This is a genomic window from Aliterella atlantica CENA595, assembly GCF_000952155.1.
In the GTDB taxonomy this organism is placed as follows: domain Bacteria; phylum Cyanobacteriota; class Cyanobacteriia; order Cyanobacteriales; family Chroococcidiopsidaceae; genus Aliterella; species Aliterella atlantica.
Genome location: NZ_JYON01000002.1, coordinates 57672 through 115342, shown reverse-complemented (window position 1 = coordinate 115342; position 57671 = coordinate 57672). Strand labels below are relative to the sequence as shown.

Annotated in this window: 52 protein-coding genes and 5 tRNA genes (2 of these 57 cut by a window edge); 27 read left to right on the top strand and 30 right to left on the bottom strand. The window is 43.2% G+C overall.

Going from position 1 to position 57671, the window contains the following annotated elements; translation table 11 throughout:
- A protein-coding gene (locus tag UH38_RS03040) for a LacI family DNA-binding transcriptional regulator (protein WP_045053150.1) crosses the window boundary here: on the bottom strand, positions 1–632 show its 5' portion. It extends 442 nt beyond the left edge of the window; 632 of the gene's 1074 nt are visible here — the first part of the coding sequence; its start codon is at positions 630–632; its stop codon lies off the left edge, out of view.
- Positions 633–767: 135 nt separating this feature from the next.
- Between UH38_RS03040 and UH38_RS03035 the strand changes: the two genes are divergently transcribed.
- The 3 genes from UH38_RS03035 (at position 768) to UH38_RS03025 (ending at position 3500) form a co-directional block, all read left to right on the top strand.
- Entirely contained in the window at positions 768–1067 is a 300-nt protein-coding gene (locus UH38_RS03035; protein ID WP_045053149.1) for a hypothetical protein, read from the top strand.
- 50 nt (positions 1068–1117) lie between these two features.
- Positions 1118–2323, top strand: a complete 1206-nt coding sequence (locus UH38_RS03030) for an MFS transporter (protein ID WP_045053148.1) — start codon at positions 1118–1120, stop codon at positions 2321–2323.
- Between the two features lie 148 nt (positions 2324–2471).
- Positions 2472–3500, top strand: a complete 1029-nt coding sequence (locus UH38_RS03025; RefSeq protein WP_045053147.1) for a glycosyltransferase — start codon at positions 2472–2474, stop codon at positions 3498–3500.
- Position 3501: 1 nt separating this feature from the next.
- Here UH38_RS03025 and UH38_RS03020 read toward each other — a convergent pair whose 3' ends face one another.
- Positions 3502–6714 carry an efflux RND transporter permease subunit gene (locus UH38_RS03020; protein WP_045053146.1) on the bottom strand — a complete coding sequence of 1071 codons (3213 nt, stop codon included), beginning with the start codon at positions 6712–6714 and terminating at the stop codon, positions 3502–3504.
- A gap of 2 nt (positions 6715–6716) precedes the next feature.
- Positions 6717–8072: an efflux RND transporter periplasmic adaptor subunit gene (locus UH38_RS03015; RefSeq protein ID WP_052672234.1), complete on the bottom strand. Its 1356-nt coding sequence runs from the start codon at positions 8070–8072 to the stop codon at positions 6717–6719.
- Between the two features lie 400 nt (positions 8073–8472).
- Between UH38_RS03015 and UH38_RS03010 the strand changes: the two genes are divergently transcribed.
- Positions 8473–8772, top strand: a complete 300-nt coding sequence (locus UH38_RS03010; RefSeq protein WP_045053145.1) for a 2Fe-2S iron-sulfur cluster-binding protein — start codon at positions 8473–8475, stop codon at positions 8770–8772.
- A 73-nt stretch (positions 8773–8845) separates the two neighbouring features.
- Entirely contained in the window at positions 8846–8962 is a 117-nt protein-coding gene (gene psbM, locus UH38_RS25265; protein ID WP_072044876.1) for a photosystem II reaction center protein PsbM, read from the top strand.
- A 130-nt stretch (positions 8963–9092) separates the two neighbouring features.
- On the opposite strand, the gene UH38_RS03000 is transcribed toward psbM, so the two are convergent.
- Positions 9093–9944, bottom strand: a complete 852-nt coding sequence (locus UH38_RS03000) for a universal stress protein (RefSeq protein ID WP_045053143.1) — start codon at positions 9942–9944, stop codon at positions 9093–9095.
- 365 nt (positions 9945–10309) lie between these two features.
- Between UH38_RS03000 and UH38_RS02995 the strand changes: the two genes are divergently transcribed.
- From UH38_RS02995 to UH38_RS02985, 3 genes are all read left to right on the top strand, one after another.
- Positions 10310–11488, top strand: a complete 1179-nt coding sequence (locus UH38_RS02995; RefSeq protein ID WP_045053142.1) for an RNA-guided endonuclease TnpB family protein — start codon at positions 10310–10312, stop codon at positions 11486–11488.
- Positions 11489–11558: 70 nt separating this feature from the next.
- Positions 11559–13181, top strand: a complete 1623-nt coding sequence (locus UH38_RS02990; protein ID WP_045053141.1) for a bifunctional ADP-dependent NAD(P)H-hydrate dehydratase/NAD(P)H-hydrate epimerase — start codon at positions 11559–11561, stop codon at positions 13179–13181.
- Positions 13182–13392: 211 nt separating this feature from the next.
- Positions 13393–15867, top strand: coding sequence for an EAL domain-containing protein (locus UH38_RS02985; protein ID WP_072044875.1), 2475 nt, complete (start codon positions 13393–13395; stop codon positions 15865–15867).
- On the opposite strand, the gene UH38_RS02980 is transcribed toward UH38_RS02985, so the two are convergent.
- Together UH38_RS02980 and UH38_RS02975 are read right to left on the bottom strand one after the other, a co-directional pair.
- On the bottom strand, positions 15868–17229 hold the full coding sequence (locus tag UH38_RS02980; RefSeq protein WP_045053140.1) for an NAD(P)/FAD-dependent oxidoreductase: 1362 nt from the start codon (positions 17227–17229) through the stop codon (positions 15868–15870).
- A gap of 162 nt (positions 17230–17391) precedes the next feature.
- Positions 17392–18075: a hypothetical protein gene (locus UH38_RS02975; protein WP_045053139.1), complete on the bottom strand. Its 684-nt coding sequence runs from the start codon at positions 18073–18075 to the stop codon at positions 17392–17394.
- Positions 18076–18183: 108 nt separating this feature from the next.
- Between UH38_RS02975 and lpxD the strand changes: the two genes are divergently transcribed.
- Positions 18184–19221 (top strand): UDP-3-O-(3-hydroxymyristoyl)glucosamine N-acyltransferase, encoded by a 1038-nt coding sequence (gene lpxD / locus UH38_RS02970; protein WP_045053138.1) that lies wholly within the window; start codon positions 18184–18186, stop codon positions 19219–19221.
- A gap of 203 nt (positions 19222–19424) precedes the next feature.
- A complete protein-coding gene (locus UH38_RS02965; protein WP_045053137.1) occupies positions 19425–19943 on the top strand; it encodes an Hsp20/alpha crystallin family protein in 519 nt (172 codons plus the stop codon).
- Positions 19944–20039: 96 nt separating this feature from the next.
- Here UH38_RS02965 and UH38_RS24625 read toward each other — a convergent pair whose 3' ends face one another.
- The 3 genes from UH38_RS24625 to UH38_RS02950 form a co-directional block, all read right to left on the bottom strand.
- Positions 20040–21887 (bottom strand): serine/threonine-protein kinase, encoded by a 1848-nt coding sequence (locus UH38_RS24625; protein WP_052672233.1) that lies wholly within the window; start codon positions 21885–21887, stop codon positions 20040–20042.
- 356 nt (positions 21888–22243) lie between these two features.
- Positions 22244–24028: a protein kinase domain-containing protein gene (locus UH38_RS24620; protein WP_052672232.1), complete on the bottom strand. Its 1785-nt coding sequence runs from the start codon at positions 24026–24028 to the stop codon at positions 22244–22246.
- 7 nt (positions 24029–24035) lie between these two features.
- A complete protein-coding gene (locus UH38_RS02950; protein ID WP_045053136.1) occupies positions 24036–24944 on the bottom strand; it encodes a CoB--CoM heterodisulfide reductase iron-sulfur subunit B family protein in 909 nt (302 codons plus the stop codon).
- Between the two features lie 215 nt (positions 24945–25159).
- Here UH38_RS02950 and acpP point away from each other — a divergent pair, with 215 nt between their 5' ends.
- Complete coding sequence (gene acpP / locus UH38_RS02945; protein WP_045053135.1) at positions 25160–25411, top strand: acyl carrier protein; 252 nt, start codon at positions 25160–25162, stop codon at positions 25409–25411.
- Here the strand turns inward: acpP and UH38_RS26620 are convergent.
- Positions 25398–25565, bottom strand: coding sequence for a hypothetical protein (locus UH38_RS26620; protein WP_160295924.1), 168 nt, complete (start codon positions 25563–25565; stop codon positions 25398–25400). The genes acpP and UH38_RS26620 overlap by 14 nt on opposite strands.
- On the opposite strand from UH38_RS26620, the gene fabF reads away from it, so the two are divergent.
- The 4 genes from fabF (at position 25566) to UH38_RS02925 (ending at position 29878) form a co-directional block, all read left to right on the top strand.
- A complete protein-coding gene (gene fabF / locus UH38_RS02940; RefSeq protein WP_045053134.1) occupies positions 25566–26816 on the top strand; it encodes a beta-ketoacyl-ACP synthase II in 1251 nt (416 codons plus the stop codon).
- Between the two features lie 201 nt (positions 26817–27017).
- On the top strand, positions 27018–29048 hold the full coding sequence (tkt, locus tag UH38_RS02935; protein ID WP_045053133.1) for a transketolase: 2031 nt from the start codon (positions 27018–27020) through the stop codon (positions 29046–29048).
- A gap of 123 nt (positions 29049–29171) precedes the next feature.
- On the top strand, positions 29172–29465 hold the full coding sequence (locus UH38_RS02930) for a hypothetical protein (RefSeq protein ID WP_045053132.1): 294 nt from the start codon (positions 29172–29174) through the stop codon (positions 29463–29465).
- A 5-nt stretch (positions 29466–29470) separates the two neighbouring features.
- The gene (locus UH38_RS02925; RefSeq protein ID WP_045053131.1) at positions 29471–29878 is read left to right on the top strand and encodes a type II toxin-antitoxin system VapC family toxin; all 408 of its coding nucleotides are present in this window, start codon (positions 29471–29473) and stop codon (positions 29876–29878) included.
- Here the strand turns inward: UH38_RS02925 and UH38_RS02920 are convergent.
- From UH38_RS02920 to UH38_RS02910, 3 genes are read right to left on the bottom strand one after another with little or no spacing between them, the layout of a single operon-like run.
- Positions 29870–30427, bottom strand: a complete 558-nt coding sequence (locus UH38_RS02920; RefSeq protein WP_045053130.1) for a hypothetical protein — start codon at positions 30425–30427, stop codon at positions 29870–29872. The genes UH38_RS02925 and UH38_RS02920 overlap by 9 nt on opposite strands.
- A complete protein-coding gene (locus tag UH38_RS02915; RefSeq protein WP_045053129.1) occupies positions 30418–31245 on the bottom strand; it encodes a DUF692 domain-containing protein in 828 nt (275 codons plus the stop codon). The genes UH38_RS02920 and UH38_RS02915 overlap by 10 nt, the downstream gene beginning before the upstream one ends.
- Positions 31246–31248: 3 nt before the next feature.
- Complete coding sequence (locus UH38_RS02910) at positions 31249–32163, bottom strand: TIGR04222 domain-containing membrane protein (protein WP_045053128.1); 915 nt, start codon at positions 32161–32163, stop codon at positions 31249–31251.
- A 211-nt stretch (positions 32164–32374) separates the two neighbouring features.
- On the opposite strand from UH38_RS02910, the gene UH38_RS02905 reads away from it, so the two are divergent.
- From UH38_RS02905 to UH38_RS02870, 8 genes are all read left to right on the top strand, one after another.
- Positions 32375–33034, top strand: a complete 660-nt coding sequence (locus UH38_RS02905; RefSeq protein WP_045053320.1) for a TIGR00266 family protein — start codon at positions 32375–32377, stop codon at positions 33032–33034.
- An 11-nt stretch (positions 33035–33045) separates the two neighbouring features.
- Complete coding sequence (locus tag UH38_RS02900; protein ID WP_045053127.1) at positions 33046–33723, top strand: TIGR00266 family protein; 678 nt, start codon at positions 33046–33048, stop codon at positions 33721–33723.
- A gap of 34 nt (positions 33724–33757) precedes the next feature.
- A complete protein-coding gene (locus UH38_RS02895; RefSeq protein ID WP_045053126.1) occupies positions 33758–34459 on the top strand; it encodes a TIGR00266 family protein in 702 nt (233 codons plus the stop codon).
- A 46-nt stretch (positions 34460–34505) separates the two neighbouring features.
- The gene (locus UH38_RS02890) at positions 34506–35318 is read left to right on the top strand and encodes a M48 family metallopeptidase (protein WP_045053125.1); all 813 of its coding nucleotides are present in this window, start codon (positions 34506–34508) and stop codon (positions 35316–35318) included.
- A gap of 93 nt (positions 35319–35411) precedes the next feature.
- Positions 35412–36137 (top strand): GUN4 domain-containing protein, encoded by a 726-nt coding sequence (locus tag UH38_RS02885; protein WP_045053124.1) that lies wholly within the window; start codon positions 35412–35414, stop codon positions 36135–36137.
- A gap of 320 nt (positions 36138–36457) precedes the next feature.
- Positions 36458–38077: a GAF domain-containing sensor histidine kinase gene (locus UH38_RS02880; protein ID WP_045053123.1), complete on the top strand. Its 1620-nt coding sequence runs from the start codon at positions 36458–36460 to the stop codon at positions 38075–38077.
- A gap of 115 nt (positions 38078–38192) precedes the next feature.
- Entirely contained in the window at positions 38193–39608 is a 1416-nt protein-coding gene (locus tag UH38_RS02875; protein ID WP_045053122.1) for an IctB family putative bicarbonate transporter, read from the top strand.
- Between the two features lie 268 nt (positions 39609–39876).
- On the top strand, positions 39877–41301 hold the full coding sequence (locus tag UH38_RS02870; RefSeq protein WP_045053121.1) for an NADP-dependent isocitrate dehydrogenase: 1425 nt from the start codon (positions 39877–39879) through the stop codon (positions 41299–41301).
- Between the two features lie 55 nt (positions 41302–41356).
- Here the strand turns inward: UH38_RS02870 and UH38_RS02865 are convergent, their stop codons facing one another.
- From UH38_RS02865 to UH38_RS02835, 7 genes are all read right to left on the bottom strand, one after another.
- Positions 41357–42472 (bottom strand): LptF/LptG family permease, encoded by a 1116-nt coding sequence (locus UH38_RS02865; RefSeq protein WP_045053319.1) that lies wholly within the window; start codon positions 42470–42472, stop codon positions 41357–41359.
- Positions 42473–42659: 187 nt separating this feature from the next.
- Entirely contained in the window at positions 42660–43388 is a 729-nt protein-coding gene (gene lptB, locus UH38_RS02860; RefSeq protein WP_045053120.1) for an LPS export ABC transporter ATP-binding protein, read from the bottom strand.
- A complete protein-coding gene (locus UH38_RS02855) occupies positions 43388–43894 on the bottom strand; it encodes an LptA/OstA family protein (protein WP_045053119.1) in 507 nt (168 codons plus the stop codon). The genes lptB and UH38_RS02855 overlap by 1 nt, the downstream gene beginning before the upstream one ends.
- Before the next feature lie 123 nt (positions 43895–44017).
- Positions 44018–44410, bottom strand: a complete 393-nt coding sequence (locus UH38_RS02850; protein WP_045053118.1) for a DUF309 domain-containing protein — start codon at positions 44408–44410, stop codon at positions 44018–44020.
- Positions 44407–44772 (bottom strand): ferredoxin thioredoxin reductase catalytic beta subunit, encoded by a 366-nt coding sequence (locus UH38_RS02845; RefSeq protein WP_045053117.1) that lies wholly within the window; start codon positions 44770–44772, stop codon positions 44407–44409. Before UH38_RS02845 ends, UH38_RS02850 begins: the two co-directional genes overlap by 4 nt.
- Before the next feature lie 145 nt (positions 44773–44917).
- Positions 44918–46072: a DUF58 domain-containing protein gene (locus UH38_RS02840; RefSeq protein WP_045053116.1), complete on the bottom strand. Its 1155-nt coding sequence runs from the start codon at positions 46070–46072 to the stop codon at positions 44918–44920.
- Positions 46073–46145: 73 nt separating this feature from the next.
- Positions 46146–46331 (bottom strand): hypothetical protein, encoded by a 186-nt coding sequence (locus UH38_RS02835; protein WP_045053115.1) that lies wholly within the window; start codon positions 46329–46331, stop codon positions 46146–46148.
- Positions 46332–46457: 126 nt separating this feature from the next.
- Between UH38_RS02835 and UH38_RS02830 the strand changes: the two genes are divergently transcribed.
- The gene (locus tag UH38_RS02830) at positions 46458–46907 is read left to right on the top strand and encodes a hypothetical protein (protein WP_045053114.1); all 450 of its coding nucleotides are present in this window, start codon (positions 46458–46460) and stop codon (positions 46905–46907) included.
- An 83-nt stretch (positions 46908–46990) separates the two neighbouring features.
- Here the strand turns inward: UH38_RS02830 and typA are convergent, their stop codons facing one another.
- Positions 46991–48781, bottom strand: coding sequence for a translational GTPase TypA (gene typA / locus UH38_RS02825; protein WP_045053113.1), 1791 nt, complete (start codon positions 48779–48781; stop codon positions 46991–46993).
- A gap of 444 nt (positions 48782–49225) precedes the next feature.
- Here typA and UH38_RS02820 point away from each other — a divergent pair, with 444 nt between their 5' ends.
- Entirely contained in the window at positions 49226–49438 is a 213-nt protein-coding gene (locus tag UH38_RS02820) for a helix-turn-helix domain-containing protein (protein ID WP_045053318.1), read from the top strand.
- A 172-nt stretch (positions 49439–49610) separates the two neighbouring features.
- Here UH38_RS02820 and UH38_RS02815 read toward each other — a convergent pair whose 3' ends face one another.
- The 6 genes from UH38_RS02815 to UH38_RS26540 form a co-directional block, all read right to left on the bottom strand.
- The gene (locus tag UH38_RS02815; RefSeq protein ID WP_045053112.1) at positions 49611–51215 is read right to left on the bottom strand and encodes a TROVE domain-containing protein; all 1605 of its coding nucleotides are present in this window, start codon (positions 51213–51215) and stop codon (positions 49611–49613) included.
- Positions 51216–51247: 32 nt separating this feature from the next.
- Positions 51248–51372, bottom strand: a tRNA-OTHER gene (locus UH38_RS26560).
- A 193-nt stretch (positions 51373–51565) separates the two neighbouring features.
- Positions 51566–51688 (bottom strand) — tRNA-OTHER (locus UH38_RS26555).
- A gap of 226 nt (positions 51689–51914) precedes the next feature.
- A tRNA-OTHER gene (locus UH38_RS26550) sits at positions 51915–52048 on the bottom strand.
- A 44-nt stretch (positions 52049–52092) separates the two neighbouring features.
- Positions 52093–52222, bottom strand: a tRNA-OTHER gene (locus UH38_RS26545).
- A gap of 188 nt (positions 52223–52410) precedes the next feature.
- Positions 52411–52536 (bottom strand) — tRNA-OTHER (locus tag UH38_RS26540).
- Positions 52537–52775: 239 nt separating this feature from the next.
- Between UH38_RS26540 and UH38_RS02810 the strand changes: the two genes are divergently transcribed.
- Complete coding sequence (locus UH38_RS02810) at positions 52776–53879, top strand: ABC transporter ATP-binding protein (protein ID WP_045053111.1); 1104 nt, start codon at positions 52776–52778, stop codon at positions 53877–53879.
- 5 nt (positions 53880–53884) lie between these two features.
- Here the strand turns inward: UH38_RS02810 and UH38_RS02805 are convergent, their stop codons facing one another.
- Entirely contained in the window at positions 53885–54391 is a 507-nt protein-coding gene (locus UH38_RS02805; RefSeq protein ID WP_045053110.1) for a GNAT family N-acetyltransferase, read from the bottom strand.
- Positions 54392–54401: 10 nt separating this feature from the next.
- Positions 54402–55463 carry an S-methyl-5-thioribose-1-phosphate isomerase gene (mtnA, locus tag UH38_RS02800; protein ID WP_045053109.1) on the bottom strand — a complete coding sequence of 354 codons (1062 nt, stop codon included), beginning with the start codon at positions 55461–55463 and terminating at the stop codon, positions 54402–54404.
- Positions 55464–55780: 317 nt separating this feature from the next.
- Between mtnA and UH38_RS02795 the strand changes: the two genes are divergently transcribed.
- Positions 55781–56377: a Uma2 family endonuclease gene (locus UH38_RS02795; RefSeq protein ID WP_045053108.1), complete on the top strand. Its 597-nt coding sequence runs from the start codon at positions 55781–55783 to the stop codon at positions 56375–56377.
- A 139-nt stretch (positions 56378–56516) separates the two neighbouring features.
- On the opposite strand, the gene dxs is transcribed toward UH38_RS02795, so the two are convergent.
- Positions 56517–57671 carry the 3' portion of a 1-deoxy-D-xylulose-5-phosphate synthase gene (gene dxs / locus UH38_RS02790; RefSeq protein WP_045053107.1) on the bottom strand. It continues 756 nt past the right edge of the window, so the window shows 1155 of its 1911 coding nt (coding positions 757–1911); its start codon lies off the right edge, out of view; it ends in the stop codon at positions 56517–56519.

Here is a 57671-nt window from a genome sequence, read left to right as displayed (position 1 = left end):
GTTTTGATGCGCTGGGCGTTAACTGTACCCTCGTAACCATCAAAACGCATTTCCATTGCAATGATGCCTAATCTTTTATGGTTGCAATTGATTAAGTGAGCCGCGGCTATATAAGCTGCTTGGCGATCGTTAATACTAACTGAGGAAACATTGTGCAGATCGGGGCGATCTACCGCTACAGTTGGTAAATTGCGGGCTAATACATGGGCTGTAGCTTCATCTGTATTGGGAGTAGAGTAAACAATGAATCCATCTACTACAGCTTGTTGAATAGTATTTAAAGCCGTTTTACTCATTGCCATTGGGATAATTAGCAAACTTACCTTTGCTGGTTCGCATACGCTAGCAATTCCTTGGAGAAAGGCGATCGCTACTGGATCGCTAAATGCATAGGGTAATGATTCACCAAAGACAACTCCAATAGCTCCCGCCTGTTTAGTTCTCAGCATTCTTGCTGTGGGATTTGGTCCGGCATAACCTATCTCTTTCGCCTTTGCCAATATCTTGTCTCGCAGTTCGCAAGAAAGTTGATCTGGGCGATTAAAGGCATTGGAAACAGTTGTCCGCGAAATCCCTAGCGCTTTGGCTATTTCTAAAAGCGTGACAGATTTTAAGGCGTTGTTGCGTTCCATAGTATCAGCGATCGCTTCTAATCAATCTTGCCTGAGATAGAGCCCGATCGCTTGCCGAATCGAAATATATTTCTTAACATGGAAGTACTCTCTGAATCGATTCAGAGAGCGTTAGTTTAAGAGGAGTGTGTTCTAATGAGAGCTTATCAACACAAGTATTCGTACAAGCAGAATGAGTATGCTACAACATCGTCAAAAGATTGGCGGCAAAGGTTTGTAGAGATAGTTAAAGGTGTTGGCATTCGCTGCTACAACTTTCTCAATTCAGCAAATGAGCCTGAAGTTAAGGAAGTTATCGATAAAAATGGGCTAACTTCCTGGCAAGTCTACGATCCTCAAAGCGATCGCACTTTCTACTTAAGCTCCCATCAAGCAGTGTTGGAATGGATAGAAGAACGATACTACAATCGGCAAGCGCCTTATTTTTTTAATTAACTGAATCGATTCAGTTAGAATAATAGGAGTTAAAGCGCCTAGCAGAATTTATGAAGTCCCACAGAGCAAAGCGATCGCCCCAAATAGCACCCGCCTGGATTGGCATAGCGATCGCTTTCTACGCCTTTATTGCAATTGGCATGGCTGAAAGTGGCTTAGGCGTACTTTTGCCCTCGATTATAGAGACATTTGCTCTTTCACCTGCAACCGTGACTTATTTATTTATTAGTCAAGTTGCTGGCTATGTAATTGCTGCTTTTAGCAGTAGCATAATTAGCAATTGGTTAGGACTTGCACCTATGCTACTTGTTGCGGCGATCGCCTTAACCACAGCTTTAGCAACTTATGCAATGGCTTCCGCTTGGTTTGTGATGGTTATAGTTGGGACGTTGCTTGGTTTGAGTATTGGGCTAATAGATGCAGGCATCAATACTTATATAGTCAGCGACGGGCGCGAGGCAAAGTGGATCGGATTATTGCACGCATTTTATGGAATTGGCGCATTACTAGGACCGACAATTGCCACTACCTTACTGGTAATAGGGCTAGAATGGCGGCAAATTTATCTGGTATTTACTGGCATCGTTGCTTTACTGGTAGTAGCAGTAGTTGGGATTGTGATAACTCGCTACCAACCGATGATGGCAAAAACAGCAGCTAAGCGTAATGCTTGGGCAGATATCCGGTTAGCACTTGGAACGCCAATTGTCATACTTACAGGCTTATTTTTGCTACTGAATGTAGGGATAGAAGCAGCATTAGGCAATTGGGCATACACAGTTCAGCACGTTAGCCGTAAATTTCCCGCAGCTACGGCAGGATATAGCGTCAGCGCCTTTTGGCTGGGTTTTACTACAGGGCGGTTAATCCTCGGAATTTTAATTAATAAACTAGGTGCAAACCGCTTAATCAATGTATCTTTAGCTACTTTGGCTTTGGGGCTAGCAAGTTGGTGGTTGCTACCTGGGCAATGGTTGAGCTTGCCGTTAATTGGCTTTGCCATCGCAGCTATGTTCCCGACTACAATTTGGTTAATGCCGCAGCGAGTACCCAGTGCAATTGTACCTGCGGCAATCGGTTTTGTTAGTAGCGTTGCCAGTTTAGGGGCGGCGGTAATTCCAACGACAATTGGTTGGATTGCTAACCGCGCAGGGTTGGAAAGCATACCAGGATTAATCTTGGTATTAGCGATCGCTTTAATCGTCTTGCATCGATATTTAGCGCAAAGTCAAGTAAAAGATAGTACGCACCATTAAAACTCCAGAAAATGCGATCGCTCTATAGAATCTGAGGATAAGCTAAGTAATTATCATTTTTGAGGTGTTACACAGGCATTAAGGCAGCGTACAATTAGGTAAAAGTTAATACACGAGCAAATGCCTTACGCCTGCTCCTAGGTAAAAAATGAGCAACGAACGTCCAAAATATCCCGCGATCGCTTCTGTAGCGCCAGAAATTTATCGACCGCTTTGGTCGGTGATGATTCCTAACTATAATTGTATAGATTATCTTAAACCCACACTTTTAAGTCTGCTTGCACAAGCTCCTAGCCATGAATTGATGCAGATTGAGGTAGTAGATAATTGTTCTACCGACGGCGATGTAGAAGCGTTAGTTAAAGAATTAGGTAGAGGGCGGATAAGTTTCCATCGTCAGCCGCAAAATATCGGTGCAATTGCTAACTTCAATGCCTGTATCGAACGTAGCGTTGGGCAACTAATACATATACTTCATTCTGACGATATTGTATTACCTGGGTTTTATGAAACCTTCCAACAAGCATTTGAGCAAGAACCGACAGTGGGGGCAGCATTTTGTCGTTCGATCTATATAAATGAACATGGCGCTCAAACTGCTTTATCGCCTTCTAACCGAGCAAGAGCGGGCGTGTTTCCAAACTTGCTAGAATGCCTTGCCAAGTCGCATTTGATTCTATCACCTGCTTTTGTAGTCAAACGTGAAGTTTACGAACGCTTAGGTGGATTCCACCCCGATTTATTTCATGCTGGCGATACAGAGATGTATATGCGAATTGCGTCGCAATACTCAGTTTGGTACGAACCTACACCACTAGCTTGCTATCGCAAGCATACTCAATCGCAAACTTTTTCGCTGATTAAGTCTGGCGCAAATGCAGCTAACGTGCGTTTGGCGATCGCCATTTCCGCATCGTACTTGAGCGATCGCACGATCTCTCAACTCCAAGAATTTGAGGCAATAAATACTTTTAGAGAGGTATGCTGGCAGCTAGTCAAATTAGACTTTGCCACCGCATATATACAGATGCAAGAAGCACTAAAATTTAGCAATTCTCCAAAAACTCTGCTTAAAATGGTTGTGTTTTTAGCTAATCTCATGCTTACTGTTGGCACAAGTCGGCTGCAGACAATGGTATTTAAGTTCGCACGCCCCAAAATTAGTAGTTCTAATTAGCCTATCTTTTTTTCAGCAATAACTTAGCCTTGGTGCTATATCTACCTAGCTTCAGCTTGAACAGACTATGGAGCATGACATAAAAGCAAGGAATAATAAACAAGGTAAGTAAAGTTGCCAAAGACAAACCAGAGAAAACTACAATTCCTAAAGGCTGCAAAAACTCGCTACCCTCACCAACTCCTAAAGCTAGGGGAAACATCCCCAAAACAGTAGTAATAGTTGTCATTAACACAGGGCGAAGACGTTGAGGCGCAGCGCGTAAAATTGCCGAAGTGCGATCGCATCCCTCTTTTTCCCGAATCTGATTTGCCAACTCCACCATAATAATCGCGTTGTTGACGACAATGCCCACCAACAACACCGCACCTACCAATACAGTCGCACCGATCGCTGTTTTAGTAATATACAGCCCAAAAATGCCCCCAGCCAAAGCCAAGGGTACTGTCAGCATAATTACTAAAGGATCGACAAGAGAGTTGTATTGCACTGCCATCACTACAAATACTAGAAAAGCGGCTAGTCCCCCTAATACTTTGAGGGAGTCTTGCAACTGGCGATTAGTTTCACTAGCCGAACTTGGTAAAACACTTACACCTGCTGGCAGTTGCACGTTTTCTACTACGCTGTTTACTTGAGCAATAGCATCGCCCAAACTTGCACCCTCATTTAAGTTGCCAGCAATCAAGAAGACTTGGCGCTGATTAATCCGCTGAACTTCGCCTGGGGCTTGACCTTCAGTAATTTGAGCTACATCGGCAAGCCGAATTTGGCGATTGCCATCTACAAATAAGGGAATGCGTTCTAATTGCGAAGCTTGGGCGATCGCATTTTTATTTAGCTGCACGCGCACATCCACCAAGCGATTGCCTCTTTGCAATTGCGTCGGTACAGATCCTTCGATTGCTGTCGCGATCGTATCGCCAATTTCTTGTGTATTCAAGCCTAATTCTGCTACCCGTTCCCAATCTGGGCGAATCTGCACTTCTGGCTGTCTGGGGTCAGCATCAGGGCGAAAACTAGCTAAAGTTGCTCTTGCATCCAAAGCTTTTAATACTTGCTGTCCTGCTTGTCTGAGTTCTTGTTCGTTCGCACCTTGTAAAATTACATCAATCTCTGCGCCTCTAACCGGAGAGTTCGTTAAAACTAAGCCGCGTACTTCACCTGGTCTTAGCCGCAGACGAATACCTGCTAAATTTAGCTGATTAAATTCTTGCGTTACCCGTTCTACATAAGCCTCAACATCGCTACCAGGTTTTAAAGTAACAGTGCTAGAACCGCGTAAAGGATTTTCACTTGTATTATTCCCGAACAAAAATCCCCCAACTGTAGAGAACACATATTCTGTATCTGGTTGCTTGAGCAAAATATCATCGACAGCAGCCATTACCTTACGGTTTGTCTCTAAAGGAGTCCCAGGAGGAAATTGAGCAAACAAACTTGCTTGTCCGGTATTGATGCGGGGGAGGATTTCTTGAGGAATTTGTCCTGCCATCCAAAAACTACCAGCACCAAGGATAAGGATAGCGATCGCCACAACCATAAATCTATAGCGCAGCACCTTTGTTAGCAAACCGCCATAGCCTCTAGTAGCTGCATCAAATCGCTGATTGAACTGCCGCAGCAGCCAAAAATTGCCTAATTTACTCGAAGCGCGAATTGCAAGCATTCGAGATGTAGCCATCGGCACAACAGTCACAGCAATCAAAATAGAAGCTGCAACAGCAAAGCTAATAGTCAAAATTAGCTCGTTAAATAGCAGCGAAATAAAACCACCAATCAGCAAAAACGGTAACACTGCAACTAAGTTAGTGCTAGTAGAAGCAACCAAAGCAGATTCTACTTCCTGACTGCTCCTTGCCGATTGGTCGATTAGTTGTTGAGAATTAAGTCGTGCTTTACTATCTTTCCCTGGAGTCATGCCTGCACCTTCGGCAATATTCTCTAGCATGACAATAGAGTTATCAACAACAATTCCTACACCCAGAGCCAAGCCACCCAAGCTAAAAACGTTGATTGATAGCCCAAATAGCCCCATAAAAATAATGGCGGCTAGAGTAGCTAAGGGAATCGAAAGCACAATAATTATCGTCTGCCGGATAGAACCAAGGAAAAGCAGAACAGCTACCGCAGCAAGTCCAGCACCAATTAACCCAGAACTTGTCACGTTAGAAATAGAATTGCGAATAAACCGCGACTCATCCGAAGTAGGAATTAGTACCACATCAGCCGGAATTAAACCAGATGCTCTTAATTCTTCAATGCGCTGTCTAACGCCATCGACAATAGTAATAGTGTTCGCATCTGGCTGTTTTTGAACGCTGATTTTTATTGCAGGCTGTTTATTAAGGAATACAAATACCCGTTGATCTTCAGTGCCATCAATTACCTCAGCAAAGTCTCGTAAATAAACGCGACGGCGAGGGGTAGAAGAGTCAGAGGCAGTGGAGACTTCAAACGAGATATTTCTGATTTCTTCAGCATCTTGAAAACGCCCTACAGTACGGGTTAAAGGTTCTGTTGTTTCTCCTTGAATGCGTCCGCCAGATATATCTTGATTGCGTGCTTCTAGTTCGTCCAAGACATCAGTTAAAGCTACGCCGACTGCTTGCAAGCGATCGAGGTCGATATTAACTCGTACTTCTTCATTAACGCCACCAGAGACATCAACTGCTGCTACTCCTGGGACTACACTAAGTTCGCGCGAGAGTTCTTCATCAGCAAACACGCGTAAATCTTTACCCTGCAAAGACGAAGAAGTTAAGGCAAGCTCGTAAACAGGCAACTGCGAAGGATCGGCTTTAAATAGTCGAGCTTCCTCAATAGTATCTGGCAACTGTCCGCGCCCTCGGTTAAAAGCCGCAGTAGCTTCATTTAACGCTTGATCGATATCTCCACCTGGTTGAAAGAACAAGTCTAAACTTACTTGTCCTTCACGAGTTTGCGAATAAACTTGGATGACACCCTCAGTAGCCGATAATGCTTCTTCCAAAGGTCTTGTAACTTCATCAACCGCGACTTCTGGGGAAATTCCAGGCGTACTAACCCGAACACCAATACGTGGATAGGTAATTGAGGGCAGAAGATCGACTTGCAAATTAGTCAAGAAAAATATTCCTACCACAATCACCGCCAAAGTCAGCATGAGAGTACCGATATGCTGGCGAATTGCGATCGCACTAATACTAAATCCCGAACCGTTCTGTGCCTGCATGACTATTGCCCCCGCTGCGGTTGTTCCGAAAGAAATGACAATCTGACAGTTTCGCCATCTTTTAGGGGTTCGCCACTACGAGATACAAATCTTTCTCCTACCTTCAACCCCGACAAAATCTCCACCTTGCCATCAGCCCGTTCGCCCAAAGTCACAGCACGAGATTCAACCGTAGCTTGTTTGTCCGTCTCCCCTTGCGCCACCACAAACAAAGTTCCGCGATCCTCCTGTTGTCCTCCTTGTCCTCCCTGCCCTCCAGCCAAAGCCGACTGCGGCACTACAACCCGCTCTTGCTCTCCACTCTCAAAACTTACTCGCGCTAGTAAGCCACTACCAATTCTGCTGTTACTGTTAGGAATAATTACTTCTACAGGCACTAAACGCGCTGTGGCATCGGCTGCGGGATAAATACGGGTAACTCTGCCTACTATTGTTTCTTGGGGAAAAGCATCTAATTTTACATTTACTGATTGCCCAGGGCGGATATTTGCTAATTCTCTCTCCGATACTTCTACTCGCACTTGCACGCGACTAAAATCAGCAATTTGCAACACCTCATCGCCTGGGCGAATTAAATCTCCACTCTCACGCAGACGTTGTAAAATTACGCCCGAAATTGGCGCTGCTAACCGCGTAAAAGAACGGCGCTGTCGTTCTTGAGCAACTACTGCTTGTTGGGATACAACTCTGCCTTGCGCTGCGGCTACTGCTTGTTGTTGGGTACTGACTTGTTCTTGTGCTGCTCGCAATGCTTGAGCGGCTGTCCGCGCGTCTGTTTGCGCTTGCTGTGCCTGTTGCGCGGCGATCGCTCCTTCCTTAAATAGTGCTTGCTGTCTTTGCGAATCTGCTTGCGCTTGTTGCAACTCTAATCGGGCGCTTTCTACGGCTGCACGCGCGTTACTCACTTGACTTTGGGCGCTGGCTACTTCCGATCTTCTCGCGGCTAGTTCTGCTTCTGCCTCATTTAACTGCGTCCTCAAGATCGCATCGTCTAATTGAGCGACTATTTGCCCTTGCTTGACGATATCGCCAACATCGACATTTAACCCTAGTAGTTGTCCTTCTACTTGCGATCGCAATGATACCGTTCTCACTGCTTCTGTACTACCTGTATATGTAGGTGTAGCTACTAATGTGCCAGTACGGGCGATCGCTACATCTACGGCTGTGGGCTGATTTGCTTGCTGAGATTGCGCGTCTGCTGCTTCTTTTGGTAAATTACCGCAGCTTGTCACGATCAAGCTCGTACCAACTATAACAGCGCTCAAGATGTAGCGACATTGACCTTTGTTTTTTCTAGCTAAAATATGCTTCTCCCTATTACTCTCTGGCTCTTTGCACCTAGCTCCCAAGGTCATCCTATCGACTCCTAACTTGTACCTTTTGCAGTAAAAGCGTCAATTTACAAGGGTTTTCCCCATTGTTACAATAAATTTTTAGTTGAGGTTACTTTATTACCACAGCTTTGTATATTTTTTAACTACTTTATTAAGTTATTTAAATATTTGGTATGCTTAATTTTAGCGTAAGTCAGAAATGATGAAATCTGCCACTTTCAAGAAGACAGAAAGTTTAAAGTCAAATATATTGTTTCTATTTGGGCAAAAAGCACTTAAGGTTAGCTAGGGCGAACTGATCTATCGTCTTAGCACTAAGTCGATTAAAGAAAATAAGTTTCCCAGCATTCTACTTCGCAAATAGTAAGTTAACTGGTGTACGAGAGAAAAATCTGCAAGCAGACGGTCAACAAGGGAGCAAATGGCTAATATTAAGTTTGTCAAAGAAAATAAAGAAGCGATCGCCGCAGATGGGGCAAATTTGCGCCTCAAAGCGATCGCCAATGATGTAGACATCTACACATTCATGAGCAAAATGATGAACTGTGGCGGTTACGGGCAATGCGGTACGTGCATTGTCGAGATTAGCGAGGGCTTAGAAAATGTTTCTCCCCGCACAGATGTAGAAAACCGCAGGCTAAAGAAAAAGCCCGATAACTACCGCCTAGCCTGTCAAACTTTAGTCAATGGACCGATCAGCGTAATTACCAAGCCAAAGTGAAACAATAAATCTATACTGCAATTAGTGATATCCTAAAACTGTTGGACTGGAGACCGAGAGAGGCTTTCTTTCGATGCAAGTTAATGATTTGGGTTTCGTGGCGAGCATTCTGTTCGTACTCGTACCTACCGTGTTTCTGTTGATTCTCTATATTCAAACCGCTAGCCGCGATAGCAAAAAAGATTCGTAGGGCGCGGCGACATTGCACCCCTACCCAATCTAAAAAAATCCCTACACTATATACAGTGCAGGGATTTTTTTTAGCTACGTATTTAATAATTCGTAATTCGTAGTTCGTCACCGATCGCTGGTCACTGTCATTAACCAGCAGTACGTGCTAGTAATACAGGACAAGTAGCATTGACGCGCACGTAGTCAGACAAAGAAGAACTAACTAATCTATCTATATCAACAAAGCTTTTAGCAATCGAAGGACGGCGATCGGGTGAGCCAAGAATTAACAAATCTACATCATTTTCTTGAGCTAGACGGCAAATTTCTTCTGCAGGCTTGCTAGCACCGACGACAGCGCGAGTTTGTACGCCTTGTCTTTTCGCTTCGGCGATCGCAGGCGCTAAGATAGGATTGTTTTCTGCCTCTATTGTCGATACTTCCCCAGCTTTACTGCTCAAGTTTTTATCCACGTACGCCAAAATTAATTGACCGCCTTTAATATCGCGAGTTAGAAACAAAGCCAACTTTAAACATTCTTTAGCAGCTTCAGAACCATCCATCGCTACCATCACGCGCTTGATCTTTTTGATGTAGATGTCATCTTTTACCAACAACATCGGACGCGATGACAATTGAAAGACGTATTGACTGACTGAATTCGATAAAATAGATTGCAAGCGTTTCAAGCCGCGCGAACCCATAATAATTAGATCGGCATCTATTTCATCTGCTACTTGACAAACCACATCTTTAGGATCGCCCTGGCGTAGGATTGCCGTAACTTTGCTAGGGTCTAGATTTACAGTCTCTATCGCCGAACCAAGAATTTTACCTCCTTCCTCCCATTTAGCCGTCATCACTTGGGCAGTAGTTTGAGCCGGAACAACGTGTAAAACTGTTACATCTGCTTGTTGAATTGCTGGCACTTCTTTCAAAGTTTTCAGCATTTCTTCAGCGTGTCCTAGTCCAGAAACAGCTAACAATATTTTTTTTATCATGGCTCTGTTGTGTTTTTTAAGTTAGTTTACTTTTTGCTCAGTAGTTGGTATAGCACTGCTTCTACTTGCAAACTAATCCAGCCACCAGAGTAATAAACCAGGGATTTCATAATAAAACATCTTATCAACTTTGCTATCTAAGTATGACGATCTGTTATTTTTAATAAATATTATGAAGAATAAAAACTTCAGTAATTACGAATGCAGCTAAGTGTAATTTTGTCTACCTGAATGATGCTGAGAGCCTTCGATTTCTAATCGAGGGGTGAAAGCGCCAGGGCAGGCTTGAGCCTGCTATGTGTCTGGGTTGTGAATTAATTAAGCTATCCTACAGACTATTGCAGGATAGCAGCTATAATAATCGCATGGCAGAACTAACCTTGACACTTAAGCTTCCTTTCTATCGACTCAACAAAGTCAAAGCACTTGAGTTTGAGCGGCTCACTGCTGTCAACACTCAAATTGCTAACAACCTGTTGGAGTTCGACAAGAAAGAGCGCAAAAAGTTAACAAGTGCTGCTTTCAAGCATATTGAGATTGGCTCGATGTGGATCAATCAAACCATCCGAAACACCAACGCTAAGACTAAGGTGAAGCATTTCAAGCGAATGTGGCTAGAAGTGAATAATCAGGGTTACGAAGTGTTGAAAGCGGGTGATTTGTACACGCTTTGTTTCAGTCTCTATCGAGGCAGGAAAGGAAGAATTCCCCTAGAAGTTCATTCGGCTTCGTATTCTGAAACATTAGACAAGCTGATTGCCCGCAAAGCCAAGTTAGGTTCACTCAAGATATGCAAGTCGAAGAAAGGAATTTGGTATGCACTGGTCTCTGTATCGATGGATGTTCCCGATACAATGCCAGTTGAAAGCTGGATCGGAGTGGATAGGGGGCAAAACAATATTGCGGTTGCTGCACTGCCGAAAGGGTTTGGCAAGTTTTGGAAAGGTGGGCGGGTGAAAGGGTTGAGACGACGGTTTCAACGTACCCGCAAGAAACTTCAACAAGCCAAGCAACTGAAAGAAGTCAAGCGACTAGAGCAACGAGAACGACGAATCATGACGCATATCAATCACGTCATCTCAAAAGAGTTAGTGCAGTTTGCACAGGACTTTGAGATGGGATTGCAGTTTGAGGAGTTGAGCGCAATTCGACAAACCTCGAAACAACGCAAGAAAACCAAGTCGGATGCTGCAAATAACCGTGATAACTGGGCGTTCTATCAGCTAGAGAAGTTTACTCGATACAAAGCTATTCGTGCAGGTGTGCCTGTGCAATCAGTTCCAGCCCCATACACGAGCAAGTCAGATCACCGAAATGGTGTGATTGGCAAGCGTAACGGGGACTGGTTCAAAGGTTTTGATGGGTATCGCTGCAATGCTGATTGGAATGCCTCACAAAATATTGGTCAATGGTGCGGTTTTTCTTGCCATCTGAGTCTTCAGAGCGCTGTAGCTGCAATGGTTATGGCTGATTCAGAGGGTGCGGTCAATGACAGTCCGCAATCTAGTGAAGCGTCTAATCGGGCGGATTCATCCCCCGCTTAGACAACCACTAGAATCCGTTGTGCTTCAGCTAACGGAGTGTCAAATATATTAGTTACAAATAGCGATCGCTATGGACAGGCAAAAGAAAATCGAGCAGGTTGTTGTCAGCGCCCAACAGATGCGCGACATCGAAGGGCGGATATTTGCCGCCGGAATGCCCGTCGCTGCATTAATGGAAAAAGTCGGCAGATTAATCGCCCACCGCATCGTAGAGACGTTGCATGCAACGTCTCTACGGGGTTGCGCGGGCATTCTCGTCGGACCTGGACACAACGGCGGCGACGCGCTAGTTGTCGCCCGTGAATTGCATTTTCAAGGCTACCAGGTAGCTATTTGTGCGCCTTTCTCTAAATTTAAAGAACTAACTACAAGTCACCTCCAATACGCAGAAAGTATCGGCATTAGGCGTTATGACTCAGTAGAGGAGCTATTAGCCCACTGTGACATCTTAATTGATGGCTTATTTGGATTGGGCTTAGAACGACATCTTACAGGCTCAGTAGCTACCGCTATTGACCAAATTAATCAATCTTCCCTGCCAATTATCAGCATCGACTTACCTTCAGGCTTGCATACAGATACAGGCGAAGCATTAGGAACGGCTATTCGGGCAAATTATACTTGGTGCTTGGGATTGTGGAAACTTGGTTTACTTCAAGATCGCGCTTTAGAATATATCGGCAACGCAGAATTAATTGATTTTGATATTCCCTTAGCAGATATTCAAGCAGTATTAGGCGACGCACCGAGTATAGGTAGAGTCACAAAGGAACTTGCGATCGCAACTTTACCCCTGCGTCGTCCTCCTGTTACGCATAAATACAAACAAGGGCATCTATTATTAATTTGTGGTTCCTTTCGCTATGCTGGCGGCGCAATTTTAACTGGACTAGGAGCAAGAGCAAGTGGTGTAGGGATGCTGTCAATTGCCGTACCCGAATCGCTCAAACCCTTACTTGTCGCGCAACTGCCTGATGCTTTAATTGTTGGTTGTCCTGAAACAGCCGCAGGGGCGATCTCTAGCTTACAATTACCAGAAAACACCGATCTTAATGACTTTGATGCGATCGCTGTAGGTCCTGGTTTAACAATAGAAGCAACACCCACAGTTGAACAAGTATTAAAGTGCGATCGCACTCTAATTCTAGATGCCGATGGTTTGAATATCTTGGCAAAGCTGGGAACTATCCCCACATTAACTCAGCGCTCGGCAAAAACAATTTTGACTCCTCATGCTGGGGAATTTAAACGCTTGTTTCCCGATGCTGGCGATCCAGTAGGCGATCGCATCGGTGCAGTTAAGGCAGCAGCTTCAATCAGCAATGCTGTAGTGTTATTAAAAGGGGCAAGAACGGCGATCGCTCATCCTACAGGGATGGTATGGATTAACCCTGAAAGTACCCCAGCATTAGCTCGTGGTGGTAGTGGCGATGTGCTAACGGGGTTAATGGGTGGATTAATTGCTCAAGCTCAAGCAGCAGAAAATATTGCGATTGATTCTACTTTTGAGATATTTAAGCAATCCGATCGGCAAATAACTATAGATGCGATCGCCTCTGTCGCTGCTTGGTGGCATTCTCAAGCCGGAATTAAAGCCGAAAGCGATCGCAGCGTCATGGGAGTAGATGCTTTTACTTTGACACATTATTTACTCCCTGTAGTGTCTGAACTTAGGCTTGTCGGCTCTAATTAATTTTGACTTTTTAAAATCCTTTTAATCATCATTAGCTAGAATTATCTCTTCTAGCAACCAAAAGTCTACCTTTGTAATGTCGAATCAGTAAATCTAAGCTGTCATTCTAAACAAAGATTTTAGTGGTAAATCTTATAACATTGAAACTTTTTAACTTAAAAAAGCTAATGATAAGTGGTTCCTATACGTATTATATGTTGGAGCAGTAAGTATGCCGAGCAAGGAAATCCTTCAGGTAAGCCAAGCTCTAACAGCTACTTACGACTGGCGCTTAGTTATCCTTTCCCTAGTAATTGCTATTGTCAGCAGCTACACAGCTTTAGATTTAGCAAAACAAGTACCTTTAGCAGTTGGACGTGCAAGTAAGCTGTGGCTGACAGGAGCAGCGATCGCTTTGGGTATTAGCGTGTGGCTGATGCATTTCATCGCTATGTTAGCCTACGAGCTACAAATACCTGTCAACTACAACTTTTACATCGTCTTTCTGTCAATGTTAGTGGCGATCGCTTGTTGTGGTATTGGACTATCATTTGTCACCAAACAACCCCTAAATTGGCTGCAATTCTTAGCAGGAGGTAGTTTTGTCGCGCTAGGAATTGTCGGTATGCACTTTACGGCAATGATGGGGATGGAACTTGCGGCAGTACCAGTATATGACTTAAAAATTGTCGCCTTTGCTAATTTATCTACAGTCGTATTTTGCTTTGGTGCTTTATGGCTTGCCTTCCATCCTACAGCCGAGAGAGTTGCAGCAAATATCCGTAATATTGGCAGTGCAATTTTATCGGGGTTAGCAATTGACTCGCTGCATTATACAGCCATGAAGGCGGTCAAATTTTACCCCAACGCTAGGTTACTAAAAGCGCAGCCAACTGGAGACGGTGATTATGTACTGGCGATCGCTATTAGTATTGCGGCTTTAATTATTTTGGCGCTAGCTTCTTTAGCTTCCTTTTTTGGGCAACGGCTAAGTGCTGAAATTGCTAAAGCTGAAGCTTTGCAGGAAAGCGAAGAACTATATCAAAACTTGTACGACTTTGCTCCTGATGCCTATTTAACAATTGCTGCTGATGGCAAAATCGTCTCTATAAATCAGTATGGTGCGGAAGCTTTAGGATATCGCAAAGAAGAGTTGATGGATCGGGACTTTTCTTGCCTTGTCTACGAAAGCGATCGCGAACATTTTCAACAATTATTTACTAGCATTTTTAGCGAAAAATTAGCACTGGTGGAAACTGAAGTCCGCAAAATTCGCAAAGACGGCTCGGTTATTTGGGAACGCCAGCGCAGCCAACTAATTTCCAACGATGACGGCGAACCTCTGGAATTGCGGATGATTTGCCGAGATATTACCGAACGCAAGCAGGTAGAAGAACAGTTGCGTCAAAATGCATTTCACGACGCGCTCACAGGCTTACCCAATCGCATCCTATTTATGGATCGCTTAGAGCAAGCGATCGGACATACGAAAAGACACAAGGATCACTTATTTGCTGTGCTTTTTCTCGATTTAGATCGTTTTAAAGTCATCAACGATAGTTTAGGGCATTTGACAGGCGATCGCTTGCTAGTTGAATTAGCCAATCGCCTCAAGTTGTGCCTGCGTCAATCAGATACAGTTGCTCGTCTCGGTGGTGACGAATTTACAATTTTATTGCCAGATATTGAAGATAGCAATGATGCTGTGCGGGTTGCCGAGCGGATTCATGAGGAATTGAGCTTACCTTTTGCCCTAGATGCAAATGAAATATATACTTCAGCAAGTATTGGCATTACTTTGAGTACAACAGGCTATGACTGTGCTGAAGAAGTTTTGAGAGATGCTGATATTGCCATGTACCGAGCTAAAAGCCAAGGAGCAGCGCGCTATGAGATATTTAACTCAGATATGCACGCTCAAGCAGTTACGCTTTTGCAGTTAGAAACCGATCTGCGTCTTGCTATTGAACGTCAGGAATTTTGCTTGCAATATCAACCGATAATTGCCTTAGAAAGTGGCAAAATAGCGGGTTTTGAAGCACTAATCCGCTGGCAGCATCCCCAAAAAGGATTATTGTTACCAGATAATTTTTTACTGGCAGCTATAGAAACAGGATTGCTGGTTCCTCTTTGTCAGTGGGTAATTCGCACAGCTTGCCTAGAAGCAAGCCAATGGCGATCTCAGTTTCCCGATCTATCCTTAACAATCAATGTCAATCTTGCTAGCCAACATTTTCAGCAATCCAATCTCAGCCAAGAAATTGCCCAAGTTTTGCAAGATACAAATTTAGATGCATCTATGTTGAAGTTAGAAATTACCGAAAGTCTAATTATGGCAAGTGCTGAGGCGGCAACTGCAATGCTCTACCAGTTGAAAGATTTAGGTATTGATTTATCTATTGATGACTTTGGTACTGGGTATTCATCTTTAGCTAGGTTGCACCATTTTCCGATTGATGAATTAAAAATCGATCGCTCTTTTGTCAACAACATGAGCAACGATCCAGGAAATTCAGAAATAGTTGAGGCAATTATCGCCCTAGCGCAAAAGCTAAACTTGGATGTTACAGCAGAAGGCATAGAAACTTCCGAGCAATTAGCAAAACTTAGAGCCTTAAAATGCAAATACGGGCAAGGATTTTTCTTTTCTTGCCCGTTGGATAGCGAAAGTGTTAAAGAGTTAGTTTTAGCAAACCCTCAATGGTAACTAGACATTGACAGTGGTTTTGTTATTCACTGAGGCAAAGCGATCGCTGATTCGCTCCTCTCCATTAACTGTTAGCAGCGATTCGCCTGTAATTAACCGCGCTCCTCTGTTGCGTGTCCAATAGTTCCAACCCCATTGCAACATAACAATTAGCTTGTTGTCATATTCAATCAAAAAGTAGATGTGGACAAATACCCATGTCAGCCATGCTAGTATTCCCGAAAACTTGACAAATCCTAAATCGACAACTGCTGCATTTCTGCCAATTACAGCCAAGCTACCGCGATCTAAGTAACGAAATGGTACGCTGCCATTACCTTTGAGCTTTTGTTGAATTAGCGTTGCTACATAGTTTCCCGCTTGCATAGCTACAGGTGCAACGCCTGGTAATGGTTTGCCAGTTTGGTGCGAAAAATTAGCCAAGTCGCCGACTACATAAATATTCGGATGTCCGGCTACGCTTAGATCTGATTCAACTATAACTCTACCAGCGCGATCGAGTTGGGCGCCCGTACGTTCGGCGAGAATTTTTCCCATTGGCGACGCTTTTACACCTGCTGCCCATAAAATTGTTTTGGCTGGGAGTTGTTCTACACTGTCTCCCTGGCGCATAGTCACAATATCATCAGCAATATTGGTAACTAGAGTTTTTGTTTGTACAGTTACACCTAGCTTAGTTAGCGATGTTTCTGCTTTTGCCGATAATTCTGGCGCATAAGGTGGCAATATCCGATCCATCCCTTCGAGGAGTAAGATTTGCGCTTCGGATGTATCGATGTTGCGGAAATCCTTTTTTAAAGTAGTGTAGGCAAGTTCGGCGATCGCTCCTGCTAACTCTACCCCAGTTGGTCCGCCGCCGACAACTACAAATGTTAGCCAAGCGCGGCGTTTTTCTGGATCTGTTTCTTTTTCTGCTGCTTCAAAGGCAAGAAATATCTTCCGGCGCATTTCTAGCGCATCTTCGACAGTTTTCAAGCCTGGCGCGACTTTTTCCCAGTGTTCGTTACCAAAGTAAAAATGGCTCACACCTGTCGCTACAATCAAGCTGTCGTAGGTTATTGCTTCATTTTGTAAGATAACTTTTTGCTCTTTAGTATCAACGTCAACTACTTCACCCATCAGCACTTTAGTATTCTGGCTGTGATTTAGCACCGATCGCAAAGGTGAGGAAATATCGGCAGGAGATAGCGTACCTGTAGCGACTTGATAAAGTAAGGGCTGAAATAGATGGAAGTTGCGTTTATCAATCAGCGTGACATTAACATTGTTATTGCGACTGAGTGCTTTAGCTGCATAAAGTCCGCCAAAGCCGCCACCAATAACTACAACATGATGCGCTTTATTTTCGACGGCATTTGCCATAGCAAGTTAAATCCTTAAATAATTCTTATAAGTATTTATACTAATTTACATTACTTTACTTAAAATAGCAGTAGCGATCGCTACGAGGCAAATAATATCGTAGCAATTGGGCATCCAAGCGTGTGAAGTGCGATCGTCTAATTGTGGTGACACCCAACAAACTCAACAATTACGAATTACATCTATTACTGCATAACATTCGGCAACTGAATCCCCCCGCTGCATCGCTTGAACTAAAGCTTCGTAAGCTGTCCAATTTTCTCGCAACAGAGTTCGAGCTTGCAAAGCGCAAAACCGCTGTTTCTGCTCCAAAGCCGCAGGCGAAAAACCTAAAGGTGCAAGCACAGTGCAAAGTTTACTCAAATCGTCCGCGCCACCTTCAGCATTGTCATAAACCAAGCGCTCGGCAGCAATACCCGCCATCCAAATCGTGCAATAACGGTCTAGTAATTGGGCTGACAATGCCCCTTGTCGTAGCTCGGATGCTAATTCATCATCAGCAAAACTTACGCCACCTTGTCCGGGCTGCTTTTGCTTCAGAGCTTCCCAAGCACTAAGAGCATATCCAGTAACGGGAATATCTAGCAGCCGCGCCATCAAAAAATGTCCGGCTTCGTGGTGGACTATGCGATCGCGATATTGCGGTGAAATTCTCGCTAGCGTATCTACTACCAAAGCCCCGCCCTTACCTTGTAAGCCAAAACTATCCAAAGTTGCTAGCCCCAATAAAGAGAAAGTAGCGATCGCCGGGACAGTAGGAGACAAGTTAAACAAAGGTCCAGCTAAACTCGAAAGCGTGACCAGAAAAATAGAGACTGCAACTAAATTAAGAGAAGTTTGGCTCATGGGTAACTAAAGCGCAACACCTTTATTATCAGCTATACTTCAATCCTCTTCATCTTTGCGTTCTTCGCGTCTTTGCGGTTCAATTATGTAAAACTTGAACGCACAACGATGAAATTCAGCGAACTTATCCGCCATCTCAGCGACAGCAGTACATCCAACAGCCAGCAAATCGATCTAGAAATTACCGGAGTAGCAGCCGTAGACGAAGCAACACCCAATACCCTCAGCTACATAGAAGGAGCCAAATTTGTCTCCCAAATAAGCACAACCAAAGCCAGTGCCTTAATTTTGCCTGCAGATGAAGCTTTGCAAGCCCAAGCCCAATCGCGAGGAATAGCATGGATCGCTACCCCAGAACCGCGCTTATTATTTGCCAAAGCGATCGCTCTATTTTACCAACCATATCGCCCCGCGCCCGCAATTGCTCCTAGCGCGGTCATTCATCCTTCAGCCCAAATAGGCAAAGACGTTTATATTGGCGCTCATGTAGTCATTGAAGCTAGAGTACAAATAGGCAATCGCGCCTGTATCCACCCTAACGTAGTAATTTATCCAGACGTACAAATAGGCGATCGCACTACTCTACACGCCAACTGCACGATCCACGAACGCACTCAAATTGGTGCAGACTGCGTAATTCATAGCGGCGCAGTTATCGGCGCTGAAGGTTTTGGCTTTGTACCCACAGCTACGGGCTGGTACAAAATGGAACAGTCTGGCATTACTGTGTTAGAAGACAGCGTAGAAGTAGGCTGCAATAGCAACATAGATCGCCCAGCAGTAGGGGAAACGCGAGTTAAGAAAAACACTATTATTGATAACCTAGTGCAAATTGGTCACGGTTGTCAGATCGGGGAAAACTGCGCCCTAGCTGGACAAGTAGGTTTAGCTGGTGGAGTACAAGTAGGCGATCGCGTTATCTTAGCAGGACAAGTAGGGGTAGTAAATCAAGTCAAAATTGGCAATGGGGCGATCGCTTCTGCTAAAGCTGGAGTACATAGCGACATAGAACCAGGAGCGATCGTTGCTGGAGTTCCAGCCGTTTCCCACAAGCTATTTGTCAAAGCTGCAGCTATCTACAATCGCCTGCCAGAAATGTATCAAACTCTCAAACAATTGCAAAAGAAACTAGGTGAAAAATCATAGTAAATGTCTGCAAAATACGCCAAAACTGGTAGGGTTTGCCCCACCTGTTCAACTATGCAAATAAGTCAATATAAATTCAGAGGCAAGAGACATCAAGCCTAACAAAAATCAAAATTTATCGGTTCAATGTATGGCTCTAGTCTCGCCGCCTAAATAAACATTTGATTTAGTGTTTCTAGATTGTTATTGAGGTAACTTGACTTATGCGATTAGTACGTTGGCAACCTTTCCCCGAAATGGAATCTTTGCGCCGTCAAATGGATAGAATGTTTGACGAACTAGCAGGATTTGAGCGTAAATCTGATACAGATTGGACACCTGCAATTGAAATGCAAGATCGCGGAGATAGCTTACTTGTTCGCGCTGAAATTCCTGGTGTCGAAGCTAAAGATATAGACATTCAAGTAGCGCGAGAAGCTGTATCTATTGCTGGCGAACACCGCTACGAGAAGAAAATAGAAGAAAAAGGATTTTTCCGTTCAGAACTCCGCTATGGTAGTTTCCAACGCACAATTCCTTTACCTGTTGCTGTGGAAAATACTCAAGTCCAAGCTGAGTTTAAAGATGGCATATTAGAACTTACGCTTCCTAAAGTTCAAGAAGCCAAACAGAAGGTAGTAAAAGTTAGTTTGGGTGCGGATAACCAAGCAGCAATTTCTAGTTCAGAAGCCAACGCGCAAACTGCCACCGATGCACAGCAGTCTGCAACTTCTAACAACTAAGACGAGCGTAACTATATCTGCAATTAACTAATTTGCCGCCAAGTAGTACATAGCGATAAAAGCTAAACTACTTGGCGGTTATTTTTAACAAGTATCTTACTTCAAGTCTACTTGCGTAAATACTAGCGCGGGGCAAACATTAGGAGTGCTACCACCGCCTAGACATTCTGCCTGCAATGTAATATCTTGAGCGCTAGCAACATTGATGCCCCAAGACTTGATTTGTCCTTTGCCTACATTTACCGAACCGATGTTTTGGCTATCGAGATAAACTGTTAACCTAACTTGAGGGCTTTTCCGCGCCTTGGTAATGTATTGATTTTTGTCGTTAATGCCAAAAGCTAAGTTTAAACTACTAAACTGAGATGCTCCAGGGGAATTAAGTTGACAAGCTACACCTGCAGGTGTGTCGGTTGTAATTTGATTAGTTGCTGAATTATTAGAGTTTTGGCTACCAAGTTCAGCTATTGCAGTCACCGATCTTTTACCTATAGTTAAGCGTCTGAGAGATTCTACAAATGATTGACTGTTACCTGCGGCGCTAGTAGTCGAACATTGTACTTCAGTTAGCGGTACGGCTTGGATTTGTGGATTAGGTGCAGAAGCAACTTTTTTTGGTGAATCTACTGGTTTAGGTGCAGTATATACTCTTGTAGTTGTTCCAGATGATGGCGGGATAGGACTTGGCGAGGTAATAGATTGCGGTAAATCTGAGTTAGGGATTGAAGCTTGCGGACTAGGTACTGGGCGCGAAGTAGAAGTTGATGGGCTAGGGTTAGATGAAGTTGTGGGCGATGTTAGCGTCGTTGTAGGCGAGGGTATCGGTGTGAATATAGTATTAGGAGTTTGAGTTGCTACAGGTTGGGGGATATCCGCAGGATTTGTTGGGGTTGCAGTTGTTCGTTCTGCTTGCGGCGGCTTTATTTGCCCGGACATATACAAAGTTGCCCCTACTGTTGCTGGAATTAATAGCAGCAACAATAGTATATTCAGCGGTTGTCGTCTTGGTACTTCCGCTCTAATAGTTTGAATAACAGGCTGTTGCGGTGGTGCAGCTATAGGAAAACTAGATGTAGTTGCTTGTTTTTTTGTAATGTTTAATACGGTGGTTGCAGCCCCGCTATTATGCAAGCTTTTTAAGTCGTTTAATACTTCATCTACAAACTGATAGCGATCGCGAAAATGCGATCGCACCATTTTATTCAAGATTGTTGCTAGGCGATCGCTTACTTGTGCTTGGTGCTGCCAAACTATTTCCCCTGATTGACTGTCTTCTACAAGCTGGGCTGGCGACAACTGCGTTAAAGCTTGAACTGCTGTTATCCCTAATGCATAAATATCGCTACTAAAGCGTGGTTTACCCCCTAGTTGCTCGTTTGGTACGTACCCTGGAGTACCAACGGCAATTGTTGGGTAGCTGTTGGTTTGCTTGTTTGCAGGCAAATTCTGGATTTCTTTTACTACACCAAAGTCAATCAAAACAATTTTGCCATCTCGCCTGCGTCTAATTAAATTTGATGGTTTGATATCCCTATGAATAACGTTTTGCTCGTGAACGAATTTTAAAGTTGATAATACATCTTCCAGAAATGATATTACTTGTTCTTCTCGCCAGCGCCTACCTACGGCAATTTCTTGGCTAAGATCGTGTCCTTCGATAAATTCTTGGACTAAGAAAAATTGATTGTCTTCTTCAAAGTGGGCTAAAAGTTGAGGAATTTGGTCATTGTTTCCTAACTTATAGAGAATTTCTGCTTCGTTATTGAATAATCTTTGGGCTGCTCTTAGTACAGTTTGAGAATTGGAATTGGGTCGTAATTGCTTGACAACACAGATTGGTTTGCCTGGGCGATCGCCATCTTCTGCCAAAAAGGTTTCGCCAAATCCACCGCGTCCTAAGAGTTTGGTAATTTTATAGCGCCCCCTAAGTACTGTGCTTTGCATAAAATTTACCCAATCTTTCAGTAACTGCTAATTCTGCTAAATTTTTTGACAAGTTTTTGCATATTAACTGGTTTTGTCCTAATAATCATTAAAATCTATTAACTTTTTTGGCGAAGTGGATTATATTTAACGAGATGCAAACAACTGCTAATTTGTCAATAGATAGATATAGTAATTGGTTGGTACTAATTCTAATTTTGGCACAAGCGATCGTGTTTGCAATGCGTATCAAATCGACGCACTAAGATAAAAATTACATAAGGTGTAAGTGACGCATTAATTCAGAACAAGTAGAGAAAAGCTGCAAACATACCTTAGTAGATATTTTTCTCCTACTCAATCTTGACAAATACAAGTTACTTTAAATCGGCTTGAGTGAATACAAGTGCAGGACATAATTCAAATTGTTGACCGTAAGTACCCGTGCCGACGCTTCTGCTAGTATAAGCGTCTCCTTTTATACATTCAGCTTGTAGAGCAATGTTTTGAACGTTAGTAACGTCAATATTCCAAAATTGCTTTCCACCTCTGATTACTTCTTTTGAACCTATATTTTTTTGATTGGCGTAAGCTGTTAGTCTAATTTTACTTGCTTGACCTATATATAAACTTGTATTACTTACTCCAACAGCCAAAGTAAGCCTGCGGTATTGAGAACCTGATTCTGGAGGCTCTAGATTACAGGCGACTCCTGCGGGAGTGCTAACTAAGATAGCAATATCTGAACCTAACTGACTTTCAAAATTGAAACTACTAAGTGTAGCCACAGGAGTAACAACCTCTTGACCAATTGTTAGACCCTTTGTTGTATTTTGTGAGAGTTTTTGGAAAGATTGATAATTTGGAGCAGCATTTGTAGTCAGGCAATTCATTTCAGTTATTGATACAATGCTCTGTCCTTGTGCTAGTGATACAGGACTAATTTCAGGTGTTGCTGATGTAATAGCCGAAGGGCTTGATTCTGGAGTAGTTGGAGAATAAGGACTTGCAACTGGTGTTTCTACAAGTTCAGGGCTTGCTATAGTTTCAGGGCTTGGTTGAGTTGGTGCTTGCGCTACAGGCTGACTAGCAGGTTTAGATTGTAGGTAATCAACTAGCTGAGAAACACCTAAAGTAGCTGCAACAGCACCCATAATTGATAAAGCGATCGCAAATCCAAAAGAGTGCTTGGGTTTTGGCTCGTCTGGCGCAGTGTTACTGACAACAGATTGCTGTCTGGTTGTAACAGATTGTTGTTTGGTTTGCTTTGAAATAACTGTACTACCGCCATTTGCTTGCTTGCTTTTAGATTGAGGAGCAGTTTGAGCTTGGGGAGGATTAGCTAGAGCGTATATGTCTTCCAATACTTCAATTGCAGACTGATAGCGATCGCGATACTGGGGTTTCACCATTTTGTCTATAATAGCCGCTAGGCGATCGCTTACTTTTGCTTGCTCTCGCCATACAACCTCGTCTGTCTCCTCATTTTCTGGTAGTCTTTCTGGAGGTGTGCCAGTTAAAGCTTGGATCGCTGTCATTCCTACTGCATAAATATCGCTACTAAGACGAGGTTTTCCTAGTCTTTGTTCTGGTGGCATATACCCTTGCGTGCCAATGCCAACTGTAAGATGAGTATTTCCTTGGGTATTGACTATAGTCTGGATTTCTTTTACCGCGCCAAAGTCAATCAAAACCATCTTGCCATCTTGCTTGCGCCTAATTATGTTGGCTGGCTTGATGTCGCGATGAATGACCTTTTGCTGATGGACGAAAGCTAAAATTCCTAAGATATCCTTTAAAAAGGAAGTTACTTGAGATTCATTCCAGCATCTACCTGCAGCGAACTCTTTGCTTAAGTCTTGACCGTCAACACAGTCTTGAACTAAATAGAAATTGCTATCTTCCTCAAAGTGAGCTAGTAAGCGAGGAATTTGGCTGTGGCGATCGCCTAAATTGTACAAAGCTTGAGCTTCCGTGTTAAAAAAGCGCTTTGCTATTTCTAATTCCTTAACAGAATTAAAAGTTGCGTGTAATTTCTTAACAACACATTTAGGGTGGCTGGGACGGTCTAAATCCTCTGCTAAATACGTTTCGCCAAATCCGCCTCTACCTAAATTTCGGATAATCTTATAGCGTCCTCTAAGTACATCTTCGTTCTGCATAAAATCGCTATGCTATCCCTAACTTTTCTAAAATTGGTTTAGTTGAAACTATATGTCGCTCTAATCCTAGTTGTTTGGGTGGAATACCCAGCGATAAAGCAATTAATTGGGATAAGTGTAACACGGGCAATTTAAGCTGCTTGCCAATGACTTTTTCTACTTCTGGCTGGCGAGAATCAAGATTGAGATGGCACAAAGGACAAGGCGTAACCATACAGTCAGCACCTTCGGCTAATGCCTCTTGAATATGCATTCCTGCCATTTTGAACGATTCGGTAGTAGCATAACTAGCTAGGGGCCATCCACAGCATTGCGTCCGACCGCGATAATAAACTGGTGTTGCGCCAATAGCGCGAAATACATTTTCCATCGCTTCAGGTCTAATCGGGTCATCGTAAGGCATTGACGACTGAGCGCGGAGCAGATAACAGCCATAAAAGGCTGCACATTTCAATCCTTGCAGGTTTTTTGTAACTTTGCGTTGAATTTCTTCAATACCATAATCAGCAACTAAAGCATATAACAAGTGCTTTACTTCGGTACTTCCTTGATATGGCGAGCAGCCTTCCTTTTGCAAAAAGCCGTTAACTTGCGTAACATAAGCTGGATTTTGTTGTTGAGCTTGTTTCAGACGTTCGTCAACATGACCAATCACGCCTTGACAAGTGCTGCAATGCGTAAGTAAAGGTAAATTTAAAGATTCTGCTAGGGCAATATTACGAGCGTTAACAGTATCTTCTAGCAGTTGAGAGTCTTCTTTATAAGTACCAGAACCGCAGCAGGCAGCTTTTTTAAGTTCTACAAGTTCAATTCCCAATGCTTGAGTAAGAGCTTGCGTAGACTGATAAAGCTCCTTGCAAGCTCCTTGCGCGACACAACCAGGAAAGTAAGCGTATCTTAAATTTTGAAATGACATAGCTAGAAGTAGTTTTGAGTTTTGAGTTTTGAGTTGAGTTGCGAAGAGTAATAGTAGTTGATCCCCCTGTAGTCCCCCTTGTCCCCTCTCCAATCATGGACAATTGGAAAACAGCACAATTAATCGGTGTATGCGATCGCTCTTAACGATAAGATAAATATGCTTAAAATGATGCAATCTTAATTAGAACTAGCAGTCGATCGAGGAATTTGTTTATGAACGAATCAGAAATTTTTGACAAAGTAAAAGACATCGTTACCGAGCAATTGAGTGTTGAAGCCGCCAGCGTTACGCCTCAAGCGAATTTTGCTAACGATCTAGGTGCTGATTCTCTAGATACTGTGGAATTAGTCATGGCTCTAGAAGAAGAATTTGATATTGAAATTCCTGACGAAGCAGCCGAACAAATTACCACAGTACAACAAGCAGTGGATTATATTAGCAATAAAGTTGCTACATCTGCTTAAAAGCGAAGGATAAATTCAAGCTTGGCAAAAGAGCGATGTAGCGCCAATTAAATGCGATCGCTCTTGCTGCTTTACTGAAATATAATTCGCCACACCCCAAGTTATTTAAGATTTCCTGCGTTATTGGCGAGTAGTCGCTGGATTTAACTGACATATGACAGATTTTGCCAGAAAACGAGTTGTTATCACAGGTGTTGGTGCGATTACACCTGTTGGCAATAATCCCCAAGCCTATTGGGAAGGATTGCTCAATGGACGTAGTGGCATCGGTCCGATTACGCTATTTGATGCCTCTAAACACAAGTGTCGGATTGCTGGAGAAGTCAAAGGATTTAACCCCGAAGACTACATAGATGCTAAAGAGGCGAAACGGATGGATAGGTTTGCACAATTTGCTGTAGCGGCAAGTTTGCAAGCAATTGGTGACGCGCAGTTTGAAATCAATGAGTTAAATGCCGAACAAATAGGCGTAATTATTGGCACTGGAATTGGCGGCATCAAAGTATTAGAAGACCAGCAAACGGTTTACTTAAATCGCGGACCAGATCGCTGTAGTCCGTTTATGGTCCCAATGATGATCGCTAATATGGCAGCAGGATTGACAGCAATTCAACTTGGCGCTAAAGGACCGAATTCATGTCCGGTAACTGCTTGTGCGGCTGGTTCTAACGCGGTAGGCGATGCTTTTCGGCTAATTCAGCAAGGCTACGCTCAAGCGATGATTTGCGGGGGTACTGAAGCGGCGGTAACACCGTTACCATTTGCTGGATTTGCGGCAGCAAGAGCGCTTTCAACCCGCAATGACGACCCAACTCGCGCTAGTCGTCCGTTCGATCGCGATCGCGATGGCTTTGTCATGGGTGAAGGTGCGGGCATTCTCATGTTAGAAGAACTCGGACACGCTATTAGTCGGGGAGCGCGAATTTATGCAGAAATTATTGGCTACGGTTTGACCTGCGATGCCTATCACATGACATCCCCCGTTCCTGGTGGCGAAGGCGCGACAAGAGCGATTCAGCTAGCGATGAAAGATGCAGGTATTAGCCCAGAGCAAGTAAATTATATTAATGCTCATGGCACGAGTACAGGCGCTAATGACCCAACAGAAACAGCGGCGATCAAAAAAGCGCTAGGCGATGCAGCTTATCAAGTAGCAATTAGTTCTACTAAATCAATGACCGGGCATTTGTTAGGCGGTTCAGGCGGGATTGAGGCTGTCGCAACCGTCATGGCGATCGCTAACGACAAAATTCCGCCGACAATTAATTTAGAAAATCCTGACCCAGAGTGCGATCTAGATTACGTTCCCAATCAAAGTCGCGCGGCAAAAGTTGATGTTGCTTTGTCCAATTCCTTTGGATTTGGCGGTCATAATGTTACTTTAGCCTTCAAAAAGTACGTATAGCCTTACATCGCAACGTATTACGTCAATAAAAAGTTAATGGAGTTTGCTTAAATAACTAAAATAAATTGCTCTTAAGAAAGAAGGCTTGTCCGTCAACCCACCTAATGGGATGATCGGTAATATGTGCTTAGGGCAATCTAAATATTTCAAGTTTTAGTCCACCTAACTAGCTTGCTAAATCGTCGTTAAAAACAAGAGACTATGGCTGTTGCAACCCAATCCCTCGAAGAACTTTGTATTAACTCGATTCGCTTTCTGGCAATCGATGCTGTAGAAAAGGCAAAATCTGGACATCCAGGCTTGCCAATGGGCGCGGCTCCCATGTCATTTGTGCTGTGGGATCGCTTTATGCGCTTCAATCCCAAAAATCCAGCTTGGCTAAATCGCGATCGCTTCCTATTGTCCGCAGGTCACGGCAGTATGTTACAGTACGCCCTGCTTTACCTCACAGGCTATGAGGACCTGACGATGGATGATATCAAGCAGTTCCGTCAATGGGAATCGAAAACTCCTGGACACCCAGAAAACTTTATGAATCCTGGGGTAGAAATTACCACAGGTCCATTAGGTCAAGGTATTGCTAATGGTGTGGGGATTGCAATGGCTGAGGCTCACTTAGCTGCTACTTTCAACAAACCTGGTTTTCCGATTATTGACCATTACACCTATGTAATTATGGGTGATGGATGCAATATGGAAGGGGTGGCTAGTGAAGCTTGTTCTCTAGCTGGACACTTGGGACTTGGCAAACTAATTGCCCTGTACGATGACAACCATATTTCGATTGAAGGTTCTACTGACCTTGCTTTTACAGAAGATGTTGGTAAGCGCTATGAGGCTTATGGCTGGCACGTTTTGGTTGTAGAAGACGGCAATACCAATATTGATGCAATTCATCAAGCAATTGAAACCGCCAAGTCTGTCACCGATAAGCCGACAATGATCAAAGTCCATACGACTATCGGTTATGGTTCGCCTAATAAAGCTAATAGCTATGAAGCTCATGGCGCGGCTTTAGGCGCGGCAGAAGTGCAAGCAACAAGAGAGAGCTTGGGATGGAACTACGAGCCTTTTGAAATTCCAGAAGATGCTTTAAAGCACTGGCGTAAGGCAATTGAGCGCGGAGCGAAGTATGAGGGAGATTGGAATGAAATGTATGCTCGTTATAAAGAGCAGTATCCTCAAGAAGCGGCTACTTTAGAGCGGATGCACGAAGCCGAACTTCCCCAAGGCTGGGAATCTGTTTTACCTAAGTACACTCCAGAAGACAAAGCTGAAGCTACCCGCGTCCAATCAGGTAAGGCTCTAAATGCTTTATCGGCGGTTTTTCCTGAATTAATTGGTGGTTCGGCGGATTTAGCTTCTTCTAACAATACGTTGATTAAAGGTGCGGGCGACTACCAGAAGGGACAATACCAAAATCGCAACCTCCGCTTTGGCGTGCGCGAACATGGTATGGGCGCTATCTGTAACGGTTTAGCGTTAGATGGTTCGGGCTTAATTCCTTACTGTGCTACGTTCCTAGTCTTCACTGACTATATGCGGGCGGCTATTCGTCTGTCGGCGCTGTCAGAAGCAGGCGTAATCTATGTCATGACTCATGACTCGATTCAGTTGGGTGAAGATGGTCCAACTCACCAACCGATTGAACACGTCAATTCGCTGCGGATGATTCCTGACTTGTTGGTAATGCGTCCTGCTGATGGTAACGAAACTTCTGGCGCTTATAAAGCAGCGATTGAAGCAGCTAAAGGCAAGAAATTTGGTCACAAAGTTCGCCCAACAGTGATTGCTCTATCACGTCTTGCTCAACCTAACTTGCCTAATACCTCGATTGAAGGTGTAGAAAAAGGTGCTTATATCCTATCGGATAGCGATGGTACGCCAGACATCATTTTGATGGGTACAGGTAGCGAAACTCAGCTTTGCGTCAAAGCAGCGGAACAGTTACGCGGCGAAGGTAAGAAAGTTCGGGTAGTTTCGATGGTTTGTTGGGAGCTATTCCAAGACCAAGATGAAGCTTACCGCGAATCTGTACTACCCAAAGCTGTCAAGAAGCGGGTATCTGTGGAAGCAGGCGTTACCTTTGGCTGGTGTCGCTATGTTGGTGATGAAGGTGTCGCAATTGGTATCGATACCTTCGGTGCTTCCGCACCTGGTCCTGTCTGTATGGAGAAGTTTGGCTTTACTGTAGACAATGTAGTAGCTAAAGCAAAATCTATTTTAGGCTAATACTTCGTTAGTTCTTAATCGTAGAAGGTGGGCATTTGTCGCCCGCCTTTTTTATTAGCAACTAACTACATTTAGGTAAAGTTGATAAAGTAGTTGTATATACAAGCAAACCTGGAGGATGTTATGTACGAAGTCTCTCAAGAAAAAGATATATTCTTAGTTCGCATATCGTCAATAGTTAATAAATTGATCGATAGTAACAGCTTTTACCAAGAAAAGTTAGACAGAAATGAGATGGTTCAAGATTTAGTAGACTTGTTTAAACAGTTTTCGTTAGAAGAGTTTACAACTATTACTGATGATGATTTAACCCGCAGAATTAATAGAATTTTGACATTAGAAGCGGTTGCTGGAACATTAAATGACTTAACTCCAGAACAAATGGCAATGTTTGATGAAGCAGTAGAAGGTAGATAGCCAGCATGGACTATTTACTGGATACTAATATAGTTACAGCTATATTAAAAAGAAATGTAACAGTAAGAAGCAAGTTAAGGCAGGTGGAATCTCAAAGCAAAGAAGCGTTCATAAGTTGCGTAACTTATTATGAAGTCAAAAGAGGACTATTGTACGCAAAAGCTACGAGACAATTATCTGAATTCGATGAACTGTGTAAAGAATACAGATTTGTACTATTAGACGACTTAGAGATTATTGAAAAAGCAGCAGAAATTCATGCAGATTTAAAACGTAAAGGTACGCCTATCCAAGATGCGGATGTATTGATAGCGGCTACCGCAATAGTGAAAGGATTGATTCTAGTTTCTAATGATTCTGATATGCGTAGAGTTGTAGGTGTAACGGTTGAGGATTGGTTAAGTTTAGAATAAAAGCGATCGCACTTGCATACACTTGAGTTTCCCTCGCTGCGATAGTCTAAACCAAAGTGCTACAAATGGTTGCTGTAAATGCCCTTCACTACTATTAACAGCATAACGAAAGCGACGTACTAACAAGAGTTTATTTGGTTCAGCAGCTTCTAACCAAGCTTTTTCATACCTAACTAAATCTAGTATCCAATCTGGCGCAATATTAGCTACTTTCTCAATATAACTAGCAAATGCGATCGCATCTAGTAAATGCTTTTTGATTCCTTGAGGGATATAAGTTTCTGCATATTGCCAAAATAACTTAGAAAACTCCTTATCTAGAGCTTTTGCAGTCATTGGTAATAGTTCGCGTACTTCCCCTAGGCGCTTGCGTTTCAAGGAAGTAGCAAATAAATTAACTGCTGGCGCTGATAGTTGCGCTAGTTGCTGGATTTGAGTTGTATTTAGTCCTAATTGCGCGCCTACAGCTTCGGGATTCGTGAAAAAGCGCGATCGCAATTCTGCATTAGTATAGAGTTGCGCGAGTATTGGCTGTAATGCTAATTCCATCTGTGATACTGTCTGCCAATTTCCCTTGCGTGTTCTAGTTCGGCTGCTAATTGACTAAACGCTGGCAAGTTTTCATCTCTTTCTAACACGACTCCTTTAACTGGAGCGCGAGATACAACCTCATCCATAAGTTTCCATATTTCTAGCGGTGTAGAGTGGGAATGACTGTCAATGAGTACGCCATCGTGCCAATGTCCACCCACAAAGTGCAATTGCACTACTCGCTCTAAAGGTAATTGTTCAAGAAAGCTACAGACATCATTATCGTGGTTAACAGAGTTAATGTAGAGATTGGTTACATCTAACAGCAAACCACAATCAGAACGCTCAACTATTTCTGTCAAAAACTGAGCTTCAGTCATTTCTGCGCCAGGGAGTTGCAGCATATAAGTGATATTTTCGAGAATTAACGGCACGTCAATATAACGGCGTACTTGTGCAATATTACGACAAACTACATCAATCGCTTCCCATGTATAAGGTAGCGGTGATAAATGTCCGATATCTATTCCCCCAGCTTTAGTAAAGCAAATATGTTCGCTCCACCAAGGAGGATTTAGCTGTTTTACTAATCTAGCAAGTTTGCTGAGGTAATCAGTGTCTACACCTTCAGCACTACCCAAAGATAAATTAATCGCGTGGGGAATTAGGGGAAAGTGAGCGGCTAATAATTCTAATTCTTGCTCCTTTTGGATAGTTGCATCTAAATAATGTTCGGCAACAATTTCCAGAAAGTGTACTTGCTGTTGATGCAAAAATAACTCGCTGCGGAATGGTTCGCGAAAACCAATACCTACACCTAATGTTGGTAGAGACATAAATTAGCTCCCACAGCCGCCACAACCACCGCCGCAACCGCTACCGCAGGAACTACCGCATCCACTACCACAAGAACTACTGCAACCACCGCTAGAACTACTAGAACTTGACGATGTAGCAAACATTTTGCGGTAGGAGTCGTAAGGACTACCCATAAGTGCATTCACGCCAAAGAGTGCTACTAATAAGTCGTATTCGCTTGCAGAAGGAGATACGCCGTTTTTTGCCTTTTGTTTTAATTGCTCGAATACTGCCTGAAGTTGGTGCAAATATTTTTGTCCTAAGTAGCTTAAGCGCGGAGGTGAATAGCAAATAACTTTCAGCATGATAAAAGCAAGCACAGTCATGATGACAAGAAATGCCACATTATGATGCCCATTAATCAAGGCGGCTAAAAACTTATACCCGCCTAAACCAAGAATAATTGCACCCCCAATTAAACCCGCTTGTTGTGCTGCCGAGCGCCAATCTGGTAAATATAATAATTGCCGCTCTTGTAAAATTTGCTCGTAACCCTGGCAGTATGGTTGTACTTGGCGGTATAGTTGCCAACCAATTTCTGTACCTAGACGCGGCTCAGTAAACCAGGCAAATACTTCTTGCTCCAGTGGTGTTAATTGTTCGATATTGGGATAATTGGAACTTCGTGCGATATTTTCCTTATTAACCTGTAAAAAACGGCGCTGAATTAGATTGAATACAACTGAATTAGTAACCCGTCTTTCCTCACCCTGCAAGTAGGCAATTTCGTAAGGATTAGGGTTAATAGGAATCAATGGGACAGGTAAATTTTTAGTGACATCTGCTACCGATACCATCAGCCAGCAGACTCCTAGTGTTATAGCAATGACAACGCTATACAGTTTCAGAAAATCCGGTCCATACATTTCTGCTAGCGGGTTATGCAAAATATCCATCAAAAGTTCTCCTTGTAGGAGTCTTACTTAAATCTATTTAAGTATTATATCTAACACTCTATATAAGTAACTTTGCTACATACACAGATGAGTGTGTTGTTTAACTTATAGCTTTAGGCGTGTAAAAGTTTTCATTTCTTTACAAAGACTGGACGATCGCATTACTCATAGAACATATTGTATGCGTCCCCCCACAGAAGTAATTTTACTTGTGAAGACTGAAATTCGCTATAAACCAGCCTTCGCGGCTATTTTTTTGACTCTAAATCCAGGTGAAAGCATTGTTGCTGAAGCTGGTGCGATGACTAGCATGGACGCACAATTATCGATGCGGACTGAATTTTCTGGTGGATTTATCCCAGGATTGATAAAAAAATTCTTTGGTGGTGAATCTTTATTTGTAAATGTTTTTACTAACGAAACCAAATATCCACTAACTTTGACTTTAACTCAATCGATTATTGGCGATATTGACAGAATTGATTTAAATAATAGTGAAATTTGCTTTCAACCTGGGGCTTATATTGCTCATACTCCTGGTGTGAAAATGGGCGTACAATGGGCAGGTTTTTCTAGTTTCTTTGCTGGAGAAGGATTATTTAAGCTTAAACTTAGTGGCAAAGGTAGAGTATTTTTTGGTGCTTATGGTGGCATTACTAAAAAACATATTAGTAAAGACTTTGTAGTTGATAGCGGTCATTTGGTTGCCTACGAACCGCAAATTAAAATGAGTATTGGACTTAGCGGCGGTATCGTTGGTTCTGTAACTTCCGGCGAAGGATTAGTAAATAAACTTTCTGGTACAGGCGAAATTTATTTGCAATCTCGCAGTATTGACGGCTTAGTTAGATATTTGCGTCCCAAACTTTAGTATTAACCACAATGAATATTGAAATTTTACATCAACCAGATAGTGCGATCGCCAAAATTAATCTAGATTCAGGCGAGGAATTAGTAGCCGAAGCAGGCTGCATGATTGCTATGAGTGGCTATATAAACGCCAGCACTACTTTAAGACAAGGTAAAGGCGGCGGAGTTTTGGGAGGACTTAAACGTTTAGTTGCTGGCGAATCATTATTTTTAAGCGTATTTCGTTCGCCAAAAGCAGGCGGTGAAATATTCCTTGCACCTAAATTTATGGGTGATATTTTACATTACCCAGTTACCGGAATGGGTTTAGTTGTGCAATCAAGTTCTTACTTAGCTAGCGAATCAGATGTTGATATTGAATTAGGTTTTCAAGGATTTCGGTCTTTATTTTCTGGAGAATCGCTATTTTGGCTAAATATTACTGGTAGCGGTAACGTTATTCTCAGTTCATTTGGAGCAGTTTACGCAGTAGATATTGATGGCGAATTTGTAGTTGATACGGGGCATATTGTCGCTTTTGAGAAGAGTTTGAATTTTGAAATTAGCAAAGCTGGTTCTAGTTGGGTAGGTGCATTTTTAGGTGGAGAAGGCTTCGTTTGTCGCTTTAAAGGGCAAGGAAAGGTATTTTGTCAAACTCATAACCCTGGAGCATTTGGGCGGGCTGTAGGCTCTAAATTGCCGCCCAGATAAGTGAAATAAATTACACAGTATAGGAGTTAAATAAATGTTAGTAAACAATGAAATTGCTTACGAAATAGAACACGCACCTGCTTATGCTTCCTTGCGACTCCATCTCAATACAGATCAAACTGTACTTGTAGAGTCTGGTGGTATGGCAGCGATGGACTCATGGATAAAAATGAAGTCCAAAGTCAAGGGCGGATTGATGAAGGGATTGGGGCGAATGCTAGGTGGTGAATCTCTATTTTTGAGTGAATTTACAGCCGCAGAAAAAGCGGGAGATTTATATATTTCTCCTGGAGTTCCTGGAGATATTCAGCATTATTATTTAAATGGTAATGGTTTAATGGTTCAGTCTTCTGGATTTGTTGCTTCTAGCCCTACCGTTGAAATTGATACTAAGTTTCAAGGCTTCAAAGGCTTTTTTAGTGGAGAATCATTATTTTTACTCAAAACAACTGGTACGGGCGATATTTGGTTTAGTTCTTATGGCGCAATTGTTGAAATTCCGGTTGTTGGTGATTATGTAGTTGATACAGGTTATATTGTTGCCTTTGAAGATACTTTAAATTACAGCGTTGAAATGCTGGGCGGCTTGTCATTCAAAGGATTGAGAACGGGGATATTAGGCGGTGAGGGGCTAGTTTGTCGTTTTCGCGGTGAAGGGCGTTTGTGGATACAATCGCGCAAGCTAACAACTTTAATTAACTTCTTAAATCCTTTCCGTCCTACTAAGAGTAATTAGAAAATTCTAGCTACTGTAATTAATAAAATAGTTACTCAAAATTACGATGTCCTCCAAATCAGCAAATTATAGCAGTCGCAATCCACCTCCTAGCAATCGCCAATTGCTGATTGTTTTCGGCATATTTACAGGCTTGATAGTAGGTGTAATTTGGTTAGTCATGTGGGTTGCAAGTAGCCTAATATGGCTAATTCCTCCTAGCGTCGAGCAACAGTTAGGAGCGTTGATAGTTCCAGCATACGAACGGCTTGCAGCACCAACACCCGCCCAAAATACCTTAAATGAATTACTAAATAGATTAGAAACAAAATTGCCTCCAGAACAAAGGCAAAATAGAGATTATCAAGTGCTGTATATTCCCGAAGATACAGTTAATGCTTTGGCGATACCAGGCGATCGCATCATCATCTATGCTGGTTTATTAAAGCAAGCACAGTCCGAAAACGAACTGATGATGGTGTTAGGGCATGAGTTAGGACATTTTGCCCATAGAGATCATTTACGTAGCTTAGGGCGTTCGGTATTGATGCAGATCGCGATCGCTTACTTTTTAGGCGATGCTGGTTGGATACAGTCAGCCGCCGCTTCAGGAATTGCAGCTATTAGTAACGCCCAGTATTCCCAATCTCAAGAAAGCCAAGCAGATGAGGTAGGTTTGACACTATTGCAAAAAACTTACGGTCATGTCGCTGGGGCAACTGACTTTTTTGCTAGGCTAAGTCAAAAGCAAAAAGTAGATGTAGACTTTTTAGCGACTCATCCCGCACCAGGTAGGCGGGTGAAAGAGTTGCAACGGTTAATCAAGCAGCAAGGTTATCAACTAGGTAACAAGTCACCTTTACCGCCAACTCTGCGATAAAAGTCAAAGCAATGAATGCTCGCGTGCGATCGCGCGCCCAATTATAGTTAAATTAGAGATCGTTGTAACGAGCGCATCTTTAAAGTAAAGGGCATGACTAATCCCCCCACCGCCTCAAATCAGCAGACTGACTTTTCTGCTCTTTGCTTGCAGTTAACTAATGGCTCGGAGAAAGTACAGCAACAAACGCTCCAAAAGCTAGCTACTTTAGGCAATGACGGCGAAAAAGTTTTGATGGATTTTTTACTCCAACCTCGCCTGCAGTCTCCTACCTGGATTGACGGTATAGCCTACCAAGCCCTACGCAGCAGCGATTCGCCCGCGGTGTCAGCTTTTCTTGAGGCTAATTTTCCTCTAGGTATTGTGCCGCTTAACTCGGAACGCGGTATCGATTATACTCAACTGCAACAATTACTGATTAGCCAAGACTTTCAAGCTAGCGATAAGTTAACTCTACGCTTGCTGTGCGAGTTAGCAGGCGAGTTAGCACTGCAAAGAAAATGGCTGTATTTTACTGAGGTTGAGAGCTTTCCGATAACTGACTTGCAAACTATCAATACCTTGTGGCTAGTTTACTCAGAAGGTAAGTTTGGCTTTTCTGTACAACGCGAAATTTGGCTAGCTGTAGGTAAAAATTGGGAAAAATTATGGAGCCAAATTGATTGGAAAAATGGCAATAACTGGACTCGCTACCCAAACGAGTTTACCTGGAATTTAACTGCACCTAAAGGTCATCTACCTTTATCCAATCAACTGCGCGGAGTGAGAACAATTTCTGCGCTCCTATCTCATCCTGCTTGGACTACAGCTAACAAATAATCGCATTTACCTATTAGTTTGGTAGATACCACTCAGCCAATAGGTAAGATTACTTTGGCTAACTTTGTAAACTTTTTTACATATTAGTTCGCTGCTATCTTGCCTAGCTGTCTAGCTTAAACCACGATCGTACTTATCATCCTATTGCCAACCCCCACCAGTAATAACTTAGAGGTAAAAATAGAAATTTCCGAATAATTTATACGAATGTTGTTCATCTTGGCTCAACTTAGGGAATCTTAAGAGCAATGGAGCAGCCTTTTTAAGAGGGCGATTGATGAAATACATATTGTTTGGCGAGTGTCAAGGTAGGGGTGGCAATGGTAGAACCTGAAAATAGGCTAGTTTGTCAATTAGTCAATTCGGGAGTTGAGGGAGATCGAGAAGAACAACGGCTCAAAGCATTGGTAGATTTAGGGTTATTACAAACTCAGACGATACCAGTATTTGAGGAAGCGACTCAAACTGCTGCTGAATTGTTAGATGCACCGATTTGCATCTTAGGATTTATAGATCGCCACCGCCATGCGTTTAAGGCGGCGGTGGGCTTGTCGCGGCTGGGTTTGATGAATAAAATTGCTCAGGAACGACAATTGCCTCGCCCTGAATCATTCTGTAGTTATGTAGTAGAGCAGCATCAAGTTTTAGCGATCGCCGATACTCTCCTAGAGGCAGATTTTGCCCACAAGGTTCTAGTGCAGCGCTACGGTATTCGTGCTTATCTAGGAGTACCACTTACAGATACAGCAGGCAACTGTTTGGGTTCTATTGCCATTATGGAGCAATCACCCCGTACCTTTACGCCCAGAGATATCCAGTGCTTGGAACTAATTGCTCGTTGGAGTATGAGCGAATTTGAGCGCCAATGGCTTGTCACAAACCAACCAACTACAGCTACGCACCTAGAAGATCATCGGCTCTTAGTTCCATCACCTCATAGCCAACAAAAGATATTAACTAGCTCGTTACCAGAGGTAGTAGAAATTAGCCCTGATTCTGCAACAAGCATCGAAAACTCGACTCAGCAAAAAGTGCTGGCAGAAAATATTGTTCCGGAAACTCTACGCGTCAAACTAGAACTATTGGAGCAGATAATTCAAGAGCTAAGAACGCCCCTGACATCTGTACTCGGAATGGCTACAGTGTTGGCGCGAGAAATTTACGGTCCGTTGATGAATAAGCAAAAAGAATATTTAGATGTAATTCAAAAAAGCGGTCGGTATTTGCTGTCATTAGTTAATGAAATTTCTGAATTAGGCGCAATAAATAGCAATCTTGAAGCCCTTGACCTTGCGGATGTAGATATTGAAATGCTCTGCCAGCACGTCACTCATACGCTGGAAGATGCAGCCAAACGCCGAGATCACCAACTGCGCTTATTTGTAGAACGCGACCAAAATCGTACTTGGATTTTAGATAAAGAAAAAGTTAAGCAATTACTATATCACCTAATTTTTAACGTTATTCAATCGGCAACTCCTGGTAGCACGATCCGCATTCACGTTTTCCAGTTATTAGACAAACAGAAAAAAATTACTGTTTCTGTCTCTCATCCTTGGTTGGAAGAGGGGTTAGGGCAGATCGAACCTTGTCTGTTTGCGCTGCAAACCTCAACTACAGCAAAAATTGCCAGCAACGACGATTGGATCCTAGCTACACAAGTTGATAGTCCGCTCGATATGTCCTCAGAGGAAGAAGTTTTATTAGCAGCAGGCGATCGCGCCTGTGAAGTAAGTACCCTCGATGCAGAGATAGTAACTCAACCTAAAGAGAAAGATAAATCCCTAGGTTTGAGCGATCGCAGTAATTTGCGCTTATCTCTTAGCTACCAACTCGCACAACTACACGGAGGCAAAATTTCTATAGAGTTAATCCCTGACTCCGGCTACCGCTATACAATTGATTTGCCCCACCTAGAGAAAGTTAAAAATAATAATTAGCTGCTAATAACGTTCATTTTTATGCATAATTAGGCTTGAGCAAAATAGCAGCGATTTAGGGCTATGTCTCGGTAGAGGACACCTTAACCGACCCATCTCCCGATCTTTCTTCAATATGAATTTACTCTGGCAACAATTTACCTTATCTAATTTGCCTCTACAACAGTGGCAAACAGCAAGCTATTTACACCGCATAGTAGGGCTGCTGCGCCAATGGCGGCAAAGCAGTTGGCTAATGCAGTGGGCTGAACCACTAGGAGCATTATTAGTAAGTTTGGTATTTGGGCTAGCGCCTTTTGTATCCAACGATTTAATTAAAGTGCTACTGCTTGCTTGTGCTGGTTTTTGGGTACTACTGACTGTATCTGACGATATCAAAACCAAAGCAACGCCGATTCATTGGCTAGTTTTGTTGTATTGGGGAATCGCCACAGTAGCTACTGCTTTATCACCAGTAAAGGCGGATGCTTTTAGCGGGTGGTTAAAACTAACTTCTTATTTATTATTATTTGCTTTATCTGCGCGAATACTGCGATCGCCGCGATTGCGATCGCTGATTGTGACTATTTATCTGCACGCAGCCCTAATTGTCAGCGTCTACGGCGTGCGGCAATGGTTTGATGGGGTAGAACCTTTAGCAACTTGGAACGACCCAACTTCTACTCAAGCAACGGCTACGCGAGTTTATAGTTATCTTGGCAATCCTAATTTATTAGCAGGTTATTTATTGCCAGCGCTGATCCTCAGTATCATGGCAGCCTTTACTTGGCGCGGCAGAATTCCTAAAGCTTTAGCTGCGATCATGGTTGCTGTTAACGGTGCTTGTATGGCTTTTACAGGCAGTCGCGGCGGTTGGATTGCGACTACAGTTGCCTTAATTGCCTTGGTAGTATTGTTACGTTATTGGTGGGCGCAGTATTTGCCGCACTTTTGGCGCAAATGGTCGATCGCAATATTTGTTGGTAGTTTTGCCACTTTGTTACTAGCAGCGATAGTAGTGAGCGAACCAATTCGCGATCGCGTTTTTAGTATTTTTGCTGGCAGAAATGATAGTAGCAATAATTTCCGCCAAAACGTTTGGGCAGCCGTATTTGAGATGATCCGCGATCGCCCAATTATTGGCATCGGTCCAGGTAATGAAGCTTTTAACAAAATTTATCCTCTCTACCAACGCCCTCGATTTACCGCTCTAAGTGCTTATTCAGTATTGCTAGAAATTGCTGTAGAAACTGGTTTAATCGGCTTAAGCTGTTTTATCTGGCTGCTTGTAGTTACCTTCAACCAAGCTTGGTTGCAATTGCAAAGGCTGCGACAAACTGGTAGCAGCGAGGCATTTTGGCTAATAGGAGCGATCGCTTCTATGGCAGGTATGCTAGCTCATGGCGCTGTAGATACAGTTTGGTATCGTCCTGAGATTAATACTGTTTGGTGGCTAATGGTGGCTTTAGTTGCAAGTTACTACGTTGCTAGTACATCGCCAGTTAAAAATAGCTATCAGTATTTATCTGCTAGAGAGAATATAGGGTTGTAGTGGCAAAAAATTTGTTTGCTTATAAAGCTGTTAACAAGGCACAAACTTCTGTCAAGCTAAGAGCTATTGTTTAAAAGCTACGTGCCTCTGTCAAGTCGCAAAGCGGCAATTCGTAATTCGCGCATTACAATCAGTGCCACTGCTTGAACCCACCACGCAATTGTTGACCACGCTCATCAAAGATTTGGAGTTCGCAAGTACCCTCTTTAATTACGAATTACGAATTACGAATCACGAATTATTCTGGTCATTAGGAGTTTTGTTGAGAATGTACGAGAAGATCGTCCCCCCCGATACTGGTGCTAAAATTACCTTTAGTAATGGCGAACCAATAGTTCCAGATAATCCGATTATTCCTTTTATTCGCGGTGACGGTACGGGAGTTGATATTTGGTCTGCTAGCCAAAAAGTATTTGATGCGGCGGTAATGACTGCTTACCAAGGCAAGCGCAAAATTAGCTGGTTTAAGGTCTATGCAGGAGATGAAGCTTGCGAACTATACGGCACTTATCAGTATTTGCCCGAAGATACGCTGCAAGCAATCAAAGAGTATGGTGTGGCTATTAAAGGTCCTTTAACGACACCTGTAGGCGGCGGGATTAGGTCGCTAAACGTAGCTTTAAGACAAATCAACGATTTGTATGCCTGCGTGCGTCCCTGCCGCTATTATCCAGGTACGCCATCACCGCATAGATATCCTGAAAAGCTAGATGTAATTATCTATCGGGAAAACACCGAAGATATTTATTTAGGTATCGAATGGAAACAAGGCAGCGAAATTGGCGATCGCTTAATCAAAATTCTCAACGACGATTTAATTCCCGCCACGCCAGAACACGGCAAAAAGCAAATTCCGACTGATTCAGGCATCGGGATTAAACCAATTAGCAAGCATGGTTCGCAAAGATTAGTCCGTCGGGCAATCAAACACGCCTTAAGACTACCCAAAAATAAGCAAATGGTGACTTTGGTACACAAAGGCAACATCATGAAGTACACTGAAGGCGCTTTCCGCGATTGGGGTTACGAACTTGCGACTACTGAGTTTCGCGCCGAATGCGTCACCGAACGCGAGTCGTGGATTTTGGGCAATAAAGAAAGCAACCCAGATATATCTTCAGAAGCAAATGCCCAACAAATTGAGCCAGGATACAAAGCTTTAACACCAGAAAAGCAAAAGCAAATTTGCCAAGAAGTAGAAAAGGTATTAACTGATATCTGGGCAACTCACGGCAACGGGCAATGGAAAGATAAAGTAATGGTCAACGATCGCATTGCTGACAGTATTTTCCAACAACTGCAAACCAGACCAGATGAATACTCAATTCTTGCCACCATGAACTTGAACGGAGATTATTTATCTGACGCCGCAGCAGCAATCGTCGGCGGCTTAGGGATGGGTCCTGGAGCCAACATTGGCGATTCATGCGCTGTATTTGAAGCAACTCACGGTACAGCACCCAAACACGCCGGATTAGACAGAGTAAATCCTGGATCGGTGATTTTGTCGGGCGTAATGATGCTGGAATATATGGGTTGGCAAGAAGCCGCCGATTTAATTAAACAAGGAATTGGGGATGCGATCGCCAATCGTCAAGTTACTTATGACTTAGCAAGGTTAATGGAACCACCTGTAGAGCCTTTGAAGTGTTCGGAATTTGCCGAAGCGATTATTCAAGCCTTTAACAAGTAGCCGTAGGGTGCGTTTTGAAAACGCACCCTACCAATCGGCCTGCTCCCCTAATCCTTCACTTTGCGGCTTTTACCAACAACAACCCGCCTGCTGTTAATCCAAAAACAGTAGGCAACCAGGCTGACATGATGGGAGATAAAGCGCCGCCTACACCAAGGGCGCTGCTAATAAAGCTGAGGAGGTAGTAGCTAAAAATTACTACGATACTGACACCAAAACTTGTCGCTTTTCCCGAACGTCTTTGCGGCTTAGTTCCTAAAGCTGCACCGACTAAACCAAAAACTACACAGACAAACGGTAAAGAAATTTTTTCTTGGATGCGGACTTTGAGCTTGCGGATTTTTTTCTCATCTCCAGCCAAACGCATGAGTTCTAGCTGTTGGAGCGATTGGGCAATATTCATCTCCCCATAGTCGCGCACCTTACTTGCCAAATCTAGAGCAGTACGGGGCAATTGCAACTGCTGATGGGCAAAACGTAAGATATTGCGGTAGGAATTATCTGGGGCTACTAAATAGATAGTGCCATTGAAAAAATCCCAAATATTTTGGCTGCGGTTCCAAGCAGCAGAATCAGATACGACAATTTGATTTATACCTTGTTCGGAGCGATCGACAATAACTAAGCCTTTCATTTGCTGACCGTCAAACTGATCGGCATAAAATAACCGCTTTAAAGTTTTAGTTTTTTCACCATTAGGCTGCTTAACTTCCTCATACTCTGGGTAGATAATATTTTGCTCGTTCAAGGCTGGCTTATCTGACTTTACTGCTTTGTCTAAAGTCACAGTTGCTTGATAGTTAGCCGCAGGTACAACTTGCTCGTTAAATAGAAAAGTTATGCCTGTAACCATAAAGCTCAAAACAATAGCAGGTAGCACTAAGCGATAAATACTTACTCCACAGCTACGCAAGGCAATAAGTTCGCTATCGCTAGAAAAACGACCGTAAATCATTAAAGCAGCTAGCAGCGTGGACATTGGGAACGCTAAAACCACGAATGATGGCAGTTTGAGCAAAAATACATTGAGAGCAACTGTTATCGGTAGTCCTGACTCGACAACTTTTCGCACTAAGTCAAATAAGATCCCAACAGCTACTCCTACTGATGAAAAAGCACCTACACCAAATAAAAACGGCATCAATAGTTCGCCAGCAATGTAGCGATCCATTAATGAAGGTATAGGAATTAGCGATTTAATCGATTTGTAGCTAGTTAATGTCATTGGCAGTTGGAGTATTGAGTGCAGCGAACGCAGATGGACGAGGCAGTACGCTCAAAGCGGCTTTGCCGACTTGTAGCACCTGCCATGCAGATAGACGCAGATAAGACAGGGGAGATTTGATTTACTTATGTTTTTAGACTTGGAAGTTGTCGCCTAAGTAATACTGACGTACTAGAGGATTGCTGTATAGTTCTTCGGCGTTACCGAAGGCGAGGATTTGTCCTTCTCTCATAATGTAGGCTCTATCGGTGATAGCTAGCGTCTCTCGGACGTTGTGATCTGTGATTAATATACCGATTTGGCGATCGCGTAATTTCTCTACCATTGCCTGAATCTCAGCTACAGCAATTGGATCGACTCCTGCAAATGGTTCGTCTAAGAGCAAAAACTTTGGTCCTTCTGTACCTGCGGCTAAAGCTCTTGCTAGTTCCGTACGCCGTCTTTCGCCGCCTGAAACTTCTATTCCTTTGGTATTGGCTACTTTCTCTAAGCGAAACTCGCGCAGGAGGTTATTTAATCGTCCTTGCCATTCTCGGCGGGGTACGTGGGTTTGCTCTAGCACTAGCAAAATATTTTCTGCTACGCTTAGTTGCCGAAAAATACTTGCTTCTTGAGCTAAATACCCGATTCCTAGCTGCGCTCGTTTGTGAATTGGTACATCGGTTATATCTCGGTCGTTGAGCCAGACTTTACCTTGATTGGGCTTTTCTAACCCTGTGGCAATGTAGAATGTTGTGGTTTTGCCTGCACCATTAGGACCTAGCAATCCGACAACTTCCCCTTGAGATACTGACAAATTGACGCGATTGACGATCGCGCGTTTGCCGTATGATTTGTGGATGTTCTCTAAGATAATTTTCACTATCTAACGGACTTTTGCGGGGTGGAATTAGGCTTAAACTGAGGTGTTGTTGGCGCTGCTTGTGGCGTAGTTGTGGGATTAGGATCGTTAACTAGATAGATTGATTCTACTTGTCCGTTGGCTTTGGGTGTAGCAATAAATCTGCCTTCGTCAATCAGATAAGTAACGGTTTCCCCTTGAATGCTGTTGCCTTGCTGCAATATATAGACGTTGCCGCTTAACACAATTCTCCGTTCGCGGCTAAAGTATTGTGCTTGGGCGGCGGTTGCTTGAATTTGTCTGGCGGGGTAGAACATTTCTACATTACCGCGTGCAGTAATTACGCCTGTTTGAGAATTGGCTTCTTGAACTTGAGCGCGTACAGTTAAGGCGCGTCCGTCATTTGCTGGTTGACTTTGGATTTGCTTGGGTTGAGTAAATGCGATCGCGCTGGCGGCTACTGGGATAATTAAAATACTGCTTAAGCGGCGCATCCAGGTACTAATTGATAAATAAGAGGACTTCATAAGGTAAAGCACGACACGATCGATTTAGATATTTGCAACGCTAGCTAGTTTAACTGCATCGCTATAGTTGTTTTACATTAATGGACGGATTGTATGGGCTTAAAGTTTCAAGAGCAAGAGTTATTAGCTATTTTCCGCTTGCATAGATAAAGCTATCTTAGGTAGATGCAAAGATTCAATGTTAATTTCTGCAAGTGTATCTTTCTGTTGCAGGATAGAAAGTAACGTAGCTCCAGCAATTAATAGCTCATCTACATCTATACCTAAATAACTTGCTGGGTAGTTCCTAAGTTTGTTAATTCCTTCTCCTAACAAAATTACTGCGCCGCGCAAGTTGGAATTTTCTAAATGGTATAAAGCTACAGCAATTTGTAAAACTGCTTGATAAAAGGTTTTTTGAGGCTGAGGAGCTTCCATCCATATAGCCTCTAGAGTATCGTGGCAGGCGTAGAACTGCTCTTGGTTAAACTGTTCTACACCCTGCCAAAATTCGTCTGGCACTACGAACTCGCTCATGCCATAGTTTCTCTGACAGTTTTGATTTCATCTAAGCCGATGTCTTGTTTTTCCCCAGCAAAATCATTGTCTGGTGTGAGAAACAGCATACAGTGGCATTCTTTACGTTCGCGCATAGGTACGCAAGGACAATTCCAGAAAGTGGCGTGTACTTCTGCTTCTTTGTCTTCATAATGGCGACACGGACATAGAGGTGCGCCTAAGTCATCTTTATGTTTGGCAAGTCCTTCAATTACCACAGCAGTTACCGAAGGTTCAGCACAGAAGTAAGTTCCAGTACGCTTGGCGTAAGTTTGGGAAAACTGCCACATCGCCTCTAGATTTTTATCGCTCGATAGTTTTGAATTTTCTGTTGAATCCATAGTAAAGGGGTTTGTTAGAGGTAAGTTGCTATGTTTGCATTTTACCTTAGAGCGAGTAGGGGATGTAGAGACGTAGCAGTGCTACGTCTAGCAGGAATGTATAGAGCCAAGAGCGAATACAGGGGGATAGATTCGATTAAGTTATTTAAACTAGGGTTTTTTGCAACTGTGGCTGTAATGGTTCTTCAGTTTGAATTGATAGCCCTGGTAATTGTTGATTTATTACTGTTGGAGTTGGAGAGGATGAAAGATTTTGCCACAGCAGCCAACGACTACCAAGAGGTAAGGTATTGAGGGTTATGGGCTTTTCAGTTAGCCAAATTATGGGCTTTTGTGGCAATTGACGATCGCCTATTTCTTCCCTATCTACTATTGCTGCTAATGTTTCTAATACTAGGCGATCGCCTTGGACTAATCCTGTATTAGCTGTCCACAACTTTACATTTAACTGCTGCCTAATTGCATAAAAATACAAAGAAGCAGCCGCGATTACTGCTGATTCAAAGTTATCTGCTTGCCATGTAGCAGAACTATCTAAACAGATAAATATTTCTTTGCCACCTGTAATTACTTCTAGTTCGCGTACTCTCAGTTCGCCATAACGAGCGCTAGTACGCCAATGAATCAAACGAATAGGATCTCCCGTTCGGTACGGGCGCAAGCTGCGGGTAATGCCTGCTGTGGCTGCTTGAAAGCGTTTTTGACTGTAGACTTGCAAGCTATCTTCTTGCCCCATTTCATCTACTAAAGGGCAATGAGTTAGGTTAAGTACAGTGGGATAAACAACTGCTTTTGCTGGTATTTCTAAGTCGCGCCGACACCAAAATAAGCCCAAAGGTGCTGCTGTTCTTAGTTGCAACGTTTGCCAGCGATATACGCCTCTATTTTGCGTAGGATGATAGTAAACCCATTTATAAGTATCGTACGGTGCGACTTCTTCTATCGCTGTTTCTACAGGCTTGCCTAAAACAAACGGCAATATATCTCGTACTTGCAATAATGTTTTTGTTGTGGCTGTTTGATTGGTAATTGCTAGTTCAACAGTTAAATCGTCGCCTGCACTTACGCTTTGAATTGGTTGACGCTGGATTGATATCCCAGCAAGCGATCGCTTTGGTAATATTGCTGCTATACCTAAAATGGCAAAACTCAACCCACTAATGGCATACAGCCATCCTGCCATCGTATTAACTGCCGCACCAAAAAAACATAAGGCTACCGCTGCTAATACGCCGCCGCTATATGCAGGCATTACCCAGTGAGTTTCTAGCCAATTGACAAGGCGATTAGCGATAGACATGAGCAATATTAAGAAAAAAAGGTTTGCACTTTGACCTTAATATGCCCAAAAGCTGCTCAAAAATAGAACTAATCTATTGTGCGTTTTTTAAATCTTCTTCTATTTGACGAGCGATCGCTTTTCTCAACCACTCAGTTCTATTCGGGAGCGAGCGCACGTACTTATCAAAATCAGCCCTAACCCTTACTGACAAAGGTGCTGCTGCCATTTCTTCTTCGTATATACGTTTAATTGGACTTTTCGGGTTAGAATTTGACATCTATTTAACGTATACAGATAGTTCTTGTATATTTTATGCTATACTATTTTAAGTAGTCAAGGGACTATAAGCTGACAACTTCATCCCTCAACTACTTAAAAATAAACATACGGGGACTACCGTACTATGGATAATATTAACGCACTTAATAGCTTTGCGATCGCCCAAATTAGCTTAGACCTTTATTTACCACAGCAAGTAGAAGCAATAGCTTCACAAGCAAAGGTGGGTACTCGCATCCCGCAAAGAAAAGCTAACTACTCAGATAAAACTAGGATCAGATTTAAAGACGCTCAAGGGATGGTTTTTCGGCGCACAGGTCTAAAAACTAGCTCGGAAGTCAAAAAATACTTAAAAGTATTAAAAATATCGCTGGATCTGCGGCTTACGTCTGCTTGGAGAGAAATTAATCTAAATTTAGTAGAAAAGATTGTTGCTTTGATAACAAATTGCCCCTTATTTAAAGTAGGCGATCGCGTATATTCATTAGAATATTCCCCAAGTCAAATTCGTTTGGAGCCTTGGTCGCCGTTCGTTGTCAGAGCGATCGCTGATGGTATGGTAGTGCTAGAGTAGCTAGATTTTTGCCTTATCTCAATAATTGCAACTATTTTAAGCAAAAGGGCGGGCATTGCCCACCCTCAAAGTTATCTTACGATTTATCTTTTCGCTAGCTTTTTAGTCACCTTCCGCAAGCGAATAGACTTAGGCGTTACTTCCACTAACTCCTCTGGTCCAATGTACTCCAAAGCCCGCTCTAGACTCATTTCCATTGGTGCTTGTAACTGAACTAATTCATCGCCACCAGAGGCGCGGTGGTTAGTTAGCTGCTTGGTTTTGCAGACGTTTAGTTCTAAGTCTTGTGGGCGGTTGTGTTCGCCGACAATCATGCCTTTATAGACTTTAGTGCTGGGGTGAATAAAGAACACGCCTCTATCCTCAGCATTCTTCATGGCGTAGAAAGTAGCAACACCTTCTTCAAAGGAAATTAATACGCCGTTGCGCCGCGCTTCGATATCTCCAGAAATTGGACGATAATCTAAGAAACTATGGTTCATAATCCCGTCGCCGCGAGTTAGACGCATAAATTCGCCTCTAAACCCGACTAAGCCACGCGCGGGGATGACAAATTCTAGTTGGGTGCGTCCGTTACCGCCGACTTGCATATCTTGCATTTCGCCTTTGCGTTGTCCTAGGCGTTCGATGCAGCTACCTACACCCTCTTCAGGTACGTCTAACACCAAACACTCATAAGGTTCGCAAGGTTGTCCGCTGACTTCGCGGTAAATTACTTGCGGCTGGGATACTTGAAACTCGTAACCTTCACGGCGCATGGTTTCAATCAAGATGCCTAAGTGCAGTTCGCCTCTACCAGAAACGAGGAACTTATCTGGAGAATCGGTTTCTTCCACGCGCAAAGCTACGTTTGTCTCTAATTCGCGGAACAAGCGATCGCGTACTTGTCTTGATGTTACTAATTTACCTTCTTGTCCGGCAAAGGGCGAATCATTGACAGAAAACGTCATCTGCAATGTTGGTTCGTCTACCTTAATTAGCGGTAATGCTTGCGGTTCGTTGGGACAAGTAATGGTTTCGCCAATATTCGCGTCAGCAAATCCAGCCACAGCAACGATATTTCCTGCTGATGCTTCTTCCATTTCAATCCGCTTTAGTCCTTCAAAGCCCATCAATTTACTGATTTTGCCTTTGACTATTGCGCCTGATTCAGTCATCAACGCTGCTTGCTGTCCGGTGCGAATTGTCCCATTATGGATTTTGCCAATGACAATTCTGCCTAGATATTCGGAATAATCTAGAGTTGTAACCTGCAACTGCAACGGTTTATTGATATCGCCTACTGGTGGTGGTACGTGGTGCAATATCGCATTAAACAGCGGTTGCATATCCACAGATTCTTGTTCTAGTTCGTCTTTAGCAAAGCCAGCTAATCCCGAAGCAAACAAGTAGGGAAACTCGCACTGGTCGTCATCTGCGCCTAGTTCCAAGAATAAATCTAATACTTTGTCAGTTGCTCCGTGTGGGTCTGCTTGCGGTCTATCTATTTTATTAACTACGACAATCGGGCGCAATCCCTTTTCTAAAGCTTTTTTCAATACAAACCGAGTTTGCGGCATCGGTCCTTCGTTGGCATCTACAATCAAGATACAACCGTCTACCATACCTAACACGCGCTCGACTTCACCACCAAAGTCAGCGTGTCCAGGCGTATCGACAATATTAATTAGCGTATCTTTGTAGTGAACTGCAGTATTTTTAGAAAGAATGGTAATGCCCCGCTCTCTTTCTAGGGCGTTGGAGTCCATGACACAATCAGGGATTTCTTCCCCTTCACGGAATATGCCAGACTGTCTCAAGAGAGCATCAACGAGAGTTGTTTTACCGTGATCGACGTGAGCGATAATAGCGACGTTGCGAATGGGAAGCGTCATAAAATAAGGACTGAAGTTCTATATGATTCAGAATTCTCTATCAGAGTTCGTACCAAAATTATCTATCTGTAAAGAATCCTTAATGATTGTAGCTTATTTACTCGCAAAACAGCTTTTTATTTAGCGATCGCATTTAGCAGTGACCAGTAACCAGTGACTAGCGACCAGTTAATCCCTATAGTTGAAGGAGCGGGGATTTAAATAATCAATTTCTTGATTTTCCCCTGCATAAATTTGGGGCGCGAACTTTTGCGATCGCTTCTTTGGTGACGAATCGAGCTAAGGGATGAATATACTTGGCTTCTGGCTCTAGTGTTGGTATCATAAGTAAGTGTCTCCCCTTCTGGGGGATTTGTGAAGGCGATCGCTTTAGTTTGCAAGACGGGGGCGATCGCTTTTTAAACTTTATAAATGTTAAAGACCAGTATTGGGCTTTTGTCAACAATGGGCTTGGTCAGGTTGCGGATAAGGGAATTTGCGTCTGAGAGAGGATGGACGATCGAAGAAGTATCTGAGCGATCGGGAATTGCATATACTACAGTAAAAAACTATGCAAAATCTCCTGGATTGGCGACAGTAGACGTTACTTCTCTGCAAAAACTAGCCCAAACATTTGATGTATTGATGGAAGATTTGTTTGAGGTAGTACAGGAATAAACCTAGGGGCGCAATATCATACACCCGTACAAACGTAGGGGCGCAATGCATTGCGAAGGCGAGAGAGTTGGGGGTGGAATCCTTCCTCCCCCAATCTCTCGTATCTTTTGGGAAGAAGGATTCTTCCCAAAAATGCCGCCCCTTACCGATGGGGGGATACATTTATAAGGAATTAAATGTCACCATTAGCCAGCATTTGGATAATGCGGGGTATTCCAGGATCGAATCCGCCCATATCCCAAGATAAAGGATCTTGAGGGTCTACCAAAGTTAATTGGTAAGGCGCAAGGGTAATATAAACCGCTTTGACATTTGGATTTACTTTTTGACGGTACTGCGCTAACGCTTGGCTAGGATGCTTATTTCCCGCCCAACTTTCTGAATCAGTCCAAAAACAAATTACATCTGCTTTGAACTTGTTTTTAATCATCCAGTCGTAAGCGACAGAAGCATCAGTTCCGCCGAAGTTTTGGTTGCTAGCCTTCTTCAAAGCCGAACTAAACGAGTCTTTAGCTGTAATACCCAAATCGCAGAACTCAGTAGAAAAACCACGAATTGCGTAGTTTTCCTCCGCTTTTGCTGTTACTAACGCCATTGCTGTCGCAATTTCGCAACAACTCAAGCCGACAGAATTTACCACACCCCAAGACATCGAACCAGAAACGTCTACAGCGTGCATAAACACTTTTTTTGTAGGTTCTACGACATCAAAAGACATTTCTAACGCCTTTTCTAGAATGTCTACAATTCGAGGTACGGGTTGCCAAGTTTTTTGGCTGCGCCCTGTTTTTCCACCAGAACTATAGGTTTTTAGCGCTTTGAGAACATCGATAGGGTGAATGCGTCCCTTGCGGAGACGCTCTTTACTATTTAGAGTATCTTCTATGCGCTTTAAGTTATTGCGTTCATCAGTTCGCAGTACGCCTAATTCAGTTAATGAACCCAAATTACGCAACATTGCACCAATAGGCATTTCCGCAAATAGCAATTGCCATGCAGCTTTGTCCATTTTGCCTACAGGCGCAGCCATTTCATGAGTTAGATGTCCTTGGGAAATAGCGCGATGAGTTTGTTCGGGGTTGCGCTTTAGCCATTCGTACCACCAAATTTGAGTAAGTACAGGGGTAGGAATTTCGCTAGGCAATTCTGACCAGCCTTTGACTACCCACTCAAACAACTGACGGTGTTCTTCAGTAGGTGGCTTGACGTGAAATAGGCGCAAAGCATCTCGGTGAGTAAAGCCTTGGCGCTGTTGGTACTTCAATAGCTGATAAGCCAAGCCTTTGACATCTTCACGCGACAGCCATGTTTTACCAGCTTCCCGCACTACCTTACCAAAGCCGCGTAGAGATTTGGTATAGCTCAACCATTCGTAGAAATGGCTACCAGTACGGATGACAGTAGGAAATATTTCTTGAAAAGCTTGTTTTGCTGCTTTGGTTTCGCCCATAGATAGCAAGACTAAAGCCAAGATAGGAGCGCTGTTATTGATAGAGCGACCATCGCTAGCATACACGATTTCTTCAGCCACGCGGGTGGGGTTTTGGGCGATCGCATTTTGCAATACGCTAACAAAATCATCTGTTAGTTCTTGCTTACCAGCATAGTAGGTGCTTTTCGCTGTACCAATAAGCAAGCAACGGCGCAGCATACTCCAAATACCACCATCAAACATATATCCACTGGAAAGCCCTTTAATCATCTCTGAGTCGCGTCCAGGAATAGGCTGATTTTGAGGAGTTCCAGACTGTTTTTTAGTAAAAAAGTTGTAATTCATAACTTTGTCCAGCCTTTGCAGGCAAAAATAGTTGGCTGGCGGGATGGGATTTGCACCCATAATCTCCCAGTTAACGGTAATCCTCAATTTTCGGTCTTGAATAGACAAGTTATTAACTAAGGATTGCTGGTTGCTCTGCTATTTGAGCTAACCGCCAGATATAGTAGAAATGGTTTTGGTGGAACGGAGGAGGATTTGAACCTCCGAATAACTGTTTTGGCGATAATCCTCAACTTTTCAGCCTTTACAGGCAAGTCAGCTAATTTCTATAATTAGAATTGCCTAAACAACTAAGGTTTTTGACAGCCGCCTTAAACCACTTGGCTACCCGTCCCCTGAGCTTGTTTTGTGTGATGAGGCAGGAATCGAACCTGCGACCTCTCGCTGATAAGTCGATAACCCTCAATTCTTCGGTCTTTGCAGACAAGGAAATGAATAAGGATATTAGCGCTCTACCACTGAGCTACCCATCACATAAATAAACAGTAACCAGTTACCAGTTGGAATTTGGGGGGCGGGTTAGGAGTCGAACCTAATAATCCGATAATCCTCAATTCGTCGGCTCTTGCAAGCAAGTTATGAACAGCGGAAAGTCTGTGGGGAAGGTTTCCTTCCACAGAGCTTTTCAAGAGAAGGAATTTTCTCTAAAATATTGCCTATTCAACAATATTTAGAGTCCCACCCCATAAGTAGTTTTTTTGTAGCAGAGTAGGACTTGAACCTACAAACCTTACGGTACTAGCTCCCGATAACCCTCAATTCTGCGTCCCTTATGGGCAAGATGTCAAACTAAGGCTTTTAACTAGCGCGTTTACCATTTCGCCACCTGCTACATAGCTAACTTAGTAAACCTAAGTCTTTAATTATTTGGATGTTTTGGTGTAGCGGAGCAGGACTCGAACCTGCGACCTCTCGATTGGAATTCGATAACCCTCAATTCTTCGGTCTTTACAGACAAGTTATGAACAAGGATATTTTAGCGCTCTATCCACTGAGCTATCCGCCACAAGTGTTTGTTAGTTTGTCATAGTTGTAGTTTTGTTTTTGGTGTAGCAGAGCGAGAATTGAACCCGCATCTCCGGCGAATTAAGGTATTCGATTTTCAGCGATAACCCTCAATTCTGCGTCCTTTTCAGGCAAAATTGGCGCTCTACCATTTGAGCTACCCGCCACAAGTAGTTTGTTAGTTTGGTTTTGGTGTAGCGGAGCAGGAATTGAACCCGCATCCCTATGAATCAAGGAGATTATTTTTCAACGATAACCCTCGATTCTGCGTCCTTTTCAGGCGAAATTGGCGCTCTACCTTTGAGCTACCCGCCACAAGTAATTAATCCTCATAATTGATATTGGACGAAACCGTTTATACTACATTTGTAATACATAATTTTGGCAGTGTCAAGCGGGTAGAGGATAATTTTAGATTTTACGGGGATGGAGTCGCCTGCTAATACATACTGATAGGAAAAAAGGCTTGTGCTGAAAAGCGCGATCGCATTACACAATCAAGACTTTAGCGGTAAAATTTATACCCTAAGAGTATCGCAGCCAGGATGTTAGAAAATGGCAAACGTGCGCCTTGAAGGTATCAAACGCAGATTTAACAATGTTTCTGCGATAGAAGATATTAGTTTTGAGGTTCCTGACGGGCAATTTTGGGTGTTGGTAGGACCTTCTGGTTGTGGTAAGTCTACAGTATTAAGAACAATCGCTGGACTTGAATCTGCAACTGAGGGAAATTTATATATAGGCGATGTTTTAGTTAACAATATTCCCGCCAGACACAGAGATGTGGCGATGGTATTTCAAAATTATGCTTTGTACCCGCACATGACAGTAGCCGAAAATATTGCCTTTGGCTTGCAGATGCGTAAAGTTGAAGCAAAAATAATTCGCGAACGAGTGCAAGTAGTAGCACAAAGTCTAGCTTTAGAGCATTTATTAGATCGCAAACCCAAGCAACTATCTGGGGGACAACAACAAAGGGTAGCATTAGGTAGAGCGATCGCCCGTCAACCGCAAGTATTTTTGTTAGATGAGCCTTTGTCAAATTTAGACGCGCAGTTAAGAGACGATACGCGGGTAGAACTCAAGCAATTGCATCAAAAGCTAGGAATTACAACTATATATGTCACCCACGATCAAACAGAGGCGATGACATTAGGCGATCGCATTGTAGTTTTAGAGCGAGGCAGAATTCAACAAATTGGCGCACCTGGAAGCATTTACGCCAAGCCTGCAAATCGGATGGTTGCTACGTTTTTAGGCAATCCAGCAATGAATATTATGCCAGCAACTTATCGCCCAAAAAGTTTTCAAGTTGGCGAACAGTATATAGAGTGTCCAATAGCTGTGCGCGAGAAGTTACAACCACAAGAAGGACAAAAGTTCAATTTGGGGATTCGTTCTGAAAATATGTATATCAATACAACCGACAATGATGTAGAGACGTTGTATACAACGTCTCTACAGGTTATCGCCAATGTGATAGAACCATTGGGAAGAGAAACATTAATTCGTTCTGAAATTGCAGATTTAGGCGTACAAATAAACGTCCAGGCTGATAGAAATATACAGGCGCATTCAGGCGATCGCATATCCTTAGCGTTAGATTTAGACCAATTATTTGTATTTGACTCGAATACAGGTATAAGGTTGTATCCCTAGCTGCTTTAGACTTCTGCAAAAGCTGGTGGGTAAATAACTTTTCCTTTATGGCTATTTTGATAGCCAGTAAGTGGCTTAACCATAAAAAAATCATCTGGTACTGGAAAAGGCGACTCAATACCGTAGCGAATCGATGGCTCAAAGCCAAACCGACTATAGAATTGAGGATGTCCCAAAACGATCGCTATAGTTTCCCCCATGGCATTTGCTCTAGCTAAACCCTCTTGTACTAAGGCGCTACCAATACCTTGCTTTCGGTTGGGCGATCGCACAGCTAGAGGCGCTAAACTAAGGACTTTATAAGTCACATCACCAACCAAGTCTATATAGCTAAATAAAATGTGAGCGACAATTACACCGTCAATCTCTGCAACTAGGGAAAGATTGGGGATATAGCGATCGCTTTTACGAATTTTTTCTACCAAGCGAACTTCATTATCTTGCCCAAATGCTTGCCAGATTACTTCAGAAGCCGCTTGATAGTCTGATGGTTGTTCGGAGCGAATTTGCATTTGGCTGACGTTAAACCATTTGTTTTTGGTGTAATTGTGCGTGTAACTGGTTGGGCGCAAATGCACCGTGTTCGGTAATAATGGCTGTAATTAATTCGGCTGGAGTAACATCAAAAGCTGGATTGTAAAATTCTGCGCCTTCTGGGGTGAGAATAGTATCGCCTACTTGATATATTTCTACTGGATCGCGTTCTTCAATGGGAATTTCTTCACCCGTTGCGATTTGAAAATCAATTGTCGATACAGGCGCAGCAACGAAAAAGGGAATATTATGAGCTTTGGCTACTATAGCTAGGCTATACGTACCAATTTTATTAGCAGTATCACCATTTGCGGCAATGCGATCGGCTCCTACTACTACAGCATCAATCATTTTTTGCTGCATACAGTGAGCCGCCATCCCATCAGTGATGACTGTAACTGGAATACCTTCTTGCACGCACTCCCAAGCGGTGAGTTTTGCCCCTTGCAAGCGGGGGCGAGTCTCATCAGCGTACAATCTGGTCAAACGCCCTGCACTCCAGGCAGAGCGCACTACGCCCAAGGCTGTACCGTAACCTGCTGTAGCTAAGGCTCCAGCGTTACAGTGAGTAAGGAGGCGTAATTTGCTGATATTAGGTAACGCTGCTAAACCATGCTTGCCGATCGCTTGACAAGTTTGCAAGTCTTCTGCATTGATTTCCAGAGCGGTTTTGAGCAATATTTGTTTGATATCTTCTACAGAACCGATGCTTTCATAGGCAGTTCGGAGCATCCTAGCGATCGCCCAAAATAAGTTTACCGCTGTAGGACGAGTAGAACGCAATAAAGCTGCTACTTCTTCTAACTGTGCTAGAAATTTATCTTTATCTGACGTTTTAATTTCTCTAGCACCCAAATACATCCCATAAGCAGCAGCTACGCCAATTGCAGGTGCGCCACGCACGATCATAGTTTTAATTGCTTGTGCCATATCGTCGCTGCGATGAATTTCTACCAGGGAGTATTCATTAGGTAAGCGCGTTTGATCGATGAGCCATACAGCATCTTGCGACCAAATTACCGGATAAACTTGATTATTTTGAGACAGCATAAAAATATTTGTCAATGCTAATGCAGGTTGATAGAAGCGATCGATTTGTTGTCACTGTTTATCATAGTCAATTACCCGCCACCAATTACTCACGCGCAAGCCGCGATCAATATAAAGGAGCATCAAAATCACTTGGAACTGTAAACTCTCGTACTGCCCCCATTTTCAATCTTTCCATCACAACCACCTGCTAATTGTATGCATTGTCTGGCGTTGCATTTATATTACTAGGACAAGAGCGATCGCTTATTTCTACAAATGTAGTTCTGATAACTTAAGATCGAGGATACAGTACAGCGCGATTATCAGAACAGGCAATGACGCAAACTCCCTTTGTCGTTCAGCCCTCCTTTGAACAGCACCTCATTTATGGGGGTATTACCTGGCAACAATTCAAGCTAATTCAAGCTGGTTTTGCCGAGTCTCCAGGTATCAAGCTGTTCTACTATGATGGCGAAATCGAAATTTTTATGCCAGGACGCGAACACGAATTTTTTAAGACAATCATTGGGATGCTGCTCGAATTGTTTTGTTTGGAGATGGCAATCGAATTTGAGCCTACAGGTTCCATGACCCAAGAACGAGAAGGGGAAGTCTCAGCCCAGGCGGATGAATCATATTGCTTTGGAGTATCAAAGCCAATTCCCGACTTAGCAATTGAAGTAGTATTTACAAGTGGTAGTCCTAAAAAGCTGCAACGATATCAAGCGCTTGGTGTCCCTGAAGTGTGGTTTTGGCAAGATGGACTATTTAGTCTTTATCGCTTGCGGAGCGATGGCTATGAAAAGATTTCCTGTAGCGAAATTGCTGAACTAGCAACTCTTGATATAGATTTACTTGCTCGTTGTGTATTGATTGCCCAAACATCGCGGCTAGAAGCAGCTAATACATTCCGTAACGCTCTTAAACCCTAGTAGTTAAAGAGTGCTGCTAGCGAAAATTTGGGAGACAAGGGAGAAAGAGATTTGATTGCTAATTTACAGAGCGATCGCTACTTAGCACATTAAAATTTCTAATTATGTGTAAGGGTGAGCAATGCCCACCCTTTACTACTTACGAATTTAGGACTGATGGCTGTCTGCTGAAAAACGCATTTAGTATTTGTTCAGCCATTTGCGGAGTTGTTAAACCTAAATCAGCCTTAGATTCATCTGGCTCTGCATGATCTACCAATATATCTGGTACGCCTATCCTCTTTACAGGTACAACTACATCAGCATCTAACAACGCTTCAGCGACAGCAGAACCAAAGCCACCAATTAGACAGCCTTCTTCTAACGTCACGACGCGCCCTATTTGTTTGGCTAATGGCAATATCAACTCTGTATCTAGCGGTTTAGCAAACCTAGCATTGACTACTGTTGCTTGAATACCGTGTTCGCTCAATATTTCAGCTACTTGCATACTGGGATAAACCATCGAGCCATAACCTAGCAGCAATATATCATCGCCGTGACGGAGAATTTCGGCTTTACCTATTGGTAATGGTTCCCAGCCTTCTTCCATCAGCGGTACGCCGTAGCCGTTACCTCTGGGATAGCGCATAGCGATCGGTCCATCTGTGTAGTTTACACCTGTAACGATCATTCGCTGCAATTCGGCTTCATCTTTAGGAGCCATCAATACCATATTTGGCAAGCAACGCAGATAGGAAATATCATACATTCCTTGGTGGGTTGGACCGTCAGCGCCGACAATTCCCGCTCTATCTAAGCAGAAAAAGACTGGTAGTTTTTGGATGCATACATCGTGAACTATTTGGTCGTAACCGCGCTGTAAGAAAGTAGAATATATCGCTACAACTGGGCGCATTCCTTCACAAGCTAAACCCGCAGCTAACGTGACGGCGTGTTGTTCTGCTATACCTACATCTATGTACTGGTTGGGTAATTTGGCTTGCAACTTATCTAAGCCCGTACCAGTTGCCATTGCTGCTGTAATCCCAATAATTTTGGGATTATTTTCGGCAAGTTTAACTAAGGCGTGAGCGAATACTTTGGAGTATCCAGGGGGCTTAGGCTTAGTAGAAGGGTTGGCTTTACCGCTAGTTAAATTAAAAGGCGATTGGGCGTGGTAGCCTACTTGGTCTTGTTCGGCGATCGCATACCCTTTACCCTTAATTGTAGATACGTGGACTAGCACTGGTCCCGTGTGCTGATGCGCCTGCTGGAAGGTAGCAATCAATTCTTCTAAATTATGCCCGTCCAC

Excerpts from the sequence above, each read along its gene's own strand:
- UH38_RS03035 (WP_045053149.1), top strand. The coding sequence starts at position 768 with ATGAGAGCTTATCAACACAAGTATTCGTACAAGCAGAATGAGTATGCT.
- UH38_RS03030 (WP_045053148.1), top strand. The coding sequence starts at position 1,118 with ATGAAGTCCCACAGAGCAAAGCGATCGCCCCAAATAGCACCCGCCTGG.
- UH38_RS03025 (WP_045053147.1), top strand. The coding sequence starts at position 2,472 with ATGAGCAACGAACGTCCAAAATATCCCGCGATCGCTTCTGTAGCGCCA.
- UH38_RS03020 (WP_045053146.1), bottom strand. The coding sequence starts at position 6,714 with ATGCAGGCACAGAACGGTTCGGGATTTAGTATTAGTGCGATCGCAATT.
- UH38_RS03015 (WP_052672234.1), bottom strand. The coding sequence starts at position 8,072 with ATGACCTTGGGAGCTAGGTGCAAAGAGCCAGAGAGTAATAGGGAGAAG.
- UH38_RS03010 (WP_045053145.1), top strand. The coding sequence starts at position 8,473 with ATGGCTAATATTAAGTTTGTCAAAGAAAATAAAGAAGCGATCGCCGCA.
- psbM (WP_072044876.1), top strand. The coding sequence starts at position 8,846 with ATGCAAGTTAATGATTTGGGTTTCGTGGCGAGCATTCTGTTCGTACTC.
- UH38_RS03000 (WP_045053143.1), bottom strand. The coding sequence starts at position 9,944 with ATGATAAAAAAAATATTGTTAGCTGTTTCTGGACTAGGACACGCTGAA.
- UH38_RS02995 (WP_045053142.1), top strand. The coding sequence starts at position 10,310 with ATGGCAGAACTAACCTTGACACTTAAGCTTCCTTTCTATCGACTCAAC.
- UH38_RS02990 (WP_045053141.1), top strand. The coding sequence starts at position 11,559 with ATGGACAGGCAAAAGAAAATCGAGCAGGTTGTTGTCAGCGCCCAACAG.
- UH38_RS02985 (WP_072044875.1), top strand. The coding sequence starts at position 13,393 with ATGCCGAGCAAGGAAATCCTTCAGGTAAGCCAAGCTCTAACAGCTACT.
- UH38_RS02980 (WP_045053140.1), bottom strand. The coding sequence starts at position 17,229 with ATGGCAAATGCCGTCGAAAATAAAGCGCATCATGTTGTAGTTATTGGT.
- UH38_RS02975 (WP_045053139.1), bottom strand. The coding sequence starts at position 18,075 with ATGAGCCAAACTTCTCTTAATTTAGTTGCAGTCTCTATTTTTCTGGTC.
- lpxD (WP_045053138.1), top strand. The coding sequence starts at position 18,184 with ATGAAATTCAGCGAACTTATCCGCCATCTCAGCGACAGCAGTACATCC.
- UH38_RS02965 (WP_045053137.1), top strand. The coding sequence starts at position 19,425 with ATGCGATTAGTACGTTGGCAACCTTTCCCCGAAATGGAATCTTTGCGC.
- UH38_RS24625 (WP_052672233.1), bottom strand. The coding sequence starts at position 21,887 with ATGCAAAGCACAGTACTTAGGGGGCGCTATAAAATTACCAAACTCTTA.
- UH38_RS24620 (WP_052672232.1), bottom strand. The coding sequence starts at position 24,028 with ATGCAGAACGAAGATGTACTTAGAGGACGCTATAAGATTATCCGAAAT.
- UH38_RS02950 (WP_045053136.1), bottom strand. The coding sequence starts at position 24,944 with ATGTCATTTCAAAATTTAAGATACGCTTACTTTCCTGGTTGTGTCGCG.
- acpP (WP_045053135.1), top strand. The coding sequence starts at position 25,160 with ATGAACGAATCAGAAATTTTTGACAAAGTAAAAGACATCGTTACCGAG.
- UH38_RS26620 (WP_160295924.1), bottom strand. The coding sequence starts at position 25,565 with ATGTCAGTTAAATCCAGCGACTACTCGCCAATAACGCAGGAAATCTTA.
- fabF (WP_045053134.1), top strand. The coding sequence starts at position 25,566 with ATGACAGATTTTGCCAGAAAACGAGTTGTTATCACAGGTGTTGGTGCG.
- tkt (WP_045053133.1), top strand. The coding sequence starts at position 27,018 with ATGGCTGTTGCAACCCAATCCCTCGAAGAACTTTGTATTAACTCGATT.
- UH38_RS02930 (WP_045053132.1), top strand. The coding sequence starts at position 29,172 with ATGTACGAAGTCTCTCAAGAAAAAGATATATTCTTAGTTCGCATATCG.
- UH38_RS02925 (WP_045053131.1), top strand. The coding sequence starts at position 29,471 with ATGGACTATTTACTGGATACTAATATAGTTACAGCTATATTAAAAAGA.
- UH38_RS02920 (WP_045053130.1), bottom strand. The coding sequence starts at position 30,427 with ATGGAATTAGCATTACAGCCAATACTCGCGCAACTCTATACTAATGCA.
- UH38_RS02915 (WP_045053129.1), bottom strand. The coding sequence starts at position 31,245 with ATGTCTCTACCAACATTAGGTGTAGGTATTGGTTTTCGCGAACCATTC.
- UH38_RS02910 (WP_045053128.1), bottom strand. The coding sequence starts at position 32,163 with ATGGATATTTTGCATAACCCGCTAGCAGAAATGTATGGACCGGATTTT.
- UH38_RS02900 (WP_045053127.1), top strand. The coding sequence starts at position 33,046 with ATGAATATTGAAATTTTACATCAACCAGATAGTGCGATCGCCAAAATT.
- UH38_RS02895 (WP_045053126.1), top strand. The coding sequence starts at position 33,758 with ATGTTAGTAAACAATGAAATTGCTTACGAAATAGAACACGCACCTGCT.
- UH38_RS02890 (WP_045053125.1), top strand. The coding sequence starts at position 34,506 with ATGTCCTCCAAATCAGCAAATTATAGCAGTCGCAATCCACCTCCTAGC.
- UH38_RS02885 (WP_045053124.1), top strand. The coding sequence starts at position 35,412 with ATGACTAATCCCCCCACCGCCTCAAATCAGCAGACTGACTTTTCTGCT.
- UH38_RS02880 (WP_045053123.1), top strand. The coding sequence starts at position 36,458 with ATGGTAGAACCTGAAAATAGGCTAGTTTGTCAATTAGTCAATTCGGGA.
- UH38_RS02875 (WP_045053122.1), top strand. The coding sequence starts at position 38,193 with ATGAATTTACTCTGGCAACAATTTACCTTATCTAATTTGCCTCTACAA.
- UH38_RS02870 (WP_045053121.1), top strand. The coding sequence starts at position 39,877 with ATGTACGAGAAGATCGTCCCCCCCGATACTGGTGCTAAAATTACCTTT.
- UH38_RS02865 (WP_045053319.1), bottom strand. The coding sequence starts at position 42,472 with ATGGATCGCTACATTGCTGGCGAACTATTGATGCCGTTTTTATTTGGT.
- UH38_RS02855 (WP_045053119.1), bottom strand. The coding sequence starts at position 43,894 with ATGAAGTCCTCTTATTTATCAATTAGTACCTGGATGCGCCGCTTAAGC.
- UH38_RS02850 (WP_045053118.1), bottom strand. The coding sequence starts at position 44,410 with ATGAGCGAGTTCGTAGTGCCAGACGAATTTTGGCAGGGTGTAGAACAG.
- UH38_RS02845 (WP_045053117.1), bottom strand. The coding sequence starts at position 44,772 with ATGGATTCAACAGAAAATTCAAAACTATCGAGCGATAAAAATCTAGAG.
- UH38_RS02840 (WP_045053116.1), bottom strand. The coding sequence starts at position 46,072 with ATGTCTATCGCTAATCGCCTTGTCAATTGGCTAGAAACTCACTGGGTA.
- UH38_RS02835 (WP_045053115.1), bottom strand. The coding sequence starts at position 46,331 with ATGTCAAATTCTAACCCGAAAAGTCCAATTAAACGTATATACGAAGAA.
- UH38_RS02830 (WP_045053114.1), top strand. The coding sequence starts at position 46,458 with ATGGATAATATTAACGCACTTAATAGCTTTGCGATCGCCCAAATTAGC.
- typA (WP_045053113.1), bottom strand. The coding sequence starts at position 48,781 with ATGACGCTTCCCATTCGCAACGTCGCTATTATCGCTCACGTCGATCAC.
- UH38_RS02820 (WP_045053318.1), top strand. The coding sequence starts at position 49,226 with ATGGGCTTGGTCAGGTTGCGGATAAGGGAATTTGCGTCTGAGAGAGGA.
- UH38_RS02815 (WP_045053112.1), bottom strand. The coding sequence starts at position 51,215 with ATGAATTACAACTTTTTTACTAAAAAACAGTCTGGAACTCCTCAAAAT.
- UH38_RS02810 (WP_045053111.1), top strand. The coding sequence starts at position 52,776 with ATGGCAAACGTGCGCCTTGAAGGTATCAAACGCAGATTTAACAATGTT.
- UH38_RS02805 (WP_045053110.1), bottom strand. The coding sequence starts at position 54,391 with ATGCAAATTCGCTCCGAACAACCATCAGACTATCAAGCGGCTTCTGAA.
- mtnA (WP_045053109.1), bottom strand. The coding sequence starts at position 55,463 with ATGCTGTCTCAAAATAATCAAGTTTATCCGGTAATTTGGTCGCAAGAT.
- UH38_RS02795 (WP_045053108.1), top strand. The coding sequence starts at position 55,781 with ATGACGCAAACTCCCTTTGTCGTTCAGCCCTCCTTTGAACAGCACCTC.